Below are 57,183 nucleotides of genomic sequence, written 5' to 3'. Positions count from 1 at the left end.
CGTTTCCCTCCGGCGGCCCCGCGATCGTGCCCGCCACACTGGCCGAACTGGCCCGGCGGCATCCCGCGCTGGAACCCATGGTGAAGGAGATCGACTCGGCGCGGGTCTCCGACGGCCTGCGCGCCGGCGAACTCGACGTGGCCCTCGTCCACGACTACGACTTCGTGCCCGCGTCACCGGACGCCACGGTCGACCGGGTGCCCCTGCTGGAGGAGCCGGTGTACCTGGCCACCGGCAACGCTCCCGCCACCGGTCGCACCGCCCCCGGCGAAACCCTGGCGGAGCTGCTCGGACCATGGGCCGCGTCCCCGTGGATCACCGCCAGGGACGGCACGACCGGTCACGCGATGGCGGTACGCGCCTGTCAGGCGGCTGGTTTCCAGCCGCGCATCCGCCATCAGGTCAACGACTTCCGTACGGTCCTGGCACTGGCCGCCATCGGGCAAGGCGCCGGATTCGTCCCGGAGATGGCCACCGCCCACGCTCCCGAGGACGTGGTCCTGACCCGGCTTCCCCTCTTCCGCCGCTCGAAGGTCGCCTTCCGCGCGGGCGGCGGCACCCACCCGGCGATCGCGGCCTTCGTGGCGGCGGCGCGCACGGCGGTGGGCGCCACGGCCGTGGCTCCTCACTGATCGCTTCCGTGGTCACAGCGGTGTGCGCCCGACCGGAACGGCAGCAGCGCCGACCCGCCCCGGAAACCGACCGGCGGGGGCCCGTGGCGCACGGGCCCCCGCCGGAGAGCGGACGGGGTGGTGGATCAGCCGTTCCGCGGGGCCGTCGGCCCGCGGGCGGAGGAGCGGGGGGTCAGGGGGTGACGGTCAGCGGCGCGCAGGCCGGGTCGAGCCGCAGCCGGGCCAGATCGCGGCCCGCGAGCGCCCACGCCTTCCAGCCGCCCGGCTCGAACGCGAGCTGCGGATTGGTGTACCAGTCGTCACCGAGACCGGTGGCGAGCAGCTTCGGGTCCGCCAGCCCGGGGCCGAGCAGATGGACGTTGCCGCCGCCGAAGTACGTCGAGGTGAACACCTTGTCCTGGTGCACCTCGATCTCGCCGTAGCCGGACAGGGTGCCCTTGTCGAGGACCTTGCGGGTCGCCAGGTCGAGCGTGAACCAGCCCGCGTTGCGCTTGAGGACGCCGTACAGGATGCCGTCGTGCACCTTGATGTCCTGCAGCGTCTGGTTGTTCGCGACCGGCAGGACCTCCCACTTCACGGTCCGCGAGGCCAGGTCGAAGGCGGCCACGGCCGCGGTGGTACGCGTCGGAGGCGTGCCGCCGCCGCCCCGGACGTCACCGCCGAGGTACACCACACCGCCCGGACCGAGGCTCAGGGTCATCAGACTCTGGTCCTTGATCACGTCGGGGTACACCTCGATCTGCGCGGTGTCGGGGTCCACGACCGACAGGGCGCCCTTCAGGGAGGCGCCGAGCGGCGCGCTGGCCACCAGCAGCTTGTCGGTGGCGGGGTCGTACTCGAGGTCCCAGGGGCGCTGCTGGCCGTGACCGAGGTAGCCGAGACTGCGCATCGCGTCGGTCTGTGCGTCGATCTCGACGATCTGACCGCTCGGATAGATCGCCGCGTAGATCTTGTCGCCGCGGCGGGTCAGCGCCTTCGGCTCGCCCGGCACCCAGATACGGCGCTGGGTTCCCGAGGCGGGATGGTGGACCGTCACGGAGAAGTGCCCGCCGACCCAGACCGCACCGCGCTCCGCGTCCAGCAGCATCGACTGGGGACGCTCGGCGCCGCCGGTGAGACCCGCGGCCAGCAGATCGGTGTACGCCGACTGCCCCGTGGTCACGTCCATCGTCCAGACCCCGCCGCTGCCGGCGAAACCGGTGAGCGTGGTCCCGTCCAGGACCATGCCCCGGGTCTCCTCCTGGGAGCGGGGCGTACCGATCTCGACCAGCGGCTCGGCGGTGCGGTAGCGGTACACGGTGCCGTGCGGGCGGGTGGAGAGGTAGGCGGTGTAGTCCGGCGCCAGGCCGATCGAGTCGACCGAGTTCCCGCCCAGGTCGACCTTGCGCAGGTCGGTGCCGTCGGTGCGGACGTCGTACAGCGTGTCGCCGCTGGCGGCCCGCACCCGGGTGCGGCCGACGGAGACCGCGGCGAAGCCGGTGTCCCCCTGCGCCAGGACGCGCGTCGCGCCGGTGGACCGGTTGACGGAGACCAGCTTGCCGGTGTCGAGCAGACCGGCGTAGACATGGGTCGCGTCGACGTCAAGGGAGCGGACGTAGCGCTCACCGGCGGCCAGGACACCGAAGTTGCGGACGGCTCCGTTGGCGGGGTTGTACTCCCACACCTTGCCGTCCGGGTACGTCCCCGCGTAGATCTTGCCGTCCGGCGCGGCGGCCATGCTCCAGATGAAGCCGCCGTTGACCCCGAGGGAGGCGAGGCGCTCGACCTTGCCGGTGGCGGGGTCGAAACGGTAGAGGTCGGGCACGGGATAGGTGCCGAGATACACCTTGCCGCCCGACACGGCGGTGGCCCACGCGCCTTCGGGAGAACCCTCGGCGGGGCCGTCGGGTATCGGCGTCTGGCGTACGACCCGGCGCGTGGCGAGGTCGTACTCCGCGAGCACCGGGGGCTTCAGACCCCGGGTCACGACATATCCGCGCCCCTCGTGCACGGCGGCGCCGACGATGGCGCCGGTCACCGAGGCGGCACCGAAGCGCTCCACCCCCGCGCCCCCGCAGTCGGCGGGATCGACGGCGGCCGCGGGTGCGGCGGGCACGACGGGCGCCAGGACGGCGAGCAGTGCCCCGAAAAGGGGCAAGAGCCAGCGGCGTTTCAACAAGGCCTCCAGTAAGGGGAAAGAGTCATCCGTACGGACCCGGTGGGAGTCCGGAGATCGGCGCCGACGCGCGACCGGAACCGAGCGGTGGGCGGCGACCGCGTGCATATTACGGGCTTGATCCACGAGGCCTTGGCGGCCGGCGCCCGGCGCGGTCGGCGGCCGGCGGGCCGTCGACCGGTCGTCCCGGTCCCGCCGCGGCCCGCCGACCGGCCCGGACGGGCCCGAACCCGCGCCGGATGGTCGTGATCTGGTGTGTCATCATCGCCTGACGAGCACGGGGCGGGCCATCGGCGGGGGGCGGCAGTGGAAGCGCTGGACGGGGCGGACCCGCGGCAGGTGGGCCGCTATCGGCTCCTCGCCCGCCTGGGGGCGGGCGGCATGGGCCGGGTCTATCTGGGCCGCTCGACCAGCGGCCGGATGGTCGCCGTCAAGGTGGTGCGCTCCGAACTGGCCGAGGACCCGGAGTTCCGGCGGCGCTTCGCCCGTGAGGTGGAGGCGGCCCGCAGGGTCACCGGTTTCTTCACCGCGGCCGTGGTGGACGCCGACCCGGAAGGGTCGCCCGCCTGGCTCGCCACCGCCTACGTCCCCGGCCTTCCGCTCGACGCGGCGGTACGCGCCCACGGCGCCTGGCCCCGGCACTCGCTGCTCCTCCTGAGCGCCGGCCTGGTCGAGGCGCTCGAGGCCATCCACGGTGCGGGGCTGATCCACCGCGACCTCAAGCCGTCGAACGTGCTGATCGCGGGGGACGGGCCGCGGGTCATCGACTTCGGCATCTCCGTGGCCACCGAGGCGACCGCGCTGACCCAGGCCGGGATGGTGATCGGCACCCCCGGCTTCATGTCGCCCGAGCAGGTCACGGGGCGAGCGGTCGGCCCGGCCAGCGACATGTTCTCCCTCGGCGCCGTCCTGGCCTTCGCGGCCACCGGAGCCGGGCCGTTCGGCATCGGTTCACCCCACTCGGTCAACTTCCGCGCCGTCTACGAAGAGCCGGACCTCCGCGGCCTGCCCGCCGACACGGAGTTCGTCGCCCGCTGTCTCGCCAAGGAGCCCGGCCGGCGTCCCACCGTGCCCGAACTGCTCGCGGAGCTGGGGCAGCTGCTCGGCGAGGCCGGCGGACAGACCTTCTCGGGGCACCTGCCGCAGGAGACCGACTGGCTGCCGGGAGCGGTGGCCCGGGCCCTCACCTCCCGCCCCTCGGAGCCCCTGGCCACACCCGCCACCCCGGCCACCCCCGCAACGCCCGCCACACCCGACCCGCGCCTCGCCCACCGGGCGGCTCCGGCCGGCGCGGAGGACGACGGCCACGGCTCCGGCGGCGAGGCCGACCGCGGCGGCGAGCCCACGCACGGCGCCGTGGCCGCCCCGGAGACCGTCCCGGTCGACGAGCCGCCGGTCCGCCTCGGCAAGTCACCCGCGCCGGCGCCCACCCCCGTACCGCCGCCCCGGCCCGTCTTCCCGCCCGCCCCGCAGCCGGCCGCCGGACCCCACACCCCCGCCGCGGAGACCCCGCCGGGCGCCGCCGGCGCGCCGCCCCTCGCCGTCATCGGCCGTCCGGCCGCAACGCCGTTCCCGGACACCACGGGAGCCGGGCCGGCGTCGACCCGGCCCGGGCACCGGACGGGCGCCGGACGCACCCGCCCCCGCGGCCGGCTGGTGGCCATCGCCCTCGCCGTGACCCTCGCGCTCGGCGGCGGCACCGCCGCCGCCCTGTGGGCCGTCCAGAACAAGGACAAGACCGACACCTCGAACGACGCCTCGACAGGCGGCGGTTCGGGCGGCTCCACCACCGCCGCGGGCTTCGACGCCGCGGTCGGCAAGGTGGTGAACGCCTCCACGAAGAAGGGCGGCACGCTCCGCCTGTCGACCAGCTACGACGCCGACTCGTGGGACCCCGCCCGCTCGTACTACGGGTGGGTCTGGAACATGCAGCGCCTCTACGCCCGCACCCTCTACACCTACGACGCCGCACCGGGCCGGAAGGGCCGGACCCTCGTCCCCGACCTCGCCGAGGCCGCCCCGGTCTCGACCGACGGAGGCAGGACCTACACGGTCAAGCTGAAGCGGGGCCTGACCTTCGAGGACGGCACGGCGATCACCGCCAAGGACGTCAAGTACGGCATCGAGCGCGTCTTCGCGCAGGACGTCCTCGCCGGCGGTCCGCTCTTCCTGGTCGAGGCCTTGGACCAGGGCCAGGACTATCCCGGCCCGTACCGGGACCCGTCCCCGGACAAGCTCGGGCTGCGCTCGGTGCGGACCGTCGACGACTCGACGCTCGTCTTCACCCTCGCCAAGCCCGACTCCGACTTCCCGCACCTGCTGGCCATGGGCGCCACCGCCCCCGTACCGCGTGAACGGGACACGGGCGCCCGCTACGGCGAGAAGCCGGTCTCCTCGGGGCCGTACCGCTTCGACGCGTACGTCCCGGGGAAGTCGCTCACCCTCGTCCGCAACGACCGCTGGGACCCGGCCACCGACCCGCTGCGCAAGGCCCTGCCGGACAAGGTGGAGCTGACCGTCTCCTCCAGCGGCGACGAGCTCGACGCGCGGCTGCTCGCCGGCAGCACCGACCTCAGTGTGAGCACGACCGGCCTCATGCCGGCGGCCCGGGCGAAGGTGCTGCAGGACCCGCAGCTGAAGAAGAACGCCGACAACCCGCACACCGGCTTCGTCCGCTATCTCGCCCTCGCCTCGAAGGTCCCGCCGCTCGACAACGCGCACTGCCGGAAGGCCGTGGTGTACGCGGCGGACACCGCCGCCCTCGCGACGGTGCGCGGGGGCCCGGTGGCCGGCTCGCGGCAGACGACCATGCTCCCGCCGACGATCGCCGACTCCGACGCCTACGACCCCTTCGGACGGGCGAGCGGCAAGCCGCGGACCGACAAGGCGAAGGAGGAACTGCGGGCCTGCGGGAAGCCCGGCGGCTTCACCACGAAGCTCGCCGCCCGGGCGGACCGGCCGGAAGAGCGGCAGTCCGCTGACGCCCTGCGGAACGCGCTCAAGGCGGTCGGCATCTCCGTCACGATCGAGACCTACGACCCCGCCCAGCGCGCCGGGGTCATCGGCACGCCCAGCGTCGTCAAGACCAAGGGCTACGGCCTGACCTTCCTCGGATGGGGCGCCGACTACCCCACCGGCTCCGGGTTCCTGGAGCCGCTCGTCGACGGCCGCCAGATCCTGCCCGGCGGCAACTTCAACTTCGCCGAGGTGAACGACCCCCGGATCAACACCCTGTTCGACCAGGCCGCGGCCGCCGACGACCCCGCCGAGGCCGCGGAGATCCACCGGCGCATCGACCACCAGGTCGTCGACGGCGCCTACTACCTGCCGATCGTCGCCGACAAGGCCCTGTTCTACCGCAACCCCCGGCTCACCAACGTCTACATCCACGAGGTGTACGGCACGGTCGACGTCCAGGCCCTGGGCACCGCGGACGGCGACTGACGGGCCGAGCCGGCGCTGCGGAAGCCGCGACGGGAGCGGACGCGCGGCCGGAGGAGGGGCCGGCCCGGTGACGGGCCGGCCCCTCCGGCGTGCGCGTCGCGTGCGGGGACGGGGGAGGGGGAGATCGAGGGGCTAGAAGCCCTTGATCACCCAGTCCTGGACGTCGGGCGTGGGGCTGCCGTGGGTCCACAGCGTCAGCCAGACGCCGTTGCCCAGGGAGTTGCCCTTCGGCGTGATGGCCTTGCCGTAGGCGTTGACGGCGCTGCCGTCGGCCGACGGGGAGAACCTCTGCACGTCGCTCGACGGGTTGCAGGTCCACAGGGTCAGCAGCGCGCCGTTGGTGTTGGCCCCGTTGGCCTCGGGGGTGATGCACTTCCCGCTCGGCTTGTGGACGATCAGACCGTTCTCGTACTTCCAGCGCTGGGTCTCCGAGCCGGTGCAGGCCCACACCGTGATCGGGGTGCCGTTGGCGGTGCCGTTGCCCTGGGGCGTGGCGCAGACGGAGCCCGCCTGGTGGAAGTTGGTGAGCCAGCTCCAGCCGTCGACGGGCTTGCCGGCGTCGGGCTCGACGTTGAACACCACGCGGCGCGGTCCGCTGGAGTCCACCAGTGCCTCGTTGGCGCCCCAGAGCCGCTTGGCACGGGGGTCCCAGGAGAGGCCCTGGGTCAGCTGCGGCGCCTGGGTGAGGACGTGCGGCGCCTCGCCGGGCTTGGCCACGTGGATGCAGGAGTAGAGCTCGGTGCCGCCCGGCCAGTACGTCGGGCAGGTCCCGCTCATGTAGTAGCTGGTGCCGTCCGTGGCCGTGCCCTGGATGCCCCACACGGGAGAGGTGTAGCCCGTGGTCTCCGAGGCCACCGTGTTCGGCGTGCCGGTACCGAGGGCCGACAGCGGCCAGCGGACGATGCGGGCGCCGGCGCCGCCGCGGTTCTCGACCGAGACGAGGGCCGGCGTGGCGCCGGACCGGTCGATGCTGAGGCTGCTCAGGCACAGCTCGCTGTTGACCGAAGGACCGCAGGCGCGCGGGTTGCCGTTGACGTACGCCGTGGAGACGTTGTCGACCGCGGCGGTGCTGATGGTGCTGTAGCGGGCGACGAGCGGCATGGCCCAGAGGTGGTAGCGGGCGGAGGTCTTGCCCGCGGCCAGCCGGGTGAGGGCGCTGGTGGTGTCGTTCATGCGCCACATCCGCGTCAGGTCGAAGACCTGCAGCTCGGCGCCGTTGGCGACGAACAGGCGGTTGCCGTACCAGGCGACGCCGTCCGAGTGCGAGGGGTACTCCAGCGGCTTGAAGTTGCCGTCGACCGGTTCCACGAGCGCGATGTGCCCGTACTTCACCTGGCCGCCGGCCGACTCCGCGATCGAGACCCTGGCGTAGTCCTCGACGGTCGGCGGCGTGCGGCCCTTGACGTACGTGCCGTGGTACCAGGAGGTGACCGTCAGGGAGCGGCCCGCGTACAGCCCGTCGTCGGTGGCGGCGTGCGATCCCGCGAAGCCCTGCGGCATCCAACCGCCGCCGCTCTCGGCGTAGTTGGACCTGTCGTCGTCATCGTCCCAGCAGAACCCGTCGGGTTTGAGGGCGCCGTTCAGTCCGGTGGCGTGACAGAGCCCCGGACGTCCCGTACGGGTGCCCAGGACGTCGGTCACCGACGCCTTGGCGACTCCGGCGGCCTCGGCGGAGGTGATGAGGTTCGTCTTGTCCCCGTCGACGCGCGTCAGCGAGAAGTTCGCGGCGAACGGGTCCAGGCCGGAGGCGGCCTGGGCGGGCTGGACGGGAAGCAGGACGGAGGCGGCTACGGCCGCCCCGAGAGAGAGCTGGGCGAGGCGGCTTCTTCGTCCGAACATGAATGTCATTCGGCCAGACTAAGCGCCGGGGGAGTAGTCATGATCATCTTTTTCACCGGTTCTTCACGCCACGCCGTACACGTCAGGGGTACGTGCTCGGCGGCTGGCAGCGGATCACCGACATGGGCTAAAGCCGAGGCTACAGACGGGGTTAAATTACGTTAGGGTCCCACGGGGAGGTGGCCGATGCCGACCGAGGAAGAACTGTTCAGCGCGGTGGACGCGCTCCTGGCGGGTGAGCCGGAGATGCCGGCGCCCAAGGAGCGGGCGCGGCTGCGGGAGGCCGCCGGGGTCACGCAGGCGCGCCTCGCGCAGGCGCTGGAGACCAGTACCCAGACCGTGAAGAACTGGGAGAGCGGGCGGAGCGAGCCGCGGCAGCCGCGCCGGCAGGCGTACCGGCGGCTGTTGGAGGGATGGGCCGCCAAGTACCCCGCGCCCGAGCCCGAGGTCATGCGCGCGCCCCCGCCGGAGACCGCCCCCGTCCCCGCCCAGGCCCCGGATCCCGCCCCGACCCAAGCGCCCGCCCCGGCCCAGGCACCGGCCTCCGCTCAAGCACCGGCCCAAGCGCCCGCCCCCGCGTCGCGCGCCTCGCGTCCCGCCGGCCGGAAGGGGGGCGTCCGGCGCGCCCCGGGCAGCGTCGCCGCCCCGGCGGCCGACGACCCCCCCTTCGCCAACGGGCCGCTCGCCGTCGTCGACGCCGACCCCGACGGGCACGCCCTCGCGTACTGCGTCGGCGGTCTCGTCCTGGACGTGCCCGCCACCACCCTGCCCGCCCTGGTCGAATGGACCCTCGCGGAGGCCCGCCTCGGCCAGGAGAGGCTGCACGGCGCGGGCAAGGACGCCGACCCGCTGCTCGTCCTGACCGAGACGGCGCTCCGGCGCTACGGCCTGCCGCCCCGCCTCACCCCCGAGGAGCGTCTGGCGGGGCGCCTGCCCGACTCCCACGAGGCGGTCCGGCAGATCCTGCGCGCCGACTGGCGCCTGACGCGCCGCGGCCTCGGCCCCTGGGCCTGGATCTACCGCCCCGCCGAGGAGTCCAGGCGCTTCTCCGTCCAGCTGTGCGTCCCCGCCTGGGACGCGCTCGACCCCCGGCACTGGCACGGCGCCGCCCACCTGCCCCCGGCGGACCTCGCCCGCCTCCTCGGCACGTACGCGACCCGCGTGATGACACCGCGCGGCTCCACCGCCGTGACCGGCCTGGCGTTGATGACCGCCCTGCGGCCCCCCACCCGGGCGAGCAAGCCGGACCCCACCGGCAGGCGCCACAGCGAGTACAACCCCGGCTCCCTCGGCACGGACCCCGTCACGTGCGCGCCCTGCGAGGCGCCCGACGGCCACCCGCTCCTCGCCGCCCTGCCCCGCTTCCACCAACGCGGCCCCGACGAGATGCTGATGGAGGAGGCGTACGACTGGGCACGCCCGCTCACGGACGCCGAATGCCTGCGGGGCCACGTCGTCGGCATCGACGTCAACCTCGCCTTCGGCGCCGCCGCCAACGGCGCCCTCGTCGGCCTGACGGGAGACCCCGTCCGCGTGGACAGCCCCGCGTTCGACCCCAAGGTGCCCGGCTCCTGGCTGGTCGACCTCTCCCACGTCGACCCCTCCCGGGTCAGGGTCGGCAAGGAGTGGCGGACCCTCGAAGGCGACCTGCTGCCCAGCCCGTTCACCCCCACCGGGGAACGGCCGGCCGGCCCGGCCTGGTACACCACCCCGACCGTCGCGTACGCGGTCGAACTCGGCTACGACGTCGCACCCCTGGAGGGCCGGCTGCGCCCCACGAGCGGCCGCTACCTCGACGACTGGTACAAACGGCTGCGCCACGCCTACGTCACCACCATGGCCGATCTCGGCGTCACCGAGGACATGACACCGGCCGAACTCCTCACCGCCATGGACGGATACCGGCGGCGCGACCCCGAGACGGCGGTCGTGCTGTCCGCGATCAAGGCCACCGTGAAAGGCGGCCTCGGCAAACTCCGCGAACGGCCGCACGGCGGCGGCTGGCGCCCCGGCGAACCCTGGCCCGCCCTCGCCCGCCCCACCTGGCGGCCCGACATCCGCGCCGCCGTCATCTCCCGCGCCCGCGTCGGCATGCACCGCAAGATGCTCGCCCTCGCCGCCGCCACGGGACGCTACCCCGTCTCGGTCCTCTCCGACTGCGCCGTCTACGCCGCCGAGGGCCCGAGCCCGCTCGACGTCCTGCCCTACGCCGCCGACGGCACGACCGTGCCCGGCTCCTTCCGGATCGGGGTCTCCCCGGGCATGGTCAAGCACGAGGGCACGCAGACCACCCTGTGGGCCGAGCACGTCCGCGAGACGTACGGACAGGAACTGAACCTGGCCCGCTACATCAAGACCGGCGAGGTCACCGCCCAGGACGACGGACGGTAGAGCCCACGGACAGCAGACGACAGCCGGCGGTCGAGAGCCGGTGGACGGCGAACGAAGGACAGGAGGAGGCGACGGCGATGGCATCGGTCGGAGAGGGGCTCGACAGGGCCCTGGAGCGGGTGTTCACCCGCCCCGTCCCCAAGAGCGCGGGCGCGCGCATGCGTTACCTCGTCAAGCAGAGCAAAGGCAGCACCAAGACCGTCGCACAGCTGCTGCGGGTGTCCCAGCGCACCGTCGAGCGGTACGTGAAGGGGCAGCTCAGGACGCCGCGTCCCGAGCTCGCCGACCGCATGGAGCGCGAGGTGCGGAAGCGCTGGCAGCCCCAGGTCCGGGCGAAGGCGAAGAGGACGGCCGCCACCTCCGCCGGTCTCGTCATCGACACCCGCGCCCGCTTCGGCTACACCGCCGCGCCCGGCACCACCGACGACGCCCGCGTCCGCCACCTCACCGTCGCCCTGCCGCCCCGCCACGCCGCGCGCCTCTTCGACGCCCACGACCAGGGAGCCGGCGAAGGACGGCTCCAGCAGCTCGCCGCCGAGGCGCTCGGAGAGGTGTACTTCCGCGACAACGGCCGCCGCGCGCACGGCCTTCTGGTGGAGTACACCGACCCCGAGCACATCGAGTTCGACCTCTAGACGAACTCAGGCTGGTGGGCGGGCGGGCGCCGAGGTGGAGGCGGGAAGGTGGGTCGCGGCGATCGCGGTAAGGGCCAGGGCGAACCCGAGGAGTTGGACCGGGCCGAGCGTCTGGCCGAGCAGCACGGCTCCGAGGGCGGCGGCGACCAGCGGGGAGAGCAGGACGAGGAACGCGACAGAGGTGACCGGCAAGGCCGTGATGCCGCGGAACCACAGCACGAAGGCAACCAGGCCGCCGACCAGCCCGAGCCACCCGTAGCCCAGGGCCGCGGGCGCGTCGATCGCTGGAGGCGCCCCCTCGGCCAGGAAGGTGAGCGGCAGCAGGAACAGGCCGCCCGCCGTGAGCTGCCACCCCGCGAACGCCGCGGGCCCGGCCCCCGGGGGGCGCCCCCATCGCTTGGTGAGCGTCACCCCCAGCGCCATGGACCCCGCGCCGGCGAGGCCCGCCGCGACCCCCACGACGTCGAGGGCGGCGCTCGGGCCGATCACCACCAGGCCGACGCCGGCCATGCCGGTGACGCCCCAGCCGAGGCGGCGTACGGACAGCCGCTCGCGCAGGACCGCCACCGCCAGCAGGGCGACGACGAGCGGCTGGGCCGCCGCCAGGGTGGCGGCGACACCGCCCGGCAGCCGCTCCGCCGCGACGACGAGCAGCGGGAAGAGCAGCCCGATGTTCAGCACCCCGAGGACCGCGGCCTTCCACCACCAGGCCCCGCGCGGCAACGTCCGGCCGAGCGCCAGTGCGATCAGCCCGGCGGGCAGGGCGCGCAGCAGTCCGGCGAAGAACGGGTGGCCCGCGGGCAGGAGTTCGGTGGTGACGACGTAGAACGTGCCCCAGGAGACGGGAGCGAGCGCGGTCAGCAGGAGAAGGGGCGTCGAGCCCCCGGCGCTCCCGCTTCCGGCCGAAGGGAGGCGTACGGGTGGGGGAGAGGTCATGCCCACAGTCTCGATTCGGGGCGATCGATGAGTCCAACACATGCTTGTCATCCCATCGATCGCGAACGACGATGGATCGATGGAGCTCCAGCAGATGCGGTACGTCATCGCCGTCGCCGAGACCCGCAGCTTCACGCGGGCCGCCGAGCGCTGCCTGGTCGTCCAGTCCGCCCTCAGCCACCAAGTCGCCCGCCTGGAGAAGGAACTGGGCGCCAGGCTCTTCGAGCGCACCAGCCGCCGGGTGCGCCTCACCCCGGCCGGTGCGGCCTTCCTGCCCGCCGCGCGCCAATGCCTGGAGGCGGCCGGACGGGCTGCCGCCGAGGTCGCCGCCGCGGTCGGTGAGGTACGCGGACGGCTCACCGTGGGCCTGATCCCCACCGTCGCCGCCGTCGACATCCCCGGCGCTCTGCGCGACTTCCGCCGGCGCCATCCGGCCGTCCGCGTCGGCCTGCGCGTCGGCGCGAGCGAGGAACTCGTCGAACAGGTCGCGGAGGGCACCCTCGACCTGGCCTTCCTCGGGCTGCCGACCACCGCGCGCCCCCACGGCGTGCACGGGCGGGAACTCGCGCGGGACCGGCTCGTCGCCGTGGTGGCCCCGGACCACCCCCTCGCCGGGGAGCGGTCGGTCGGCCTTCGCCGGCTCTCCCCCGAGGTGTTCGTGGACCTGCCGCCGGACACGGCCGGGCGGACGCAGTCCGATCAGGCCTTCGCGGCCGCCGGCCTCGCCCGGGAGGTCGCCTTCGAGGTGACCACCGCCGACTCCCTGATGGCCCGGCTCGTCGGCGAGGGGCTCGGCATCGCCCTGCTCCCCTCCGCGTACGCACCCCGGCTCACCGGCGTCGTCACCGTCGAGGTCACCGACGCGCCGACCCGCGTCGAGTACGTGGTGTGGAGCCGCGCCGGCCGCACGCCCGCCGCGACCGCGTTCCTCACCTCACTCGGGATCCCGGACGCGCCGGCCGACGACACCGGTCGCGAGGTCGGCACTGAGGCGGACGACTCCGTCGGCGAGTGAGGCGGGCGCGAGACGTCGGTCTCGCGGCGGTGGCGGTCGTCTCCGGCTCGTCCTCGGTGGCGAACAGGTCTCCGCCCGGCGCGGCGGCGTCCGGAGGGATCAACCCGCGCCGACGCGCACGAAGCGCACCGCACACGACCGGGGTGGTCGCGTCGACATGGCGGCCCTCGGTGTCCGTCCAGAAGCGGAGGTGGGCCCTTCGCCAGTGCTCCAGGTCGGTGTAGCCCTCGCCTTCCGCCCGGGCGAAGGACCAGGGCACCTCGAGGAAGGGGTGCGTCCGCACGTCCGTGACCTCGAGGACGGCGAGGACGGCGCCGCCGTTGTCGAGGAGGGCGAGGTGTTCCCCCGGGGCCTCGAGCCCCTCGCCCTCCTCGGTGTACTCGGCCCGCAGGGTGGCGGTCGCCGTCTTCGCGCCGTCCAGGACGAGGGCGTTGAGTTCGTCGCGCAGGGCGCCGGGGCTCCCGAGCTCCAGCGTGCGCATACCGTTGATCCGAGGCCACATGCGGGCGAGCGTACCCGGGGCCCTCACCGCGACCTGCCCCCTGTTCGCCGCGCTCACCATCGCAGGACCCGCGGGTCAGCGCAGGTCGCGGCGCATCAGGATCCGGGGGTGGCCCGCCAGCACCGATGTCGTGTCGGCGGTGTGGACGAAGCCGGCCCGTTCGAAGTTCTTCCGCAGACCGGCGTACGCCATCGTCAGGTCGACCTTCGCGTCGCCGTTGTCCAGGGGGTACGCCTCGACGACCGGCGCGCCCTGAGCGCGGGCGAACGCGACCGCGCCGTCGATGAGGGCGTGCGAGATGCCCTGCTTGCGGTGGCCCGGGCGGACGCGGACGCACCACAGGGACCACACCGGCAGGTCGTCGACGTGCGGGATCTTGCGGTTGCGGGCGAACGAGGTGTCCGCGCGCGGTGCGACGGCGGCCCAGCCGACCGGCTCGTCGCCGTCGTAGGCGAGCACCCCGGGCGGCGGCCCCTTCCGGCACAGCTCGGCGACGTAGTCACCGCGCGCGGGCCCGCGCAGCTCGTTGTTGAGCTTGGACGGGATCCGGTGGCTCAGGCACCAGCAGACGTTGGCACCGGGCGACTTCGGTCCGAGCACCGCCCGCAGGTCCGCGAAGTCCGAAGCCGGGCGCACATCGATGGCCATGTCCCCACGATGCCACGAGAAGCGGGGGAGGCGCCGGGACGCCCGGCCGCGACGCCCGACCGCAGGCCCCGGCGGGGCGCGGTGTCGCTCACCGTACGGAGTCGCGGCCCTGCTCGTGACGGTCGATCGCCTCGCGTACGGCGCCCACGAAGCCGTTCCAGAAGTGGGCCTGGTGACCGGTGCCCACACCGGCGGTCCGCCGCCGGTTGGCGGCGCCGTCGAACTCCCCGAACATGGCCCGGCGCAGCTCGGTGGAGATCTCCAGCTGGGCGCCGGAACCCGTCCGAGTCCGGTTGACGATGTTCGTCGGGTCGTCGCCGTTCAGCGGGCTGTCGACGCCTGCGACGACCACCTTCACCACCAGGTCGGCGTCGCCGTTCTCCGGGGTGAAGCCGTGTGCGGCGAACGCCGCCGCCAGGTTCCGCATCAGCCGCTGGTCCCGGCCGCCGATGAGGATCTGCTTGGCCGGACCCGTCTCCGGACGGAACCCGTGCAGGGAGACCGCGTACAGGTTATCGCCGCAGACGGCCAGCGCGGCCGGGTCGTCGCAGTGGGTCGAGGTGACGTGGAGGTCGTCGTGGGAGACCAGCGCCTCGAACATCCAGTAGTCCCGCTGCGGCACACCCGCTTTCGGCGCGGGGAGGGTGGCCCCGGCGCCGGCGAGTTCGTAACCGGCGATGGCGAGGCACAGCTCGCTGGTGCCGGCCTCGATGCCGCCGCCGTGCGGGGCGATGACCGCCGTGCTGCGGACGGCCTCGCTCGTCCCGCTCGCGTTGTCGAGGAGACCGGGGCGGGCGCCGCTGCGGAAGCGGCGCGTCCAGTCGACGCCCTCCTGGAAGGCGCCGCTGCTGTACAGCGCGGTGTTGGAGGCGAACCGCTCCGCCGGGGCCGTCGTCCCGGACAGCGGCGCGGCGGCGGGCGTGGCGGCGGTGGCGACGCCGCCACCCCCGGTGACGTCGCTCAGCAGCGGCAGGCCCGCGACGGCGGCGACGGAGGTCAGGACGGTACGGCGACTGGTCGGCTTCATCGGATGATCATCTCCGATGGCCGGTCCGTACCGGAAGCCCCTCCCGGACCCGACCTCGATTCCCCGGTCCCGCCGTCCCTCCGCGGCCGGTGTTCCGCCGGGCGGGTGACTCGCCTTCCGGTGGGGCGGCACAACGGGCAGGCATGAGCGCATCCGGGTGCGAGCCGACAGCCGAAGTAGTGCGCGTGCGCGGAAACGGAACCTGAGGGGAGTGCCATGCTCCGTACGAGTGCGACGGCGGCGGGGAGGACGGCGGCCGCCGCTCCCGCGAACGGCGCCGCCCTCGCCGGCGCGACCGCCGGCGGGACGCGGACCTGCGGTCCACGCACCGCCGGGGAAGCGATCGCGGCCGTCGAGGTCGCCCTCGCGGACCATCTCGACCACCGAGTCCGGGAGGCCCGGGCGATCGACGACGTGTTCGCGGGGGAGGTCGCGCAGCGGGTGGCCGGGTTCGTCCGCGGCGGCGGGAGACGGCTGCGGACGGCCTTCGTGTGGTGCGGCTGGCAGGCCGCGGGCGGGGGCGGCGACCCCGACGGCCCGGTCCGGATCGGCGCGGCCATCGAACTGCTGCAGGCCTGCGCGCTGATACACGACGACCTCATGGACGGCTCGCCCGTGCGCCGCGGCGCACCGGCCGTGCACCGGCAGTTCGCCGAGCTGCACCGGACGGGCCGCATGAACGGTTCAGCGGACGCCTACGCCGCCACCGCGGCCGTGCTGGCCGGCGATCTGGCGCTGGCGTGGGCCGACGACCTGCTCACCGAGACGGCCCTCGCGCTGCCCCCGCACGCCGGACGGCAGGTCCACGGCGAATGGCGGGCGATGCGCGGGGAGATGGTCGCCGGGCAGTACCGCGACGTGCGCGCGCAGGCCACCGGCTCGTCCGCCGTCGACGAGGCCCTCGGCATCGCGACACTGAAGAGCGCGCTGTACACCGTCGTACGGCCGCTGGCCCTCGGCGCGCGCATGGCCTGCGCCGAGACCGACGACCGGGCCTTGGACGCGCTGCGCGCCGCGGGCCGGTGCGCAGGCCTCGCGTTCCAGGTTCGCGACGACCTGCTCGGTGTCTACGGCGACCCGGCCGAGACCGGCAAGCCCGCCGACGACGACCTGCGCGCGCGGAAGCTGACCTATCTCCTCGCGGTGGCCCTCAAGCGGGCGACGGAGGCGCGGGACGCGGACGCCGTCGACGCCCTCGGACCCGGCCGCGCGCCCCGCTCCGAACCGGACATCGCCCGCATGCGCGCCGCCCTGGAGCGGACGGGGGCCCGCGCGGTGGTGGAGGACGAGATCGTCGACCTGTGCGCCCGCAGCGTGCGCCACTTCGCGTCCACCGGAGCGGGCCCCCGCGTGCAGGCCGAGTTCGCCGCCCTGGTGGCCACGGCCGCCGGCCTGCGCCCGGCGCCGGAGAGGGAGGGGTCGGCCGCGGGCCTGCGCCAGGCGCCGGAGAGGGAGACCGTGGCCGAGCTTCTGCGCCCGGCGGCGGACACGGAGAGCACGGCCGCGGGCCTGCGCCCGCCGGCGGAGAGGGAGACCCCGTGAAGACCGTGTCCGGACCCACGGACCACGTGGTGGTGGTCGGCGCCGGGCTCTCCGGGCTCGCCGCCGCGCTCCACCTCCTCGGCGCGGGCCGCCGGGTGACCGTCGTCGAACGGGACGCGGGGCCCGGCGGCCGGGCCGGCCGGCTCGACGCCGGCGGCTACCGCATCGACACCGGCCCCACCGTCCTGACCATGCCGCACCTCGCCGACGAGGCGTTCGCCGCCGTCGGCGACAGCCTGTACCGCCGTGTGGAACTGATCCCCCTGCACCCCGCCTACCGCGCGCGGTTCGCCGACGGCACCGGCCTGGACGTCCATACCGAAGGCGACGCCATGGAGGCCGAGGTCAGGCGCTTCGCCGGCCCCGCGGAGGCCGAGGGCTACCGCCGCCTGCGCACCTGGCTCGGCCGGCTGTACCGGGCGCAGATGCGCCGCTTCATCGACACCAACTTCGACTCGCCCTTCCAGCTCCTCCACCCGGACCTGGCCCGGCTGGCCGCCCTGGGCGGCTTCGGACGCCTGGACGCGCGGATCGGCGCCTTCCTCTCCGACGAGCGGCTGCGCAGGGTCTTCTCCTTCCAGGCGCTGTACGCGGGAGTGGCGCCGGCCCGCGCCCTCGCCGCCTACGCCGTCATCGCGTACATGGACACCGTCGCCGGCGTCTGGTTCCCGAAGGGCGGCATGCACGCCCTGCCCCGGGCGATGGCGGACGCCGCGGCCGAAGCGGGCGGGGCCTTCCGCTGGTCGGCCGAGGTGAACGCGCTGGAGACCTCGGCGGGACGGGTGCGGGCCGTGCGCCTGGCCTCCGGTGAGCGGATCGCCTGCGACGCGGTCGTCCTCACCCCCGATCTGCCCGTCGTGCACCGCCTCCTGGGGCGTGCCCCGAGACGCCCGGTGCCGCTGCGCCACGCACCGTCCGCCGTGGTCCTCCACGCCGGCACCGACCGCACCTGGCCGGAGCTCGCCCACCACACGCTCTCCTTCGGCGCCGCGTGGGAGGGGACCTTCGAGGAACTGACGCGTACGGGACGGCTGATGAGCGACCCCTCGCTGCTGATCACCCGGCCGACCACGCACGACCCGGGCCTCGCGCCGCCCGGGAAGCACCTGCACTACGTCCTCGCCCCGTGCCCCAACACCGCGACGGGCCCGTCGGCCGCCGACTGGCGGGACCTCGGGCCCCGCTACCGCGACAGCGTCGTCGCCGAGCTGGAACGGCGGGGGCTGGAGGGCTTCGGGGCCTCCCTCGACCAGGAGGTCCTGGTCACCCCGGCGGACTGGACGGCCCAGGGCCACGGGGCGGGCAGCCCGTTCTCGGTCGCGCACACGTTCGCCCAGACCGGCCCCTTCCGACCCCGCAACCTCGTTCGCGGCTACGACAACGTCGTCCTGGCGGGCTGCGGGACGACCCCCGGGGTCGGCGTCCCCACGGTCCTCATCAGCGGCCGGCTCGCCGCCGCCCGCATCACGGGTGCCCCCCGCCCGACCGGTGCGGGCCGCCCCGCCCGGCCGCCGCGCGGCGCGGACCGGGCCGCCACCCCCACGCCAGGGCCGTCGAGCGGCCCTCCCGTGACCGCCCCCGGCACGCCCCGTCCGCCGGGCGGCCCCGTCCCTCCCGTGCGCACCCCCGTCCCGGACCCGAAAGGCATCACATGACCCGTCGTGAACTCGACGCGGCCGGGGTCACGGACCCCGGCCTCCGCGCCGCCTACACCCGTTGCCGGCAGCTCAACGCCCGCCACGGCCGCACGTACTTCCTCGCCACCCGCCTCCTGCCGCTCGAACGCCGGTGCGCCGTCCACGCGTTGTACGGCTTCGCCCGCTGGGCGGACGACATCGTCGACGACCTCGACCGGGCGCAGCCCCCGGCGGAGCGCGACCGGCTGCTCCGCCTGCTGGAGAGCGACCTGGCGCGCGGCCTCCGGACCGGCCACGGCGACGAACCGGTCGTACGGGCGGTCGCGGACACCGCCGAGCGGTACGCCATCGACCCCGGCCTCTTCGCCGACTTCCTGGCCTCCATGCGCAGCGATTTGAGCGTCACCGACTATCCGACCTACGCGGACCTGCACGCCTACATGCACGGTTCGGCCGCGGTGATCGGTCTGCAGATGCTGCCGGTCCTCGGGACGGTCGTCGACCGGGAGACGGCGGCGCCCCACGCCGCGGCGCTCGGGCGGGCGTTCCAGCTCACCAACTTCCTCCGCGACGTGGGGGAGGACCTGGAGCGCGGCCGGGTCTACCTCCCGGCCGATCTGCTCGCCGCCCACGGCGTCCACCGGCCCCTGCTCGAATGGAGCCGCCGCACCGGCGGCCGGGACGCGCGCATCCGCTCCGCGTTCGTCGAGTTCGAGGCCCTGACCCGGGACGTCTACCGGGAGGCGGCGCCCGGGATCGCCATGCTCGAACCCCGGGTGCGGCCGTGCATCCGTACCGCGTACACGCTCTACGGAGGCATCCTGGACGCGATCGCCGCCGACGACTACGCCGTTCTGCACCGCCGGTCCGCCGTCCCGCGCCGGCGCCGGACGGCGACGGCCGCGGCAGGTCTCGTACGGATCCTGGCCGCGCGGCTCCGCCCCCGGACCGGGAGCGCGCCGACGCCATTCCCGCGGACGCCGTCCTCGCCCACCCCGGCGCCGCGCGAGGGGGTGCGCCCGTGAACCACGGGACCGGCGGCACGGAGAGAACGGGCGGACGGGGAAGGCCGGGCGGCGGGGGCGGGAGGAAGCCGTGGACCTCGCCGCTGCGGGTGCGCCGCCCTCCCGCCTGGGAACGGCAGCCCTCCCCGTGGCGGGAGGCGAAACCGGCCCTGATCGCCGAAGCGCTCGAGCGCGCCACGGCCAGGCCGTCGGGGAACTGGTTCGTCGTCGGCGCCTCGCGCGAGATCGAGGCGGGCGGCCGGGCGTACGGCAGGACCGTCGGCGGTGTGGAGGTCGTCCTGTGGCGCGGCGAGGACGGCGGGCTGCGCGGCGGACCGGGCGCCTGCCCCCACCTGGGGGCTCCGCTGCGCGACAGCAGGGTCGTGTGCGGGACGCTCGTGTGCCACTGGCACGGGCTGGCCCTCGAAGGCGGTCCGTACGCCGGGTGGGAGCCGTTTCCCGTCCACGACGACGGAGTGCTGGTGTGGGTGCGCCTCGACACGGTCGGCGGCGAACCCCCCTCGGAGCGGCCGATGGTGCCGGAGCGGCCGAGGAGCGAAAGCTCGGTCGACGCGGTGTACACGGCGGTGGGGCGGTGCGAGCCGGAGGACGTGGTCGCCAACCGGCTCGATCCCTGGCACGGCTCCTGGCTGCACCCCTACGCCTTCGTCAACCTGCGGGTGGCCGGGACCCCGCACGGCGGCGAGGACGACGACGCGTTCGCCGTCGACGTCTCGTTCCGGGTCGCGGGCAGCCTGGTGGTGCCGGTACGGGCCGAGTTCACCGCGCCCACGCCCCGCACGGTCCTCATGCGCATCACCGACGGCGAGGGCGCCGGATCGGTGGTCGAGACGCATGCCACGCCGCTGACCCCGCGGGGGCACGGCGTCCCGCGCACCGCCGTGATCGAGGCGGTCGTCGCGGCCTCCGACCGGCGGGGCTTCGCCCTGGCCCGGGCCGCGGCGCCCGTGCTCCGCCCGCTGATGCGCCGCACCGCCGGCCGCCTGTGGCGGGACGACCTCGCCTACGCCGAACGCCGCTGGTCGCTGCGGAGCACCGGCCGCTTCCCTGGCTGACCACGTCCACGACGGCGGGAGGCCCCAGGGCTTTTCGAGGGCCTCCCGCCGCCGTGCGGAACGTCTCGCCCGGGAGCGGCCTCAGGCACGCTCCGCCCGGGCGGCGCATGCCGGTTCGTTCCGGCCTCGGCCCCGGGCCGTCGCCCGTCTCAGCGGTCCCTCCCCAGCGCGGCCAGTGCCCGGAGCGCGCGCGAGCGCCCGGCGCGCGGCACCGTCCAGAGCGCCTGGCCGCGCACCCCCCACCCGGCGAGCAGGGCGTTGGCCGCCAGGAAGCCGGAGGTCGCCGCGCGTTCCATCAGGGCCACGGGCAGCCCGGTGCGGACCAGGTCGCCCGCCACCATGACGCGCGGGTGCGGGGTGCGCACGGTCGGCCGGCGGTGGTAGCCGCCCACCGGGAACGCCGGGCAGTCGCAGCGCCATTCGTGGTGGGCGTCCACGATCCGGGCGTCGCGGGTCTCCGGGTACACCTCGTGCAGCTGGGAGACCAGACGCTCCTGCACCTCCTTCGGTTCGGCGTCCCCGTCCACGGCGTAGGCGTGAAGTTCGACCACGGAGCCGCCCGTACGCCCGGCCCAGCGGGCGGCCTCGCCCTCCCAGCGGTCCAGGACGCTGATGTTGTCGAGATCGCCGTAGCCGCTGGTGCCCAGGAAACCGGCCCGGTCCGCGCGGACCGGCCGGTCGAGCCAGAGGCGCGAGACGAGGAAGGGCGGTGCCGTGCGCAGGGCGGCGATGTCCTCCCGCCAGTTCGCGTCGCCGAGGCCCGGTGAGGCGCCGGCCACCGCGCGCAGGCCCGCCGCGTCCAGGGCCAGGACGACGGCCTGGTGCCGGTCGGACGTCCCCTCGGCGTCGACGGCCAGCCCACCGTCGTCGAGCGGCCGGACGCCGCCGACCGCCGTGCCGGTCCGCAGCCGTACGCCCAGCCGCTCCAGCCTGCGGCCCAGCGGCTCCCACAGCGCCTGCGGGAACGGCTCGCGCGGCACGTCGAAGAGCAGGCCCTCGGACGAACCGAGGAAGTAGATGTGGAACATCAGCAGCAGCTCGGCGGCGGACAGTTCGGCCGGGTCGACGAAGAAGCTGCGGGAGAAGACCTCGAACGCCAGGTGGTGCGCCGCCTCGGGGAAGCGGATGTCCCGCAGCAGATCGCGGGCGCTGACGCCGTCGAACCGCTCGTACACCTCGGGCACCCGGACGTCGAGCAGCGGCAGCGCCGCCCGGGGGTTCATCGACGCCAGATCGCGCCAGCCGAAGGTCGGACTGAGGGCGACGAATCCGAGAGCGCTCCACGGCGGCGTCCTCGGGACGCGGGCGAAGCTGTCGGTCAGCCCGTCGCGGTGCCGCAGCGGATAGTCGGGCAGCGGGGTGAGCGCGCGCAGACCGGGATCCGCGCGGCGCAACAGGCCGCGCAGGTTGTAGTACTGGCGGAAGAAGGCGTGGAAGCCGCGGCTCATCGTCGCGCCCGATCCGTCCGCCAGGTCGACGGGCCGGCCGGCGAGACGGCCGCCGAGCGCCGTCTCCCGCTCGTACAGCGTCACGCGGACCCCGCGTTCGGCCAGCGCCGTCGCCGCGGCGAGGCCGGCGATGCCGCCGCCGACGACGGCGGTACTCGGCGGCTCGCCGGTGACGTGTTCCCGTCCCGGCGCGGGCAGCAGGAGTTCGGCCCGGGGATCGCGGCCGGGGCGGGCGGCGCGGGGCCGGTGCGCGGCCCTCATCGGGCGGGGCCCGGGGCGGGCCGCAAGGCGTCGCCGGCGACGAAGGTGTGGACGATGCCGGTCTGCCAGCCGGCCACGGGCAGGGCGCGGACGAAGGGGAACCCGGCGCGCGCGACCCGGGCCGCGAACGCCTCGGCGGTGTCGAAGTCCAGCACACTGCGCCACAGGTGGCGGTAGAGCCCGCCGTCGCCGCTAACCGTCCCCACCGGGACGATCACCCCCGCGCAGACCGCGTTCCACAGGGCGCGGTGCACCGGTGAACCGCTGAGGCTGTACTCGTGCACCACGAGCCGGCCACCGGGGCGCAGGAGCGCACGGACGGCGCGCAGAACGGCATCCGGATCGGTGACGTTGCGGAACAGATAGGCGGCGAAGACGGCGTCGTACGGCTTCCGGTCCTCGGCGGTGAGCAGCTCCTCGGCGGCCAGGTGCCGGAAGCGCACGTTCGCCGGCCAGCTCTTCGCGAGGGCACGCTCCAGCATGCCGGCCGACGCGTCGACGGCCTCGATCCGCGCGCGGGGCGCGGCCCGCACCAGGGCCCGTGTCGACGAACCCGTACCGCAGCCGAGGTCGAGGACGCGCAGGCCGGCGCCCCCGCGGGGGAGGCCGAGCCGGTGCGCCGAGCGCAGCAGGTCGGTGCGGTAGCCGGGGTTGAGCGCGGTGAGGCGGTCGTAGGAGGGGGCGGCGTGGTCGAAGGCGCGGGCGAGGTCGCGGTCGCGCAGGAGCGTCATGTACGGCTCTCCTCGGGTCGGCTGGCGGCACGGCGGGGCAGGAACGGAAGCTCGGCGGCGGTGCGGAGCATCGGACCGACGGGGGTGCGCAGACCGATGCCGAACTCCTCCCACGGCGTGCTGCGGCCGTCGAGGAAACGCAGCAGCCGCTCCATCGGGACGCGGCGGAAGAGGCCGGTGAAGAACTCGGGTCCGTCGATCCGTCCGGTGTCGAGCGCCCGGAGCAGGACGGCGTCCATCGCGAGCGCCCGGCGGGCGTGGGGGCGGGGGACGTGCGCGGCGCCGTCGCGCAGCGCGGCGGCGATGGCCCGGCTCTGCCGCTGCACCGCCGCGAAGGTGTAGCCGGTCGCGGGCCGGGTGGCCCCGCCGGCCGCCCCGATGCGGAAGACGGCGGGCCCGACCCGGCGCGGGAACCGCGCGTCGGTCATCGGGATGACCCCCTGTTCGGTGGAGTCCACGCCCAGCGGCCCCAGGCGGAGCACGTTCCCGGTGTAGTGCCGCAGGGCCTCGTCGTACGCGGCCGTGGTCAGCGGCGTCCTGGAGAACTCGGTGTACTCGACGAGGGCCCGCTCCGGGCCGAGCGGCAGGACGTAGCCGAACGCGAGCCCGTGGCGGGGCTGGGGCACCCGGAAGTCCATGAGGTCGGCCACCCCGGTGTCGAAGCGCGGGGACGCGGTGCGCACGAACCAGCCGCGGAAGTGCTGGAAGAGGGTCGTGCGGGAGGGCGGCAGCCCGGGCGGGGGCCGCGAGTCGAAGACGTACCGGCCGCGCAGGGTCAGCGTCCGGCCGTCCCCGGTGGCGCACCGCACCTCGGCCCCCTCCGGCACGTTCCGTACGGTGTGGGCCGTGGCGCGCAGCACGCGGGCCGCCGGGTGCGCGGCCAGCCGGGCGTGGACCAGCCGTTCGAAGTCCTGTGACCGCAGCATGCGGTACCGCAGCGGGGCGGGCGCCGCTTCGACGACGCCGCCGTCCGGCGCGCGGACCCGCATCCGCGGCCAGGAGGCGGTCACTGCCTCCTCGAACTCGCCGGGTCCGTCGTCCCAGGAGCACCAGGTGCGTTCAGCCGGCCGCAGGGGGCCGTCGGGGGCCTCCACCACGGTCAGCGCCGTCGTCCCCGTCCGGGTGAGCCAGTGCGCGAGGCTGAGCCCGGCCGCGCCCCCGCCCAGGATGACGACATCGTCCACCCGGTCCCGCCCGCCGCCGCCGGGCCCCGCCCGCCGGGACGTACCGGCCTCGCGGCTCACCGGGCCCGCCGTTCCAGGACCGGGGCGTGGCCGTCCCATCGCACGCGCTCGGTCTCCGAGCCCAGCGCCTCGGCCACCGTCCGTACGGCGAGCGCCACATCGCCGCCCGCGGGCATCGGCGGTGGGCTGCCGCTGACGGCCCGGTCGGCGAAGCCGGTCTCCAGATGGCCGAGACGGATGTCGAGGACCCGGACGCCGTCGTCCCGGACCTCGCGGCGCACGGCGTCCAGCCAGGCGCTCAACGCCGCCTTGGAGGCGCAGTAGTCGGCCATCGCCGGCTGCGGGCGCTCCACCACCACCCCCGTGACGGCGGCGAGGACACCGCCCCGGCCGAGGGGGTGTCCTGCCGATCTTGCCGGGTTCGCGGTGTCCGGCCCGATCGACGAGACACCCCCGAGGATCCCGAGCGCCGCCCGGAGCATCGCCGCGGGCGCCGCGAAGTTCACCGTCATCAGGTGCTCCGCCACGGCGTCCGTCACCTCGCCCGCCCGGCCGAAGGCGACCGAGCCGAACGCCGTCAGCACCGCGTCCAGGCCCCCGAGTTCTCGGGCCGCCGTCTCCACGGCGCGGGCGCACCCGTCGAGGTCGTACGCCTCGAAGGAGACCGTGGGGCAGCCGCCGTGCCGCGCGGCGGCGCGCGCCAGCCGGCCGGGGTCCCGCCCGGCCAGCGCCAGTCGGGCGCCCCGCTCGGCGAGCTCGTCCGCCACCGCGCTCCCGATGACGCCCGTCGCGCCCGCCACCAGCACACGCGCACCGTTGATGTCCACGCCTCACTCCCGTCGGGTGCCGCTCGACGCCGACTCTTCCGGGCCGGACCCGGATACGGATGCGCGCGGCCTCCGCCGCCGTCTCGCGGACGCCCGCACACCCGGCCGCTCATTCCCCCCGCGTACGGCTCGCCGCCCCGGCCGCGACCGGCAGGTCGGCCAGCACCTCCCGGGCGGCCCGGCTGCCGGAGGCCAGCGCGCCCTGGACGGAGCCGGTGGCGCGGTGGTCGCCGCAGACGTACCGGCCGGCCGCGAAGCGGGTCGTTCGGCTCAGCGGCCAGGGCGGCCGCATCGCGGGCAGCGCGGCGTCCACGGTGTACGCGGCGACGGGCTCCCAGCCCCGCGTGTCGGTGCCGTACAGCGCCGCCAGGCGTTCCCGTACCGCGGGCTCACCCCCCGGCGGCCCGGCGCCGAGCACGGAGGTGGACACCAGGGAGGTGCCGGCCGGGGCGTAGGTCGGGGTGACCTCGGAGAGGACGCAGGTGTTGAGGACGGCCAGGGTGCTGTCCACCACCAGGATCGGCTCGGGCAGCGGCGACGCCTCGGCCGCGTGGTAGTACGTCGTCACCGTGCGGGTGTCCGGCACCGCGAGGCCGGGGAGCAGGCGGGCCGCGGTGAGGGCGTCCGTCGCCACGACGACCGTGGCCGCGGCCCGCTCCCGCCCGTCCGCCAGCAGCACGCCCGCCTCGGTGATCTCGGCGACCGGCGCATCGAGCCGGAGCACGCCGTCCGGAAGGCTCCGCGCGAGCTGGGCCGGCACGGCGCCGATGCCGTCGGCGGGCAGGCAGAGCGTCCCGCGCGCCATGCTGCGCCACACGAGGTGGAAGAAGCGGGCCGAGGTCTCCAGCTCCTCTTCGAGGAAGACCCCGGCCAGGAACGGCCGCAGCAGGTCGTCGACGACGTCCGAGGAGAGTCCGACGCGGTCGAGCACGGCCGCCGTGGAGGTGTCGCCCCGCCGCCTGAGCCTGCCGACCGGAAGGAGGACGTCGCCGAGCGTCAGCCCCGCGAGGACGGCCAGGTCCCGGGCGGACAGGGCCCGCCCGGGCAGCAGGTTGGCCGCCTCGGCCGGGCGTCGCGTCGGATCCGTGAGGCGGACGCGGCCGGTGGGGGTGACGGCCACGAGCCCCGGAGTGAACGGCCGCAGGCGCAGGTCCCGCAGGTCGAGCCGCGCCTTCACCTGGGGGTAGGAGGTGTTGAAGACCTGGAAGCCGCGGTCGAGGAGGAACCCGTCCCGGCGGTCCGTGCGCATCCGGCCGCCGACGCCGTCGGAGGCTTCGAGCAGTTCGACGCGCTGCCCTGCCCTGCCGAGGTCCAGGGCGCAGGCCAGGCCGGCGAGGCCGGCGCCGACGACGACCGTGTCGGCGGTGCCCGCCCCCGGCCGCGTCCCGTTCTGCTGGGTGGTCATCCGTGCTCCTCGCCCCGTGCCGTCACGCGCCCAAGGTGCGGAGCCCTGCCGCACCCGCCCAGCCGACCACGAGCGGTCCCGCGATGCCAGGCGCCGCCACGCGGCTGGACCGAACGGGGGACGGGGAGAACGGGGAGAACAGGGAGAACGCGGGACGGGGAGAACGGGGGGCGGGGGAGCGGGCCCTCAGGTGAAGGGCCCGTCCGCGGCGGCCGCGGGGTCAGGCTCCCCTGCCGGGCGCCGCCGCGCCCGTGTCCTCGCCGGCCTCCGCCCGGCTGAGCCGCCCGGGCCACCACGCCTTCCGGCCGATGTCCACGACCAGCGCCGGTACGAGCAGCGACCGCACGACGAGGGTGTCGAGGAGGACGCCGAAGGCGACGATGAACGCGATCTGGACCATGAACGCCAGCGGGACGACACCGAGGGCGGCAAAGGTCGCCGCGAGGACGACGCCGGCCGAGGTGATGACGCCGCCGGTGGCGGTGAGGCCGCGCAGGACCCCCTGACGTGTCCCGTGGGCCAGCGACTCCTCGCGGACGCGGGACATCAGGAAGATGTTGTAGTCCACCCCGAGGGCCACGAGGAAGACGAAGCCGTACAGCGGGACCGAGGCGTCCGTGCCCGAGAAGCCGAAGACGCCCTGGAAGACGAGCGCCGACACGCCCAGGGTGGCCAGGAAGTTGAGGGCGACCGTCGCGATCAGCAGGACGGGCATGACGAGTGACCTGAGCAGTCCGATCAGGATGACGAGGATGATCGCCAGGACGACGGGGACGATGAGCATGCGGTCGCGCTCGGACGTCTGCTGGGTGTCGTACTGCTGGGCGGTGTAGCCCCCGACGAGCGCGTCCGCGCCGGGGACGGCGTGCACCGCCTCGCGCAGGCGGGCGACGGTGTCCTTGGCCGCGTCGCTGTCGGCGGGGGCCGCGAGGGTGACGTCGATCCTGGCCCTGCCGTCCACGACCAGCGGGGCTCCGCCGCCCGGCCGCCCCGACGCGGTCAGGGGGGCGGCGGAGGACACCCCCTCCGTCCCCTCGGCGGCCTGCCGCACCTGCGGGAGCCGGTCGGCGTCGGTGAGGACGACGGCCGGGTTCCCGGAGCCGCCCGGGAAGTGCTCTGCCAGGGTGGCCTGCGCGGCGACGGAGGGGGCGTCGTTCACGAAGATCTCGTCGAGCGGCACGCCCCGCGAGTCCAGGGTGGGTGCGAAGGCGGCGCAGGCGAGCAGGGCGGCGAGGGTGACGGCCCAGACCTTGCGAGGGGCCCGGTCGACCAGCGCGGCCACCCGCCCCCACACGCCGTGGCCGTCCGCGGGCTTCGGCTTGGCCGGCCAGTACGCGCTCCGGCCGAGGAGGACCAGGACCGCGGGCAGGAAGGTGAGCGTGCTCAGCACGGCGCAGACGATGCCGATGGCACCGACGGGTCCGAGCGCGCGGTTGTTGGTGAGGTCGCTGAGCAGCAGCGCGAGCAGCCCCAGGGCGACGGTGGCGGCGCTCGCGGTGATCGGGCCGGACGACCGGCGGAGGGCGGCGCGCATCGCTGTGAACCGGTCCGCGTGGCGGGTCAGTTCCTCGCGGAAGCGCGCGGTGAGGAGGAGCGCGTAGTCGGTGGCGGCGCCGATGACGAGGATGGACAGGATGCCCTGGACCTGTCCGTCGACGCGCACGACATCGCGGTCGGCGAGCGCGTACACGACCGCGCAGGCCAGGCCGAGGGCGAAGACGGCGCCGAGGATGACGACGAACGGCAGCAGCAGACTCCGGTACACGAGCAGGAGGATCACCAGGACGGTCACCAGCGCCACGACGAGCAGCAGCCCGTCGATCCCGGCGAAGGCGTCGGACAGGTCGGCCTGGCTCGCGGCCGGCCCGGCGATCCGGGCCGTGGTGCCGGGCACGGTCTCCGCCGCCGTCCGGATCCGCTCCAGGGCGTCCGGCAACTGTTCACCGAGGTCGGGCCGGAGCGGTACGACTCCCTGGAGCGCCCGGCCGTCGGCGGACGGCAGCGCGGGGGAGGCCTTGCCCGCGGTGCCGGGCGTCCCGTCGAGGGAGGCGAGAGCCGCGGTGGCGGCCTGCCGTTGTCCGGTCGTGATCCGGGCGTCGGAGGAGGCGGTCCAGACGACGATCGCGGGCAGCGTCTCCTGGCGGCGGAAGTCCTTGCCGGCCTCGATCACCTGAGTGGATTCGGCGTTCTGGGGCAGGAAGGCGGCCTGGTCGTTGGTGGCCACCTCGCCGAGTTTCCCGGCGTAGGGGCCGAGGGTCCCGCCGATGCCGAGCCAGGTGAGCAGGAGCAGGACGGGCACCGTCCACCGGGCGACCGAAGCGAAGCTGAACATGGCACTCCATGAGAGGCGGGCGAAGGCGCGATGACTCAATCATCAAGTATCTCAATGATTGAAGTACTTTCTCACGCCGACGCGCCGTGCGACGAAGCGGGGTTACGGGATGCGGAGGTACGGGACGCGGGGTTACGGGATGCGCGGGTACGGGACCGGAGGTGCGCGCCGGGTCTAGTGCGCTTCGCGCAGCTCTTCCAGCTCGCGGTTCAGGGCGGTGAGGAAGCGCAGGGCCACGGCCAGCTCCTCGTCGCTGAACCCCTCCTGCGCGCGGGCGGTCGCCGCCGCCAGCGGCATGAAGTGCGCGCGGGCGGCCGACCGGGCACCGGCCGCGTAATGCAGGTGGACGACCCGGCGGTCGGCGCTCTCCCGCGCCCTGCGGACGTGGCCGGCCCGTTCCAGACGGTCCAGGCAGGCGGTCACGGCCCCCGAGGTCAGCCCGAGGTGCTCGCGCAGCCGGCCCGGGGTCAGCGGGGTCTCGGCGTCCAGGATCGCGGCCAGCGCCGCGATGTCGGTGGCGTGCAGCCCCTGCGCGGCGGCGAAGGAGTGGGCCAACCGGTTCATCTCGCCGTTCAGGAACCGCAGCCGTACCGCGAAGGCCTGCAGCTCACGGCCCCCGGGGGCGGCACCCGCCGTCGCGTCCGGCCGCGCCGCCTTGTTCGTCCTCGCCATGGGGGCAGCCTATAGAGGGGGGACGTGAAGTCCCCCCTCTGGGTGGTGCCCCGGCGGCGGGGCGGGCGGCGGCTCGCGTCACGGCTTCGGCATGAGGACCGTGTCGACGACGTGGACCGTCGCGTTGTCCGTCTCCACGTCACCGCAGACGATCTGCGCGGAGTCGTTCACCTTGAAGGAGTTCCCGGAACCGGAGGTGGTCACCGGGTCGCCCTGCAGGGTGGTGAACGATCCGTTCGGCAGCTTGTCGCGCGTCACCGTCTCGTCCACGACGTGGTAGGTCAGGAGATTGGTCAACTGCTCCTTGTCGTTCAGGATCTTGTCCAGATCGGCCTTCGGTATCTTCGCGAACGCGTCGTTGGTCGGCGCGAACACGGTGATGTCCTCGGCGTTGTTCAAGGTGTCCACCAGACCGGCCTTCTGCACGGCGGCGGCCAGCGTGGACAGGGCGGGGTTGTTCGACGCCGCGGTGGCGACGGGGTCGTCGGCCATTCCGGCGGCGCTGCCCTCGCCGCTCGTCGGCAGCGAGGCGCAGGCGGGCCCGAACGGTTCCTGTACGGGCCCCGCGTGGGCCGCGGGCGCGAGCGCGAGGGCCAGGGGGAAGAGGAGCGCACCGGCTCCGGTGAGGGCGGCGACCCTGACGCGATGGGTGTTCATGAGGTGCACCTTTCCGGGAAACGCAGGTGGCGGGCGTCTGCCGCCGTGCCGCCTGCTCATGGGGTGTTCGCCGTTCGTGTGTCCTTCGGATGCCGGAAGCGGGATGCCGGGAGGCTGGTGTCGAGTGCCTGGTGCCGGGTCCGGGGTGCCGGGTGTGGCGGGTGGTCGTGGACGTCGTACGGAAGGGGGCGGCTAAGCCCGGTGGGCGCCGCCTTCCTCGATGCGTCGGCGCAGCAGGTGCATCCCGCGGCGCGCGTGACTCTTCACGGTGCCGAGCGGCAGGCCCGTGCGCTGCGCGATCTGGACCTGCGTGAGGTCGCCGTAGAAGGCGAGGGCGAGGATCTCCCGCTGCGCCCGGGGCAGCCTGCGCAGCTCGTCCGTCATGACCACCTGGTCCAGGACGGTCTCCGGCCCGGGGCCGGACGGCAGGCGGGCCGGGGCGCTTCCCGCGGCGGCGGCCGCGATCTCGGCGCGGCGGGTCCGCGCGGCGAGCGCGTCGACGATCTTGCGGCGGGTGATGCCCGTGAGCCAGGCGCCCAGGGAGCCCCGCTCCGGACGGAAGCCCGCCCTGCCGCGCCAGGCGGCCAGGAAGACGAGCTGGGTGACGTCCTCCGCCTCCTTGGAGTCGCCGAGAGTGCGGGCGGCCATGGTGTGCACCAGGACGCCCCACTGGCGGTAGATCGCCGCGAACGCCTCCTCGTCGCCCCGCAGCAGCCCGCTCGCCAGCTCGTCGGATTCGTCGTTCTCGTGGACGGGCGGGCGGGGATCGGCGAGGAGACGCTGCTCCACCTGCGTTGCGGTCATGATGCGCTCCCTCCGTCCCGGCGGACCGGCGTCCTGGGCATGTGCGGCCTTCGCGGTCCGTGATCGTGGGCGCCGCCTCCGCTCCGGCGGCCGGTGGCGGTCGCGGGTGTTCGATGACCTCAGTGTCGGAGCTGAGAAACGACGCAAGCAACATGCGTCGTTTGTGCGTCGTATGGTGGGTGTGTGACCGACGCGGCACGGGGGAGCGAGGGCAAGGGGGCGGGGCCCGGCACGGCCGGGCTCACCACCGGCTCCGTGGCGCGCCGTTTCGGTGTCGCCCCGACCACCCTGCGCTCGTGGGACCAGCGGTACGGCATCGGGCCCGCCGCCCGCGTGGGCGGCAAGCACCGCCGCTGGACCGCCGCGGACCTCGCCCTGCTGGAGCGCATGTTCGCCCTCACCAACGCGGGCCTGCCCCCGGCCGAGGCCGCGCGGGTGGCCCGTGCCGACGCCGCCTCCGGTGCCGTTCCCGCGCCGGACTCGCCGCCCGGCTCGTCGCCCCGCTCGTCGCCCGGTTCGTCGCCCGGCGCCGACCGCGCCGCCTCGCCCGGTGGCGCGCCCGCCCCCGCGTCCCCGCCTTCCGCTTCGGAGACGCCTGAGGAGCCGGAGGAGGCGTCACGTGCGGGATCCGGCCCCGAGCCGGCGAGCATCCGGCGCACCACCCGCTCCGCGCCGCCCCGCCCGAGCCGTGCCGGGGGCGGGCTCGGACTGGGGAACGCCCGGATCGAGTGCCGGGGCCTCGCCCGCGCCGCGCTGCGGCTCGACGCGATCGCCGTCGACCGCCTCCTCGAAGCGGCCATCGCCGAGCACGGTCTCGTCACGGCGTGGACGGAGGTCATCGTGCCCACCCTGCGGGCCGTGGGCCGCAAGTGGCAGACCTCCGGGGAGCGGTACGTCGAGGTGGAGCACCTCCTGTCGTGGCACGTCTCGACGGCGCTGCACCGTCGCCGGGGCGCACCCCCGGAACGCGCGACCGACGGCCTCGCGCTCCTCGCCTGCGTCCCCGGCGAGACCCACGCCCTGCCGATCGAGGCGCTGGCCTCGGCCCTGTACGAACGCGGCCTGCCCCTGCGGATGTTCGGCGCCGCGCTCCCCGCCGAGGCCCTGATCGAGGCCGTCCGCCGGACGGGTCCCGACGTCGTGGTCCTGTGGGCCCAGTCCCGGACCACGGCGAGCCGCCCACTCGCCCAGCACGTGGCGCAGATGACCTGGGGCGTCCGGGGCGCCCGCCGCAGCCCCGTGGTGCTCACCGTCGGCCCGGGCTGGACGGCCCCGCGCGTGCCGGGCACGCTGCGGCCCCTCGCCCTGGCGGAGGCCGTGGACGCCGTGGAGGCGGCCCTTCACAGCTGAGTTGCGGTCAACCACCGCTGATGTCAGGGGTGTTCGCCGTGCAGCCCCTGACAGCCGGACGGTCGAGAGTGGTCAATATCCACCAGAAATCCCCATATTGACGAACAGTCAGGTGTTCATTTGCGATGATACGATCATCGCGTTTACCGGAGTGGCGGACAGGTGTACGACGCCATCGGCCACGGGGGACGACAGGGGGCACTCCGGTACGGACGGTCTGCCGGTCCGCCCGCATGGACGGAGTTTCGGCAGCCGACCGTCAGTCGTCTGAAGAGAGTCTTATGACGCATCACATACAAAGTCCAGTGCTCTGGGCCCTCCTCGTCGCCGTCCTCGGTGCAGTCGTCGTCATCGTCCGTCAACGCCGGACGGCACGGACCCTGCTGCGCGACATCGACGGGCTCAAGGCCCACTACGCCGAGCTCGAGAGCGGTTACGCGAAGTCCGTGGAGGCGGAGAAGGAACGCGCCCAGGAGTCGACGAAGACGGTCCTCAAGTCCGCGATGCGGACGCTCCAAGGTCTCGCCGCGGAACAGCAGTTGGTCATCTCCGGACTGCAGAACAAGTACGGCGAGTCGGTCATCCTCCAGGACCTCCTGGAGATCGACCACACCAACTCCCAGTTCGGCCGGCGCGCGCAGTCCATCGCCGTGCTGTGCGACGGCTGGCTGGGCCGGCAGCGTGAGGTCGCCTCCGTCTACGACGTGGTCCGCAGTGCGCAGGGCCGCGTCCGCCACTTCCGGCGCGTCGAGATCCTGTCGCAGGTCGACTTCGGCATCACCAGCCGGGCCGTCGAACCGGTGGCGCTCGCCCTCGCCGAACTGCTCGACAACGCCACCAGCTACTCCAGTCCCGACACCGTCGTCGAGATCAACATCCGCACCGTCCCCAAGGGCGTCTGCATCGTCGTCGACGACGCCGGCGTGGGCATGAACGACGAGGAGCGGGCCAAGGCCGCGAAGCTCCTCTCCAGTGAACGGGTCACCGGCGTCTCGGGGCTCGGCAGCCCGCCGCAGTTCGGATTCGCGGTGATCGGTGTCCTCTGCGAGCGCTACGGATTCGAGGTGTCGGTGGACTCGGACTCGCCGTACGGAGGTGTCCGCGCCGTGCTCCTCCTGCCGCACGAGCTGCTCACCGCCATGCCGGACAAGCAGGCGCCGCCTCCCGCCGCTCCCGCCGTCCCGGCCGTGCCCGCGGTTCCGGCCGGTGCGATGCCGGAGGCGGGCGGGCCCGAGCCCGCCGTCGTCGCGGCGTCGACCGTCGACGGCCTCCCGAGGCGCCGCCGCAAGCGGCCGATGGCGATCGTGCCCGGCACCGCGCCGGCCACGCGCGCGCCCGCGGCGACCCGCTCCGGTGCGGAGACCGCGGCGATCCTGGGCGCCTTCCAGCGGGGCACGCAGTCCGGCCGGGTCACCGGCCCGGACGCGGCGCACGACACAGGCAGCACACACGATGCGAGCAGCGAAGGGCATGAGTTCTCGTGAACGACGATCTGTCATGGATGCTTGACAGCGCCTTGGAGATCCCCGGTGCGCTGCACGCGGTGCTGATCTCCGCCGACGGTCTGCTGATGGCCCGGACCCGGGACTTCGACAAGGACAACGCGGACACCGTCGCCGCCGCGATGAGCGGCGTGCAGTCGCTCAGCCGCTCGCTCGGGTTCTTCGTCGACGGCAGCCAGGGGGGTCACGGCGGCCGGCTGCGCTGGCGGCAGACCCTGGTCGAGTTCGACGGCGGCTGGGTCTTCCTGATCTCCGCCGGGGAGGGCGCCTACCTCGGCGTCTCGGCCTCGCCGGACGTCGACATGCAGGACATCTCCTTCCGGATGCAGCAGCTCGTCGGCCAGCTGGGCAAGGTCCTGATGACGCCGCCGCGCGAGAACCTCGGCGTCCGCTCATGACCGGATTCGGCGAACCGGAGTCCGAGGCCGCGGAGTTAGTGCGACCGTACGTCATCACCAAGGGCCGCGGTCTGCCCGACGCGGAGCAGCTGACCCTGATCACCCTGGTCACCGCGGTCGACGACCACCAGCAGCGGCCGACGCGCCTCTCCCCGGAGGAGCAGGGCCTGCTGGACCTGTGCACCGCCGGCTACCTCTCCGTCGCCGAGATCGCGGGGCACACCCGGCTGCCCATGGGAGTGGTGAAGATCCTCCTGTCCTCCCTGACCGAGGCCGGCTACCTCATCACCCGGCCTCCCGTCCAGCGTGCCTCGCTGGCGGACAAACACATCCTCGAGGAGGTGCTGCATGGGCTCCGCGCCAAGTTTGGATGAACGGGCGTACCTCCGTGACGGCGCGACGCAGACCGCGGTGAAGATCCTCGTCGTAGGACACTTCGCGGTCGGCAAGACCACCTTCATCGGTGCGATATCGGAGATCCCTCCGCTGTCCACCGAGGAGACGATGACCCGCGCCGGCGAGACCTTCGACGACCTCAAGGGCGTCCGGAGCAAGACGACCACCACGGTCGCCATGGACTTCGGCCGCCTCACCATCAACGAGCGCGTCGTCCTCTACCTGTTCGGAACGCCCGGCCAGCAGCGGTTCGTCCAGATGTGGGAGGACATGGCGAGGGGCGCGCTCGGCGCGCTGGTGCTCGTCGACCCCGAGCGGCTGGCGGACTCCTTCGCCGTGATCGACCTGATCGAGCAGTACGGCCTCGACTACGCGATCGCCATCAACCGCTTCGACGGCACACCCGACCGCGAGGTGCGGGCGCTGCGCGAGGCGCTGGACCTGCTCGACGACACCCCGGTCGTCACCTGCGACGCGCGGGACGAGAAATCGTCCGCCGACGCACTGATCACCCTCGTCCGCTATCTGCTGGACCGCGCTCACTAGGAACAGACATGGACGCTCAACCCACCGCACCCGTCCCCCCGCCCGGGTGCCCCGCCCACGGCGACGGCGGCCGGGTGCCGCTGTACGGGCCGGAGTTCGCGGCCGATCCGCAGGCGTACTACGGCTACCTGCGCCACTACGGCCCGACCGCGCCCGTGGAGCTCGCTCCCGGAGTGGAGGCCACCCTCGTCACCGACTACGCCATGGCGCTGCAACTCCTGCAGAACTCCAGCTCGTTCCGCAAGGACGCGCGGCGCTGGCGGGACCTCAACGAAGGACGGATCAGCCCGGACAACCCGGTCGTCCCCGTCCTCGCGTACCGGCCCAACTGCATGTTCAGCGACGGCGCGGAGCATCTGCGGCTGCGCCAGGCGGTGACGGACAGCATGGCCCGCGTCGACACCCGCAAGCTCAGCCGCAGCACCGAGCAGGTCTCCGAGTACCTGATCAGCCAGTTCGGCTCCCGCGGCTCCGCCGACCTGCTCGGCGACTACGCCAAGCAGCTGCCGCTCTTCGTGTTCAACGAACTCTTCGGCTGCCCGGCCGACATCGGCGACCGCGTCGTGTTCGGCATCACCGGCATGTTCGACGGGGTCAACGCCGAGAAGGCGGTCGAGGTCCTGTTCGGGGCCGTCGGCGAGCTGGTGGCGCTCAAGCGCGCCCGCCCGGGCGACGACGTCACCTCCTGGCTGATGCAGCACCAGGCGAACCTGACCGACGAGGAGATGGTCCACCAGCTCGCCCTCCTCCTGGTCGCGGGCAACGAACCGCTGCGCAACCTCATCGGCAACACCCTGCACCGGCTCCTCACCCACGACGCGTACGCCCACCGGGGCGGCCTGATCGACGAGGCCCTCGACGACACGCTGTGGGAGAACCCGCCGATGCAGAACCTGGCGGCGCACTACCCGGCGACGGACGTGGAGTTCGCCGGGGAGAAGTTCCGGGCGGGCGACCTCGTGCTGGTGAGCTTCGCCGCCGCCAACAGCGGCCCCGCGCTGACGGCCGCCCGTCAGGCCGGCAGCAACCGCGCGCACCTGGCCTGGAGCGCGGGCCCGCACGCCTGCCCGTCCAAGGACCCCGCACGGCAGATCACGGTGACCGCGATCGAGAACCTCTTCAACCACCTGCCCGACATCGAACTCGCCGTGCCCGAGGACAGCCTGACCTGGCGCCCCGGTCCCTTCAACCGCGGCCTCGCCACGCTGCCCGCCCGGTTCACCCCGGCCGGGACCGTACGCAGGGCGGCCCCGCAGGCGCAGCCCCAGGCGCCCGCGAACCCCGGCCCCGCGCAGGGCACGGCCACGCGCGAACGCGGCGGAAAGTGGAGCCAGTTCCTCAACTGGCTGACGAGGTGATCGTCACAACACCTCGCAGCCCCTTCCACACCGCATGAAACTCCAGCCTCACGGGTAGTGCACGCGGTGTTCCGTACCGCTACGAGGCAGAGGAGGTGTCGTGGACGACATAGTCGCCGACGCCGCTTTCGCGCAGGACCCGGCCGAATCCGACCCCCTCGATACCCGCCTCACCAGGCGGGTATCTTCTTGGGCGCCCCGGCCGCCGGTGGAGAGACGGCCGGGCGCCTCCGGGCCGGCCCGCCCGGAGACGCCCGGGGGCCGGACACTCGGCGGCCATACGGTGAGACAGGTGCTGCGCCTCTGCGAGGCGGCGGGGCTGGACGGAGCGGACTCCGCGGCCTACGCCCGGACGGTGCTCGCCGCCCTGGGTCCGGTCGCCGACCGGCCGCTCGACCTGCCGCCCCCCGACGACTCGTTCCTCTCCGACGACCACACCCCGGTGGAGTTCTCGCTCTCCTTCACCCCGCAGGGGGACCCGACCCTGCGGGTGCTGCTGGAACCCGGCTGCGGCGCCGGGGACATGGCACGGAACGGGCGCGCGGGCCTGCGGGTCGTCCGCGAGATGGCGCGGCGCTGGGGCTTCGGCACCAGGCCGTTGGACGAGGTGGAGGACCTCTTCTTCCCGCCGGATCCGCAGGGCCCCCTGGCGCTTTGGTGCGCGCTGGAGCTGCTGCCCGGCGGTGTCCCCAAGCTCAAGGTGTACCTGAACCCGGCGGCCTCCGGGCAGGAACGTTCCGCCGGGACCGTACGGGAGGCGCTGCGCCGGCTCGGCCACCACCGGGCGTTCGCCTCGCTGCCCGACGGCGACCGGCACCTCTTCCTCGCCCTGGACCTGGGTGCCTGGGAAGAGCCCCGGGTGAAGGTCTACCTCGCGCACCACGACCTGTCGGCGGGAGAGGCCGCCGGTCTCTCCCGCCTGGACGGCGGACCGGGGCGACGCGCGGTCACCTCGTTCTTCCACACGGCCGCCGCGCTCCCGGAAGCCGACGCCGCGGCCGGGACCGACGCCCTCGACCCCGCCGCCCCGGACCTGCGGCTCGACCGCCGTCCCGTCCAGTCCTGCCACGCCTTCACCGGTACGGCGACCGGCCGCCCCAGCGGCTTCACGCTCTACGTCCCCGTCCGTGACTACGCCGCCCACGACGGCGAGGCGCTCGACCGCGCGGTGTCCGTGCTCCGCGACCATGGGATGGACCCCGTCCCGCTCGTGCGCTCGGTCTCCGCCCTCACCTCGCGACGCCCGGAGGACGGCGTGGGGCTCATCGCCTACGTGGGCCTCGCCCACCACCAGGGCCGCCCGCCCCGGGTGACCGTCTACCTCTCCTCGGAGGCGTACGAGGTGAGGAAACCGGCCCCCGCACCGGCCGCCCGGACCACGTCCGTCGCCGGGAGCGGCGGCCCGGGGCCGAGCTGATCCGCCGGACGCGCCCTCACCTCCGCGTACTGCCGCTGCCGCGGCTGCGCCCGAAGGCCGTACGCGCCGCGGGAGCCGGCGTGCGCACCTACCGCAGGTGCGCCGGGTTCTCCTCGCCGGGACGGCCGTCGAGCCTGCGCGAGGATGCCCGGCCGCGCGAAATCGACTCAGCCGCCGCTCTTGCGCCTGAACGACCGCTGGCTCGCGGCAGGCCCGTGCGCCGCACGGACCTTCGACGCACCCGGCTTGGCGGCGACATCGGCCGCGTCCGCCTGCGTACCGCGCTTCTGTGCCAGGGCCTCACGGAACTTGCGCTTCAGGTCGTCGTTGCCGTCGCCGTCCGGGACCAGAGGGGGCGTCTCGGGGGAAGCCGGCTCCGAACCTTCCGTGGACACGGGCTCTGCGGTCATGGTGACCTCCTGGGTTCGGGGGTGGGGGGCACAGCTTGTCATGCCGGGCGCGGTGCCGGGCGCCGGCACCGTCATCCTGCTCCGTTTCGGCGGCAACCCCCTCTCGGGCGACTCTCGGGGAGGCAAGGCTCCCGTACACATGACGGACAAGAAGCTGTCACACGCGGACCGGAATGCGATCCCGGCGGGCGGCCGTTCTCACTGGAATGACGAGCCTCGCGTGACGAAGGAGAACGCATGACCACGGAAACCGGCACGACCGACCTCAAGGCCTTCACCGAGGAGTGGACGGAGTGGTACCGCGCCCAGGAGGCCAGGCTCGCCGACCCGCACGGGTTCCTGGCCGTCACCGGCCTGCACTGGCTGGACGACCGGCCGCAGCGCTTCCCCGACGCGCCCGGCACTTGGCACACCGGCCGCGACGGGGTCACGGTCCGGCTCGACGAGGGAGAGGAACTGGCCGTCGGCGGAACGCCGGTGCGGGGTGCACACCGTTTCGGCGTGATCGCCGAGCGCGGAAGCGTGGACGCTGTGTGGGGCGACGCCGTCATCGAGGTCGCCAAGCGCGGCGGCCATGACATCCTGCGCCCCCGGCACCCGGACGCGCCGCTGCGCACCGCCTTCGCCGGAACGCCCGCGTACGCCCCCGACCCGCGCTGGTCCCTGACGGGCCGGTACCTCCCCTTCGACGAGCCGCGGCCGACCACCGTGGGCGCGGCCGTCGAGGGCCTTGAGCACGTGTACGACGCCCCGGGCAGGATCGAGTTCGAGGTGCACGGACGTCAGTTGTCCCTGACCGCGTTCCCCGGACAGGGCGCCGGCCGGCTGATGGTGCTCTTCACCGACGCGACCTCCGGGGTCACCACCTACGCCGCCAACCGGGCCCTGTCCGTCGGGCCGCCCGAGGCCGACGGCACGGTCGTCCTGGACTTCAACCGCGCCGCGAACCTGCCGTGCGCCTACACGGATCTGGCCACCTGCCCGCTGCCGCCGACCGAGAACCGGCTGCCGGTCGCGATCGAGGCGGGCCTGAAGATCCCCCGCGAGCGCGGCGGTTCCTGAAGCCGGGCTGCCGGCCGCGGTGACGGCGGCCGGCGGCGTGCACCCCCTTCAGGCGCGGCCGGGAGGAGCCTCCTCCGGCGGATGGTGCGACGCGCCCGCGACGCGTCCATCCCTCCCTTTGTATGATCACGTGTCGATCAGGGTGGGGGAGACAGTGACGCGAAGCGGTGAGCGCGGCCGGGGGAAGAACGCGGACGGCGAAGGCTGCTGCGCGGCCACCCTCGACATGCTGTCCCACCCGTGCTGTTGCGGCGGCGTAGGGGTGCAGGCGGCTCTGCTGTCAGCCGTTCTGCGCCCTTCGCTCACGGCTGCCGGCCACGGCGCGGACCCCGTCGCGCCCCCTCCGGGCGGGCGGCTGGCCGCCGTGATGTACGGGTACGTACGCCACTACCGTGCCGAGGTCAGCCCGGCGCGGCCGGCGTGCTGCCCGTACACCCCGAGCTGTTCCACCTACGCGGTGCGGGCGCTCCACCGCCACGGCGCGCTTCGTGGCGGCGGGCTGATTCTGGGACGTCTGCTGCGCTGCCGGCCGGGTGCGGCCCGTCGCCGTGGCTTTCGTGACCCGGTCCCGCCCGCCCGCGACTGACCGCCCCCCCCGCCACCGAGGAGCGCCGGGCCTCGGTGGCGACGCCGGGTGGTGCGCCCCCGTGGGACGGGCGCAGACGTACGCGGCATGTGGTCGTCCCCCGCGACGACGCCGCGGGGACGCATGAGATCATCGTGTCCGCAGACCAGTGCCTGTGCTGCCGGTTCCGCCGGCCAGGGACGGAGCGGATCGACCGCACACCGGCCAGACCGCACGGCGGCTGCTGCCGGGGGGATGAAACGTGGAGAACAGCGGGATGCCGGGAGCGCTCCGGGCGGGTTCGCGTGCCGAGCGGGTGACCGAAGGGCTGACCGTCGCCGTGGCGTCGGCCCTCTCGGTCGGCCTGCTGGCCGGCCCGGCACTGATCTTCGGGACGACGGCCTGGCGTCTGGTCACCGACACCGGCACCACCGCGTTCAGCCGGTTCTTGGTGCCGCTGCTCGTCCTCGCCCTCCTGGCGCTGCCGTTCACCTCGGGCCGCTTCGTGTTCCGCGCGGGCCGGCGCAAGGGCAAGGAGCGCCTGACGGCGGCGGTCCCGGCGGTGCTGACGCTGCTCGGCACGTCCGTCGTGCCGTTCGCGGCCCTGTGCCTGGTCTTCGTGTACGCGGACTGACCTCGGGCCACGGAAGCCTGCGCGGCCGGCCCCGGATCAGGGGGCGGCATCCGGGTGCTGCGTCGCGAGAGGCGCGGCATAGGGTCGGCCCATGAACGAGCCGGCCTCCCTCCCCTCCGTGCCGCCCTTGCACTCCTTCGACACGTGGGCGCCGCTCCTGCGGGAGTGGGCGGCCGGGAGCGAGGCGCAGGACGAGGACGGGACGGTGCACCTGTCCGGTGCGGTAGGCCGGGACGCGTGGTCGTCACGGTCCCGGCCGCGCGGGAGGGCCTCGGCCGCGGAGCGGGAGGCCGTCGAGCGGGTGAGGGACGCCCTCGAAGGGGCCGGCGTGGAGTCCGTGACCTTCTCCGCCCGGGTCACCCCCTCGGGCAGGACCCGGCTGCGGGTGAGGGGCCCCAGCCCGGCCGTGGAGTCCGGACCGGCGGGCGGCGGGGCGCTCCTGCTGGTCGAGGGCGCGGTCCCCGAGCCCTGGCGCCGGCTGCCCGCCTCGGCCCCCGCCGCGCACCCGGCCCGGTCGGCGGACCCGGTGGCGCTGGAGCGGCGGTTGCGCGCACGGCTGCCCGGCGCCATCGGCGCCGGCGACGAGGAGATCGCCGCCACCGAAGCGCGTCTCGGCCTGCGACTTCCCGACGAGTTGCGGGCCCTCTACCGGGTCGTGCGGTGGAGGCGGGAAGACGCGCACGGCGACGACCGAGCCGGGGTGTACGACACCGTCGGATGCGAACTCTTCCCCCTGGACGACGTGTACGTCGCCGACTCGGCGTCCCGGCCGGCGCCCTGGAGGTTCGCGGCCTGCGAGGCCGCTGTCACCCCGCCCGACGCCGCCGTCCAGGGCCTCGTCGGCTCGCCCGGCTGGATCGTCTTCGGGGACAACGGCGGCGGCGACCGGCTCGCGGTCGACCTGACCCCAGGGCCGGCCGGCCACACCGGGCAGATCGTGCTGCTGAGCCACGAGTCGTTCCTCGGCGCCGAGCTGATCGCCGACTCGCTCACCGACCTGGTGCGGCGGGTCAAGCCGCGCGGCCGACGGCGGTCCGGCTCCCGCCGGCGGAGCGAGGGACCGGCGGTCGCCCACGTCAACGTGGCCCATCTGCGCGGCGTCGAGGCCGCCGCGCACCCGGAGCTGGAGGTGCTCTGCATCGGGGTGTGGGACGACGCGCCGGTCGACCTCACCCCTGTGGTCGGACTACCGCGCCTGCGCACCCTCACCGCCTACCCGGGCACCCTCGCCGACCCCCGGCAGATCGGCAGGCTCGGTCTGGAGTACCTCGACATCGGGCCGGCGGAGTGGCGGGCCCTCCTGGACGCCAAGGCCGTCCCCCGCAGCCTGGCGGCAGCCGGCATCACCACACACGGCCTACGCGACCACGGCCGGCTCGGCGACCTCTCCAACGAGATCCTGGCCCTTTGGGGACGGCCGCCGATCGTCCGCACCGTGCTGGTCGGCGAGCTGAGCCCCGGGCCGCACGCCTGATCACGCCCCTATCGATCGGGCTGTCTCACCCTGCGCCTCACGCACACGTAATGGCGTAGCGGTCGGAGCGTGCGTGGCTCTAGCCTGCACGTATGAGCCATGGAAAGACCTCGTACGTCTGTCTGCCCTGCCGGGCTTCGTACAAGCAGGCGTACGGCCCCGAACGCGAGCGGCGCTGTCCGCGCTGTGCGAAGGCGATGATCCACGCCGGTTCGGCGTTCGCCGCGCCCCGGCGCCGTGACACGGACGCCTGGCGAGCCCTGTCGGTGGTCCTGAACGCGGGCATCAGGTTCCACAAGTCCTGCTGCGGCGGCCCCGGATGGCGCCCGCGCACGGTGCGCGAGATCAAGGAACGCACGCTCTACGCGCACCGTACCGGGGAGCCCTTGGCGCGGGCTCTCCTCCGTTGGCAACTGCACTGACGCAGAGCTTCCGGCTCGGACCGCCGATGCCATCAAGATCGTTCGAAGTCAGTCAGGCAACGCCACGGTGAGATCCACCTCGACGAGCTGCCCCGGAAAGCCCAGTTGGGCGACGCCCAGGAGCGTGCTGGCGGTGGTGAACGCCGGGCCCAGGGCAGACTCGGTGAGCCGACGCCATGCGGCTCCGAGAGCGTCCCTCTCGTCGCTCCGTACGTAGATCACCGACCGCACCACATGTTCAGGCTGGGCACTCACCGCTGCCAGGGCGGCGAGCGCGTTGGCGACCACCTGGTCGACCTGCGTCTCGAGGGAACCGGAACCGACGAGGTCACCCTTCCGGTCAAGCGGGCACTGCCCCGCCAGGTAGGCGGTACGGCCCGCCTCCACCACGGTGATGTGGTGGTAGCCGGGTGTCTCATGCAGCTGCTCGGGGTTGATGCGGGTGATCTTCTCAGTCATGTCAGCGAGTCTGACCACCGCGGTGCCGGCACGCACCGCATTTTCTCCGCCCCCTGAGCTGCTCGGCGCTCTGCCCTCCACGGGTTGGGCGTTGGTGACGTCGAATGACGAGCACCGGGTGCGCGGACGCTTCGCCCGGACCGGCTTGCCGGTGCCGGACGTCATCGTGGATGCCGCCTCCGTGGAGGAAGGCAAGCCCTCGCCCGTCCCGTATCTGCTGGCTGCCAAGCGGCTCGGTGCCGAGCCGGAGGACTGTCTGGTGATCGAGGACGCCCCGTCCGGGGTGCGGTCCGGGCTGCGTGCCGGCATGACGGTGTGGGGCGTCAACGCTCCCGTCGCGGTGGACGGCGTGCACCGTCACTTCGGGAGTCTGCGCTCGGCGGTCCTCGACATTCTTGCCTTCACGTCCGGAACCCACCCCGACCAGCGGGAGGGCTCGTCGCCCGTAGAGTGATCTCGCTGTGGCTGGTGTGATCACGGCGTCGGAGTCGTGCGGGCAGGCCTGTCGTATGGTCTGTGCTGATGGCCGGTCGGAGATCGTGAGGGACTCGCGGCGATGGGGGGCGGGTCGGACAGGCCCCGGCCGCAGGCTCGGGTCTGGAGATGTGATGCCGTGTGCCCGCCCCCCAACTCCGCCGCCCCACGCCGCTGTCACCTCGCGCCGTCGGCGCCGCGCCAGCTGACGTGACACCCCGTCATGCACGTGCCTCCGCACGCGTCGACCGTCGCCCCTGACCCCTCCAGGGCGGGGTGACGGTCGACGGCTCCCACGAGAGGGCGAACCGGACGGTCAGGCGTCCTGCAACTCTCGTAGATCCCGCAGATAGGGACCGACGTCCACCTGGATGGAGGATCCCTCCGACCGTCCGTAACGCTCCTCGACGCCGCTCAGGTACGTGCGGATCTCCTCGCGCATGACGTCCGTCGACGGCAGGACGATGTCGTCGGCGACGACCTGCGCCACCCACCGTGCCTGGGCCTCCACGAGGCGGGTGATCGACCCGACCGGGCGGATCAGGCCGACGAAGAGCAGCCCGGGACGGTCGGGCGCGACCATGCGCCGGTACAACTCGACCGCCCCGCGCCGCGGGTCCGAGGGGCAGCCGTCGGGGAGGAAGGGGAAGGCCATGCGGAAGCCGGTGCAGTAGACGATCGCGTCGGCCTCGACCGAGGTTCCGTCGGTGAAGGACACCCGGCTGCCGGCCAGGGACTCGATCGCGGGCTTCGGCAGCACCGCGCCGTGCCGTATCCGGCTCAGGATCTCGTCCGAGATGGTGACGGCCGAGGAGAAGACGGGGTGGTCGGGCTCGGGCAGGCCGTAGTCCGACAGTCGGCCCCGTGCCACGAAGAGCGCCTGCTCGACGAAGCGCCGCTGTTCGGCGAGGGACATCGCGGCCCACCAGGGCGCTTCGGCGATCAGGTCGACGGACATGCCGAAGAGCTGCTTGGGCACGATGTGCAGACCACGGCGGACGGACAGCACGGTCCGCGCGGCGTGCCGGGAGAGGTCAGCGGCGATGTCGACGGCCGAGGCCCCGAGGCCCACGACGACCACGCGCTGCCCGGCGAAGTCCTTCCCTGTCTGGTAGTCCATCGAGTGCAGAATCCTTCCTTCGAAGGACTCGGCGCCCGGCGGCAGCGGATCGGGCAGCGCGGGCTCGGTGTTGTGGCCCGAGGCGACGATCACGTGCGAGAAGCGGCGTTCCGTCACCTCGGCCGCCGCGTCCCGGCTGACGACCGTCCAGGCCCCGTCGGCGTCCTGCCGTGCCGAGAGCACCTCGGTGCGCAGTTCGATCCGCGGCAGCAGACCGGCCCACTCGGCGAAGGAGCGCAGATAGGCGGCGACATCGTCGTGCCGGGGATAGAGCGGGAGGTCGTCGGCCATCGGGAACTCGGCGTAACCCGTCAGCTGTCTGGCGCTGTTGAGGTGCAGCGACAGATACGCCGGGCCGCGCTCGCCCGCCCCCGGCCGTCGCCAGAGCCCGCCCACGTCCGGCGCCTTCTCCAGGCAGACGAAGTCGATGCCCCGGTTCGCGAGCGCGCGGGCGGTCGCCAGGCCCGACAGGCCGGCACCGATGACACACACGGTCGCGGCGGTGAAAGCGCCGCCAGCACGTGACCCGCTCAAGAAAGCCCCCTCCACAGAAACACCCTCCGTCTTTGCGACGGGCGTTGACTTCCCAGTCGACTCCCGCCTCACACCCCACGTGAGCAACACGACGACACCGGGTCTCGCGCGGACGGCCCGGTCGTGGCCTGCGCAGACCCGGGAGGTGACCCTACCGACGGATCAGGTCGTCACGCGGTCCTGGAGGGCGGCCTGCCAGGCGGGGGCCGGGGTGATGGGCGCCGTCTCCGGGCGGCGGCCGCCCCGCGCGAAGAAGTCGGCCAGGGGCAGCAGGGCCGCTCCCACGGTGACCGCCTCCGGGCCGAGGGTGCCCAGGGCGATGCCGGTCCGGCTGGCCGGGTAGCGCAGCGCGTACTGCCGCGCGTACGCCGTCACGGTCTCCAGGAAGCGCGCGCCGAGCTGGAGGCCGGCCCAGCCGCCGACGAGGATGCGCTCCGGCTGGAAGAGGTTGATCAGATCGGAGAAGCCCGCCCCGAGGTATTCGGCGGTCTCCTCCAGGACGGCGAGCGCCGTCAGGTCGGGCTCCGTGCCGGGGCCGGGGGGGTAGGCGGCGGCGAGCATCGCCGTCAGGGCCGTCTCCTCGTCGGCGTCGGCCGGCGGCTGCCCGCCCGCCTCGCGCCAGCGCTCCAGCAGCGCCTCCGCTCCCGCGTACGCCTCCAGGCAGCCCTGCGCGCCGCAGCGGCAGCGGCGCCCCCGGACCCGTACGGTCAGATGCCCCCACTCCAGGGCCCGTCCCGGCCCCAGCGGGTCCGAGACCACGCAGGCGCCGACGCCCGAGCCGAAGAGGACGACCACCGCGCTGCGGGCGCCACGTCCGGCGCCGAACCACATCTCGGCCTGGCCGAGGGTCTTGGCGCCGTTGTCGATCCAGTACGGGACACCCGCCGGCAGTTCCACGGCCGAGCGCAGCAGTCGCTCCAGCGGGACGGCGTGCCAGCCGATGGTCTGACCGTGCACCACCGAGCCGTCCTCGCCGGTGCGGGAGACGATTCCGGGGACGCCCACGCCGACGCCGAGCAGGCGCTCCGGTGGTACGTCCGCGATCCGCAGCACCTCGGCGATGCCGTCGCGGAGGTGGCCGACGATGACCTCCACGTCGTAGCGCGCCGTGCGCGGCCCCGAGCTGGCCAGCGGCCGCTCGGCGCGCGCGAGCTCGGTGAGGGTGAGGTCGAAGAGTTCGATCCTGACGCGGGTCTCGCCGATGTCCACGCCGATCATGCAGCTGCTGGCGGGGGAGATGCGCAGGAGCGTACGGGGCCGTCCGCCGGCCGAGTCGACGCTGCCGGCCTCCTCGACCAGACCCTCGGCGACGAGTTCGGCGACGACGTTGCTGACCGAGCCCGAGCTCAGTCCGGTCGCGGGGCCGAGCACGAGGCGGCTCATCGGCCCGTCGAAGTACAGCCTGCGCAGCACCGCGGTGCGGTTCTCGCGTCGCAGGTCACGCACCGTGCGGCCACTTCTCGCGTGCACTCGGGTCCCCGTCTCTGCAGTCGTCCGGTGCAACATACCCGCATGACAGGCCTTGACGCGACCTTCTCATGGGGTTTAACTCACATCCTAAATTAAGCCGATGTGACGGAGAGCGGCGCGGGCGCCCTCACCGTGTCGGCCCTCCCGTCACCCCCGAAAGGGCCCAGGAGCCATGCGCAGAATCAGAGCCGCAGTCACCGGTGCCGTCACCCTGTCCCTCGTCCTCACCGCCACCGCCTGCGGCGGGGGAGGGGACAACGCCTCGCAGCCGAAGACCCTGACCTACTGGGCCTCCAACCAGGGCTCCAGCCTGGAGGTCGACAAGAAGGTGCTCCAGCCCGAACTCGACCAGTTCGAGAAGGAGACCGGGATCAAGGTCAAGCTGGAGGTCATCCCCTGGTCCGACCTGCTCAACCGCATCCTCACCGCGACCACCTCCGGCCAGGGCCCCGACGTCCTCAACATCGGCAACACCTGGAGCGCCTCCCTCCAGTCCACCGGCGCGCTGCTCCCCTGGGACTCGAAGAACTTCCAGGCCATCGGCGGCAAGGACCGCTTCGTCGACTCCGCGCTCGGCTCCACCGGCGTCCCCGGCCAGGACCCGGCCGCCGTCCCGCTCTACTCCATGGCCTACGCGCTCTACTACAACAAGAAGATGTTCAAGGACGCCGGCATCGAGAAGCCGCCGACGACCTGGGACGAGCTGATCGCCACCGGCAAGAAGATCAGCAAGGACGGCAAGTGGGGCATAGGCGTCGAGGGCTCCAACCTCTCCAACAACATCCACCAGGTCTTCGTGTTCGGCAAGCAGCACGGCGCCGAGTTCTTCACCCCCGACGGCAAGGCCGACTTCACCTCCGACGGCGCCGTCGCCGCCGTGAAGCAGTACGTCGACCTGATGGCCACCCAGAAGATCGTCGCCCCGGGCAACGCCGAGTACGCCCAGAACCAGTCGCTCAGCGACTTCGCCAAGGACCGGACCGGCATGGTCCTGTGGCAGACGCCGTCGCAGACCTTCGCCTCCCAGGGCATGTCCGAGGAGGAGTGGGGCGTCGCCCCCGCCCCCGTCCAGTCCGGCAAGCCCGGGCAGGGCACCCAGACCAACTCCATGGTCGCCGGCATCAACATGGCCGTCTTCAAGAACACCAAGAACCTCGACGGCGCCCTGAAGTTCGTGAAGTTCATGACCAGCGACGAAGAGCAGACCATGCTCAACAAGGCCTACGGCTCCGTCCCGCCGGTCAAGAGCGCCCAGAAAGCCCCGGAGTTCGCCGGCCCGTCGCTCGCCGTCATCCGCGACACCCTCGCCACCAGCGCCGCCGCCCTGCCGCAGGTCCCCGAGGAGTCGCAGTTCGAGACCGTCGTCGGCACCGCGGTCAAGGAGCTCTTCGCCGACGCCGCCGCCGGCCGGGCCGTCACCACCGAGTCCGTCCGGGCCAAGCTCGACAAGGCCCAGCAGCAGATGCCCAAGAAGTAGGCAGCCCCTCCCATGACCAGAACCACCGCCACTCTCGAGAGTGAGCCGGCGGTGCGCGAGGCCGCACCCGGAGAGGCACCCGCACCACGCCGCTCCGGGCGTCGCCGCACCGCACTGCCGTACCTCCTGCTCCTGCCCGCCCTCCTCCTCGAACTCCTCGTCCACCTCGTGCCGATGCTCATGGGCATCACCATGAGCTTCAAGGAGCTCACCCAGTTCTACATCCGGAACTGGTCGGAGGCCCCCTGGTCCGGGCTCGACAACTTCGCCGTCTCGGTCGACTTCGACGCACCCGTCGGCCAGGCCCTGCTCGGCTCCTTCCTCACCACCTGCCTGTTCACCGTCCTCTCCGTGGGCCTGTGCTGGCTGCTGGGGACGGCAGCGGCGGTCTTCCTCCAGGAGAACTTCCGCGGCCGGGGCCTCCTGCGGACCCTCTTCCTCGTCCCGTACGCCCTGCCCGTCTACGCGGCCGTCATCACCTGGGCGTTCATGTTCCAGCGCGACAACGGCCTCATCAACCACGTCCTGCACGACCAGCTCGGCATCGGGGACAGCCCCGCCTTCTGGCTCATCGGTGACAACAGCTTCTGGGCCCTGCTCATCGTCTCCGTGTGGAAGGGCTGGCCCTTCGCCTTCCTCACCGTCATGGCGGGACTCCAGAACATCCCCCGTGACATGTACGAGGCCGCCGCCCTCGACGGCGCCGGCGTCTGGAAGCAGATCCGCCACATCACCCTGCCGTCCCTGCGACCGGTCAACCAGGTCCTCGTCCTCGTGCTGTTCCTGTGGACGTTCAACGACTTCAACACGCCGTTCGTGCTCTTCGGCAAGGCCGCTCCCGAAGCCGCCGACCTGATCTCCCTCCACATCTACCAATCGTCCTTCCAGACCTGGAACTTCGGCACCGGCTCGGCCATGTCCGTGCTGCTCCTGCTCTTCCTCCTCGTCGTCACGGGCGTCTACCTCCTGCTCACCACCCGGGGAAGGAAGGCCACCGATGCCTGAGCACGCACGCGGGCACCGGACCGCCCGGCCCCCGAGGTCCGTCCGCTCCCCGATGGCGGCGCCCCGCTCCTTCCTCTGGACCCGCCGGATCTTCCTCACCCTGCTCACCGGCTTCGTCCTGCTGCCGGTGTACGTGATGATCTCCAGCTCCCTCAAGCCGCTGGAGGACGTCTCGGGCAAGTTCGAGTGGATCCCCTCCGGCCTCACCCTCCGCCCGTACGTCGACATCTGGGACACCGTCCCGCTCGCCGACTACTTCGTGAACTCCCTGATCGTGGCGGGGGCGGCCACCGTCTTCTCGGTCACCGTCGCGATCTTCGCCGCGTACGCCGTCAGCCGTTACACCTTCCGCGGCAAGCGGGTCTTCACGGTCACGGTCCTCTCGACGCAGATGTTCCCCGGCATCCTCTTCCTGCTGCCGCTCTTCCTCATCTACGTCAACATCGGCAACGCCACCGGCATCGCCCTCTTCGGCTCGCGCGAAGGCCTGATCCTCACCTATCTGACCTTCTCGCTGCCGTTCTCCATCTGGATGCTGACCGGCTACTTCGACTCGATCCCCCGGGAACTCGACGAGGCGGCCAAGGTCGACGGCTGCGGACCGATCAGCGCGCTGTTCCGCGTGATCGTCCCGGCGGCGGTCCCCGGCATCATCGCCGTCGCCGTCTACGCCTTCATGACCGCCTGGGGCGAGGTCCTCTTCGCCTCCGTCATGACCAACGACACCACCCGCACCCTCGCCGTCGGCCTCCAGGGCTACGCCACGCAGAACGACGTCTACTGGAACCAGGTGATGGCCGCCTCCCTCGTGGTGAGCCTCCCCGTCGTCATCGGGTTCCTCCTGCTCCAGCGCTATCTCGTCACCGGCCTCACCGCGGGTGCGGTCAAGTGACGCCCTTCACCACATCGATCACGAAGAGGTTCCCTGTGTCCGAATCCACCGACTCCCGCCCGCTCGATCTGGAGGCGTTCCCCCCGGACTTCTCCTGGGGGACGGCGACCTCCGCGTACCAGATCGAGGGCGCCGTCGACGAGGACGGCCGCGCTCCCTCCATCTGGGACACCTTCAGCCGCGTGCCCGGAGCGATCGACAACGGCGACCACGGCGACATCGCCTGCGACCACTACCACCGCTGGCCCGAGGACGTCGCTCTGATGAAGGGCCTCGGCACCGACGCGTACCGCCTCTCCGTCGCCTGGCCGCGCGTCGTCCCCGGCGGTGACGGCCCCGTCAACGCGGCCGGGCTCGACTTCTACGACCGGCTCGTCGACGGCCTCCTCGACGCCGGCATCACGCCCTCCGTCACCCTCTACCACTGGGACCTGCCGCAGGCCCTCCAGGACCGCGGCGGCTGGACCGAGCGCGAGACCGCCGAACACCTCGCCGCCTACGCCACCGTCGTCGCCGAACGGCTGGGGGACCGGGTCACCCAGTGGGCCACCCTCAACGAGCCGCTCTGCTCGGGCTGGATCGGCCACCTGGAGGGCCGGATGGCCCCCGGGCTCACCGATCTGACGGCCGCCGTCCGCGCCTCCTACCACCTCCTGCTCTCCCACGGCCTCGCCGTCCAGGCCGTACGCGCGGCCGCGCCGGACGCGCGGATCGGCCTGGTCACCAACCACTCCACGGTCGAGGCCGCGTCCACCCGGCCCGAGGACATCGCCGCCGCCCTCCGCATGGACGGGCACACCAACCGCTGGTGGCTGGACCCCGTCTACGGCCGCGGCTTCCCCGCCGACATGCGCGAGCTGTACGGAGTCGAGCTGCCCGAACGCCCCGGCGACGCCGAGACCATCGCCGCCCCGCTCGACTGGCACGGCCTCAACTACTACTTCCCGGTCACCGTCGCCGACGACCCGGCGGGCTCCGTCCCGTACGCCCGCGAGGTCCGCCTCCCCGACGTGCCCCGCACCGGCATGGACTGGCAGATCGACGCCGACGGGCTGGAGTCCTTCCTGCTGCGCCTCACCGAGGAGTACGGCGTGCGCCGGCTCTACGTCACCGAGAACGGCTCGGCCTTCCCCGACACCGTCGGCCCCGACGGCGCGGTCCACGACCCCGACCGCACCCGCTACCTGGAGGGGCACCTGGCCGCCTGCGCCCGCGCGGTGCGCAAGGGAGCCCCGCTGGCCGGCTACTACGCCTGGTCGCTCCTGGACAACTTCGAGTGGGCGTACGGCTACGACAAGCGCTTCGGCCTCGTCCACGTCGACTACGCCACGCAGCGCCGGACCGTGAAGACGAGCGGGCACCGGTACGCGGACATCATCCGGGCCCACCGGGAGGGGAGCCGCTGACGCACCGGCCCCCGCGGGGGCCGCGGGTCACGCGGACTCGCGTACCACGAGCACCGGCTCGAACACCTGCGAAGGAGGTTCGGGCCGGCCGCCGTCCCGCACGGCCGGGAGCGGCGAGGGGAGAGGCCGGCCGCCGTCGAGCTGTGCGGCCAGGAGCCGGGCCATGGCGGCCGCCATCCGCTCCACCGGCTGGCGCACGGTGGTGAGCGCCGGCCGGCTCTTCCGCGCCGCCAGGGAGTCGTCGAACCCCACCACGGCCACGTCCTCGGGGACGGCCACCCCCCGCTCGCGCAGGTACTGGCAGGCCCCCTGCGCCATCAGGTCGTTCGCGGCGAACACGGCGTCGATCCCCGGGTTCTCCTCCAGCAGCCGGGCCATCGCCTGCCTGCCGGAGTCCACCGTGAACCGCCCCCGCACGACGGGCACGGACGTCACCCCACGGGCCGCGAGCGCCTGCCGGAACCCGTCGAGGCGGGCGCGGGCCGTCGGAGCGGTCACGGGCGCCGCGATCGTGGCCGGCCGCCGCCGGCCCGTCGCCCAGAGGTGCTCGGCGGCCAGCCGGGCACCCGCCTCGTTGTCGCAGTCGACGTAGCCGCAGGGCACGGCGCCGTCCGGGCGGCCGAAGAGCACCGTCGGCAGGCCCGCGGCCACCAGCATCGCCGGCAGCGGATCGTCCTCGTCGAGCGACACCACCAGCGCCCCGTCGGCGCCCCCCTGTCGCAGGTACTCCACCAGCTGGGTCCTGGCCTGCTCCGACTCGGCCACCAGCAGCACCGGCTGGATCCCGCTCTCGCGCAGCGCCGGCAGCACGCCGTCGACCACCCGTCCGAAGAAGGGGTCGGAGAAGACCCGGGCGGCGAACGCCTCCCCCGTCGCGGAGAAGACGAGACCGACGGTGCCGCTGCGCCGCGTCACCAGGGAACGGGCGGCCTGGTTCGGCGCGTAGCCGATGCGTGCGATGGCGTGGCGTACGGCCTGCTGGATCTCGGGCGCCACGTTGCGTACGCCGTTGACGACGCGCGACACCGTCGCCCGTGACACCCCCGCCTCACGTGCGACGTCCTCCAGAGTCGGCCCTCGATTCCCCACCCGTGCACCTTAACGGGGCTGCGGGCGGGGCGGGCGCGCGACCCGGACGGGGCCCCGGAACATGCTGTCGACACTTAATGAAAGCCAAAAGAAAAGCCATGTCCTACTCCTTGACCGCTCACTCGAGGGGCGGGCATGGTTTCGGAGAGCGCTCTCCCACGTTTCCGTTCCGTATACCGAGGAGCCCCCATGCCATCCGTCGGGTCCCCGCCGGCCTTCCGGCGCCCCGCCTCATCCGTCAGACGGGCCACCGTCGGCGCACTCGTCTCGTCCATGGCCGCCGCCCTGCTCGCCGTCACCCCGGCGACCACGGCACACGCGGCTCCCGCCCTGCTCTCACAGGGCAAGACCGCCACCGCCTCGTCGAGCGAGGGGGGCGCCTTCACGGCCGGCGCCGCCGTCGACGGCAACCTCACCGGAACCCGCTGGGCCAGCCAGTGGCAGGACTCCCAGTGGATCCAGGTCGACCTCGGCCAGAGCGCCACGCTCGACCGCGCGGTCCTCACCTGGGAGGCCGCATACGGCAAGAGCTACCAGATCCAGGCCTCCGACAACGGCACCGACTGGCGGACGCTGACCACCGTCACCGCCGGCGACGGCGGCACCGACGACGTCTCCCTCTCCGGCTCCGGCCGGTACGTCCGGATGAACGGACTGACCCGGGCCACCGGATACGGTTTCTCGCTCTGGGAGTTCCAGGTGTACGGCACCCCCGGCGACGGCGGTGGCGGCCCGCAGCTGCCGGGCGGTGGCGACCTGGGCCCGAACGTCCACGTCTTCGACCCGTCCACACCGGGCATCCAGGGCAAGCTGGACGAGGTGTTCCGGCAGCAGGAGTCGGCCCAGTTCGGAGCGGGGCGGCACGCCTTCCTGTTCAAGCCCGGGACGTACAGCGGCCTGAACGCGCAGATCGGCTTCTACACCCAGATAGCCGGCCTCGGACTGCGCCCCGGCGACACCACGATCAACGGCGACGTGACCGTGGACGCCGGCTGGTTCAACGGCAACGCCACGCAGAACTTCTGGCGCGGCGCCGAGGGTCTGACCCTGAACCCGGTCAACGGCACCAACCGGTGGGCCGTCTCGCAGGCGTCCTCCTTCCGCCGCATGCACGTCAAGGGCGGGCTCAACCTCGCCCCGAACGGCTACGGCTGGGCCAGCGGCGGCTACATCGCCGACTCGAAGGTCGACGGCCAGATCGGCAACTACTCCCAGCAGCAGTGGTACACCCGGGACAGCGCCATCGGCGGCTGGTCCAACAGCGTCTGGAACCAGACCTTCTCGGGCGTCCAGGGCGCACCGGCCAACGCCTTCCCCGAGCCCCGATACACCACGCTGGACACCACCCCCATCTCCCGCGAGAAGCCCTACCTCTACCTGGACGGCAACGAGTACAAGGTGTTCGCGCCCGCCAAGCGCGTGAACGCCCGCGGCACCAGCTGGGCCAACGGCACCCCGCAGGGCGAGTCCGTCCCGCTGAGCCAGTTCTACGTGGTCAAGCCGGGCGCCACCGCCGCGACCATCAACCAGGCGCTGGCCCAGGGCCTCCACCTGCTGTTCACCCCGGGCGTCTACCACGTCGACCGGACCATCAACGTGAACCGCGCCAACACCATCGTGCTCGGCCTCGGCCTCGCCACGATCATCCCGGACAACGGCGTGACCGCGATGCGCGTCGCCGACGTCGACGGCGTCCGGCTGGCCGGCTTCCTGATCGACGCCGGAGCGGTCAACTCCCCGACCCTGCTGGAGGTCGGACCGCAGGGCGCGGGCGCCGACCACGCCGCCAACCCCACCACCGTGCAGGACGTGTACATCCGCATCGGCGGCGCGGGGGCCGGCAAGGCCACCACCAGCATGGTCGTGAACAGTGACGACGCCATCGTCGACCACACCTGGGTCTGGCGTGCCGACCACGGCGAGGGCTGGGGCTGGGAGACCAACCGCGCCGACTACGGCGTCCGGGTCAACGGCGACGACGTGCTCGCCACCGGCCTCTTCGTCGAGCACTTCAACAAGTACGACGTGGAGTGGTACGGCGAGCGCGGCCGCACGATCTTCTACCAGAACGAGAAGGCCTACGACGCCCCCAACCAGGCGGCCATCCAGAACGGCACCACCAAGGGGTACGCCGCCTACCGCGTCGACGACTCGGTGAACACCCACGAGGCGTGGGGTCTCGGCAGCTACTGCAACTACAACGTGGACCCGACCATCGTCCAGGACCACGGCTTCAAGGCACCGGTCAAGCCGGGAGTGAAGTTCCACAGCCTCCTGGTGGTGTCCCTCGGCGGCATGGGCCACTACAACCACGTCATCAACGACACCGGGGCCTCCACCATCCCGGCCGGCACCTCCACCGTGCCGTCGACCGTCGTCTCCTTCCCCTGAGACGCCTCGCCCTCACCGCCCATCGACGGTGAGGGCCTCGATCCCCTTCCGGGCCGGGTGATCACGTCCCCGCGGCCCGGCCCGGAAGGGCCCGCACGATCAGACCGTGCATCCCCCTCCACACGGAGCGCCGCACGCGAGCCGGCCCGCGGGCCCGGTCCACCGTGCCCGGCGTCATGAATCAGCCAGGAGCACATGTGTCCAGTCCCCCCTCCGCGCCCGCTCGTTCCCGTGGGCGCCACGGAATGTCCCTCGTGACGCTCGGCGCCCTTCTCGCGTCCTCGCTCACCCTGAGCCTGGCCCCGCAGGCACAGGCCGCCGAGACGCTTCTCTCCCAGGGCAAGACGGCCACCGCCTCGTCGACCGAGGGCGACGCCTATGGTGCGGCCGCCGCGGTGGACGGCAATCTGACCGGTACCCGCTGGGCGAGCCAGTGGACGGACTCCCAGTGGATCCAGGTCGACCTCGGCGCGCGCAAGGACCTCAGCCGCACCGTCCTGACCTGGGAGGGCGCCTACGGCAGGAACTACGAGATCCAGGCGTCCGACAACGGCACCGACTGGCGCACCCTGAAGACGGTGACGGGTGGTGACGGCGGCACGGACGACCTCGCCGTCTCCGGCTCGGGCCGGTACGTGCGCATGCAGGGCCTCGCCCGCTCCGGCGGCTACGGCTACTCCCTGTGGGAGTTCCAGGTCTACGGCTCCGACGGCGGAACCACCCCTCCGCCGGGCGGCGCGGTCAAGGTGACCGGATCCCAGGGGAACTGGCAACTGACCGTCGGAGGACAGCCGTATACGGTCAAGGGCCTCACCTGGGGCCCGGCGACGGCCGACGCTCCCCGCTACATGCCGGACCTGAAGTCCATGGGCGTCAACACCGTGCGGACCTGGGGAACCGACGCCTCCAGCAAACCCCTGCTCGACGCCGCGGCCGCCCATGGGCTCAAGGTCATCAACGGCTTCTGGCTCCAGCCCGGCGGTGGTCCCGGCGCCGGCGGGTGTGTCAACTACGTCACCGACACGACGTACAAGAACACCATGCTCACCGAGTTCGCCACGTGGGTCGACACCTACAAGTCCCACCCGGCGACGCTCATGTGGAACGTCGGCAACGAGTCCGTCCTCGGCCTGCAGAACTGCTACGGCGGTGCCGAGCTGGAGGCCCAGCGCAACGCGTACACGACCTTCGTCAACGACGTCGCCAAGAAGATCCACTCCATCGACCCCGACCACCCCGTGACCTCCACGGACGCGTGGACCGGTGCCTGGCCGTACTACAAGCGCAACGCCCCCGACCTCGACCTGTACTCGATGAACTCCTACGCCAACCTCTGCAAGGTGCGCCAGGACTGGATCGACGGCGGCTACACCAAGCCGTACGTCATCACCGAGGGCGGCCCCGCCGGCGAGTGGGAGGTCCCGAACGACGTCAACGGCATCCCGGACGAGCCCACCGACGTCCAGAAGGCCGACGGCTACACCAAGGCCTGGGGCTGCGTCACCGGCCACCAGGGCGTCGCCCTCGGCGCCACCCTCTTCCACTACGGCCTCGAACACGACTTCGGCGGCGTCTGGTTCAACCTCCTGCCCGACGGCCTGAAGCGGCTCTCCTACTACGCCGTCAAGAAGGCGTACACCGGCTCCGCGGGCGCCAACACCCCGCCCGTCATCACCAACATGACCGTCAGCCCGGCCTCCGCGGCCCCGGCGGGGGGCGAGTTCACGGTCCGCGCCGACATCCGTGACCCCGAAGGCGACCCGATCACACCCAAGATCTACCTCAGCGGAAACTACGCCAACGGCGACAAGCGTCTCGTCGACGCGCGGTACCGCTCCCTGGGTAACGGCACCTTCGCCGTCACCGCTCCCGAGAAGCTCGGGGTCTGGAAGGTCTACATCCAGGCCGAGGACGGCCGCGGCAACGCCGGAATCGAGACGAAATCCGTCAAGGTCGTCGCCCCGCCCGTGAACGGAACGAACCTCGCCCAGGGCCGGCCCACCACCGCCTCCTCGTCCCAGGCCTCCTACGGCGACTGCCCCTGCCCCGCCTCCAACGCCACCGACGGCAACACCGGCACCCGCTGGGCCAGCGACTGGAGCGACCCCCAGTGGATCCAGGTGGACCTCGGCTCCGCCAAGCCGATCCGCACGCTCCAGCTCGTCTGGGACCCCGCCTACGCCAGGTCCTACGAGGTGCAGGTGTCCGACGACGGAAACGCCTGGCGGACCGTCCACACCACCACCACGGGCAACGGGGACATCGACACCATCCAAGCCGCCACCACCGCCCGTTACGTGAAGCTCCAGCTCACCGCGCGGGGAACCGGCTGGGGTTACTCGCTCCACGAGTTCGGCGTCTACAGCTGACAGGCACCGCCTGAGCCGCACCCGCCGCAACCGGCGCGCGGGGGGGGGGGCCCCCCCCCCCCGCCCCCCCCCCGCCCCCCCCCCCCGCGGCGGCCAAGGGAAAACGGTGGGTGGGCGGGTACGCGGGGCGGGTAGCCCCCCCCCGGGGGGTGTTTGGGC

Annotated in this window: 47 protein-coding genes and 1 pseudogene (1 of these 48 running past the window's edge); 28 read left to right on the top strand and 20 right to left on the bottom strand. The window is 73.4% G+C overall.

The genetic code is table 11. From position 1 onward, the window contains the following. A protein-coding gene (locus ACFZBD_RS00885) for a LysR substrate-binding domain-containing protein (RefSeq protein WP_391133158.1) crosses the window boundary here: on the top strand, positions 1-632 show its 3' portion. 292 nt of this gene lie to the left of the window's left edge; 632 of the gene's 924 nt are visible here — the last part of the coding sequence; the start codon falls outside the window, past its left edge; the stop codon is at positions 630-632. 172 nt (positions 633-804) lie between these two features. Here the strand turns inward: ACFZBD_RS00885 and ACFZBD_RS00880 are convergent, their stop codons facing one another. Beyond that, on the bottom strand, positions 805-2,769 hold the full coding sequence (locus tag ACFZBD_RS00880; RefSeq protein ID WP_391133155.1) for a hypothetical protein: 1,965 nt from the start codon (positions 2,767-2,769) through the stop codon (positions 805-807). Positions 2,770-3,093: 324 nt separating this feature from the next. On the opposite strand from ACFZBD_RS00880, the gene ACFZBD_RS00875 reads away from it, so the two are divergent. Continuing rightward, positions 3,094-6,231, top strand: a complete 3,138-nt coding sequence (locus ACFZBD_RS00875; protein WP_391133152.1) for an ABC transporter substrate-binding protein — start codon at positions 3,094-3,096, stop codon at positions 6,229-6,231. Positions 6,232-6,363: 132 nt separating this feature from the next. On the opposite strand, the gene ACFZBD_RS00870 is transcribed toward ACFZBD_RS00875, so the two are convergent. After that, a complete protein-coding gene (locus ACFZBD_RS00870) occupies positions 6,364-8,070 on the bottom strand; it encodes a ricin-type beta-trefoil lectin domain protein (RefSeq protein WP_391133149.1) in 1,707 nt (568 codons plus the stop codon). Positions 8,071-8,256: 186 nt separating this feature from the next. On the opposite strand from ACFZBD_RS00870, the gene tap reads away from it, so the two are divergent. Together tap and tpg are read left to right on the top strand one after the other, a co-directional pair. Further along, entirely contained in the window at positions 8,257-10,461 is a 2,205-nt protein-coding gene (tap, locus tag ACFZBD_RS00865; RefSeq protein ID WP_391133146.1) for a telomere-associated protein Tap, read from the top strand. 77 nt (positions 10,462-10,538) lie between these two features. Next, positions 10,539-11,096: a telomere-protecting terminal protein Tpg gene (tpg, locus tag ACFZBD_RS00860; protein WP_391133143.1), complete on the top strand. Its 558-nt coding sequence runs from the start codon at positions 10,539-10,541 to the stop codon at positions 11,094-11,096. Positions 11,097-11,102: 6 nt separating this feature from the next. Here the strand turns inward: tpg and ACFZBD_RS00855 are convergent, their stop codons facing one another. Beyond that, positions 11,103-12,032 carry an EamA family transporter gene (locus ACFZBD_RS00855; RefSeq protein WP_391133140.1) on the bottom strand — a complete coding sequence of 310 codons (930 nt, stop codon included), beginning with the start codon at positions 12,030-12,032 and terminating at the stop codon, positions 11,103-11,105. Between the two features lie 79 nt (positions 12,033-12,111). Between ACFZBD_RS00855 and ACFZBD_RS00850 the strand changes: the two genes are divergently transcribed. After that, positions 12,112-13,047 carry a LysR substrate-binding domain-containing protein gene (locus ACFZBD_RS00850; protein WP_391135841.1) on the top strand — a complete coding sequence of 312 codons (936 nt, stop codon included), beginning with the start codon at positions 12,112-12,114 and terminating at the stop codon, positions 13,045-13,047. On the opposite strand, the gene ACFZBD_RS00845 is transcribed toward ACFZBD_RS00850, so the two are convergent. The 3 genes from ACFZBD_RS00845 to ACFZBD_RS00835 form a co-directional block, all read right to left on the bottom strand. After that, positions 12,962-13,549 (bottom strand): ASCH domain-containing protein, encoded by a 588-nt coding sequence (locus ACFZBD_RS00845; RefSeq protein WP_391133137.1) that lies wholly within the window; start codon positions 13,547-13,549, stop codon positions 12,962-12,964. The genes ACFZBD_RS00850 and ACFZBD_RS00845 overlap by 86 nt on opposite strands. A gap of 75 nt (positions 13,550-13,624) precedes the next feature. After that, positions 13,625-14,197 carry a GNAT family N-acetyltransferase gene (locus tag ACFZBD_RS00840; RefSeq protein WP_391133134.1) on the bottom strand — a complete coding sequence of 191 codons (573 nt, stop codon included), beginning with the start codon at positions 14,195-14,197 and terminating at the stop codon, positions 13,625-13,627. 88 nt (positions 14,198-14,285) lie between these two features. Beyond that, entirely contained in the window at positions 14,286-15,224 is a 939-nt protein-coding gene (locus ACFZBD_RS00835; protein ID WP_391133131.1) for a poly-gamma-glutamate hydrolase family protein, read from the bottom strand. A gap of 216 nt (positions 15,225-15,440) precedes the next feature. Here ACFZBD_RS00835 and ACFZBD_RS00830 point away from each other — a divergent pair, with 216 nt between their 5' ends. From ACFZBD_RS00830 to ACFZBD_RS00815, 4 genes are all read left to right on the top strand, one after another. Continuing rightward, positions 15,441-16,766 carry a polyprenyl synthetase family protein gene (locus tag ACFZBD_RS00830; protein ID WP_391133128.1) on the top strand — a complete coding sequence of 442 codons (1,326 nt, stop codon included), beginning with the start codon at positions 15,441-15,443 and terminating at the stop codon, positions 16,764-16,766. Continuing rightward, positions 16,763-18,421, top strand: coding sequence for a phytoene desaturase family protein (gene crtI, locus ACFZBD_RS00825; protein ID WP_391133125.1), 1,659 nt, complete (start codon positions 16,763-16,765; stop codon positions 18,419-18,421). The genes ACFZBD_RS00830 and crtI overlap by 4 nt, the downstream gene beginning before the upstream one ends. Next, positions 18,418-19,428 carry a squalene/phytoene synthase family protein gene (locus tag ACFZBD_RS00820; RefSeq protein WP_391133122.1) on the top strand — a complete coding sequence of 337 codons (1,011 nt, stop codon included), beginning with the start codon at positions 18,418-18,420 and terminating at the stop codon, positions 19,426-19,428. The genes crtI and ACFZBD_RS00820 overlap by 4 nt, the downstream gene beginning before the upstream one ends. 83 nt (positions 19,429-19,511) lie before the next feature. After that, positions 19,512-20,483 carry a DUF5914 domain-containing protein gene (locus tag ACFZBD_RS00815; protein WP_391135838.1) on the top strand — a complete coding sequence of 324 codons (972 nt, stop codon included), beginning with the start codon at positions 19,512-19,514 and terminating at the stop codon, positions 20,481-20,483. Between the two features lie 149 nt (positions 20,484-20,632). On the opposite strand, the gene ACFZBD_RS00810 is transcribed toward ACFZBD_RS00815, so the two are convergent. From ACFZBD_RS00810 to ACFZBD_RS00770, 9 genes are all read right to left on the bottom strand, one after another. Next, positions 20,633-22,192 (bottom strand): FAD-dependent oxidoreductase, encoded by a 1,560-nt coding sequence (locus tag ACFZBD_RS00810; protein WP_391133119.1) that lies wholly within the window; start codon positions 22,190-22,192, stop codon positions 20,633-20,635. After that, positions 22,189-22,923 carry a class I SAM-dependent methyltransferase gene (locus ACFZBD_RS00805; protein ID WP_391133116.1) on the bottom strand — a complete coding sequence of 245 codons (735 nt, stop codon included), beginning with the start codon at positions 22,921-22,923 and terminating at the stop codon, positions 22,189-22,191. The genes ACFZBD_RS00810 and ACFZBD_RS00805 overlap by 4 nt, the downstream gene beginning before the upstream one ends. Further along, the gene (locus ACFZBD_RS00800) at positions 22,920-24,167 is read right to left on the bottom strand and encodes a lycopene cyclase family protein (RefSeq protein WP_391133113.1); all 1,248 of its coding nucleotides are present in this window, start codon (positions 24,165-24,167) and stop codon (positions 22,920-22,922) included. Before ACFZBD_RS00800 ends, ACFZBD_RS00805 begins: the two co-directional genes overlap by 4 nt. Then, a complete protein-coding gene (locus tag ACFZBD_RS00795) occupies positions 24,164-24,934 on the bottom strand; it encodes an SDR family NAD(P)-dependent oxidoreductase (RefSeq protein ID WP_391133110.1) in 771 nt (256 codons plus the stop codon). The genes ACFZBD_RS00800 and ACFZBD_RS00795 overlap by 4 nt, the downstream gene beginning before the upstream one ends. 109 nt (positions 24,935-25,043) lie before the next feature. Then, on the bottom strand, positions 25,044-26,339 hold the full coding sequence (locus tag ACFZBD_RS00790) for an FAD-dependent oxidoreductase (RefSeq protein WP_391133107.1): 1,296 nt from the start codon (positions 26,337-26,339) through the stop codon (positions 25,044-25,046). Between the two features lie 220 nt (positions 26,340-26,559). Beyond that, on the bottom strand, positions 26,560-28,671 hold the full coding sequence (locus tag ACFZBD_RS00785; RefSeq protein ID WP_391133103.1) for an MMPL family transporter: 2,112 nt from the start codon (positions 28,669-28,671) through the stop codon (positions 26,560-26,562). A 174-nt stretch (positions 28,672-28,845) separates the two neighbouring features. Next, the gene (locus ACFZBD_RS00780; RefSeq protein ID WP_391133100.1) at positions 28,846-29,343 is read right to left on the bottom strand and encodes a MarR family transcriptional regulator; all 498 of its coding nucleotides are present in this window, start codon (positions 29,341-29,343) and stop codon (positions 28,846-28,848) included. Between the two features lie 78 nt (positions 29,344-29,421). Beyond that, positions 29,422-30,000 (bottom strand): fasciclin domain-containing protein, encoded by a 579-nt coding sequence (locus ACFZBD_RS00775; protein WP_391133097.1) that lies wholly within the window; start codon positions 29,998-30,000, stop codon positions 29,422-29,424. Between the two features lie 192 nt (positions 30,001-30,192). Beyond that, positions 30,193-30,804: a sigma-70 family RNA polymerase sigma factor gene (locus tag ACFZBD_RS00770; protein WP_391133094.1), complete on the bottom strand. Its 612-nt coding sequence runs from the start codon at positions 30,802-30,804 to the stop codon at positions 30,193-30,195. A gap of 183 nt (positions 30,805-30,987) precedes the next feature. Between ACFZBD_RS00770 and ACFZBD_RS00765 the strand changes: the two genes are divergently transcribed. From ACFZBD_RS00765 to ACFZBD_RS00735, 7 genes are all read left to right on the top strand, one after another. Beyond that, on the top strand, positions 30,988-32,154 hold the full coding sequence (locus ACFZBD_RS00765) for a MerR family transcriptional regulator (RefSeq protein ID WP_391133091.1): 1,167 nt from the start codon (positions 30,988-30,990) through the stop codon (positions 32,152-32,154). Positions 32,155-32,435: 281 nt separating this feature from the next. After that, positions 32,436-33,638: an ATP-binding protein gene (locus tag ACFZBD_RS00760; protein ID WP_391133088.1), complete on the top strand. Its 1,203-nt coding sequence runs from the start codon at positions 32,436-32,438 to the stop codon at positions 33,636-33,638. After that, positions 33,635-34,054 (top strand): roadblock/LC7 domain-containing protein, encoded by a 420-nt coding sequence (locus ACFZBD_RS00755; RefSeq protein ID WP_391133085.1) that lies wholly within the window; start codon positions 33,635-33,637, stop codon positions 34,052-34,054. The genes ACFZBD_RS00760 and ACFZBD_RS00755 overlap by 4 nt, the downstream gene beginning before the upstream one ends. Next, positions 34,051-34,428: a DUF742 domain-containing protein gene (locus ACFZBD_RS00750; RefSeq protein ID WP_391133082.1), complete on the top strand. Its 378-nt coding sequence runs from the start codon at positions 34,051-34,053 to the stop codon at positions 34,426-34,428. The genes ACFZBD_RS00755 and ACFZBD_RS00750 overlap by 4 nt, the downstream gene beginning before the upstream one ends. Continuing rightward, positions 34,403-34,996, top strand: a complete 594-nt coding sequence (locus ACFZBD_RS00745; RefSeq protein ID WP_391133079.1) for an ATP/GTP-binding protein — start codon at positions 34,403-34,405, stop codon at positions 34,994-34,996. Before ACFZBD_RS00750 ends, ACFZBD_RS00745 begins: the two co-directional genes overlap by 26 nt. 8 nt (positions 34,997-35,004) lie before the next feature. Continuing rightward, complete coding sequence (locus ACFZBD_RS00740) at positions 35,005-36,354, top strand: cytochrome P450 (protein ID WP_391133076.1); 1,350 nt, start codon at positions 35,005-35,007, stop codon at positions 36,352-36,354. Positions 36,355-36,637: 283 nt separating this feature from the next. Then, a complete protein-coding gene (locus ACFZBD_RS00735) occupies positions 36,638-37,771 on the top strand; it encodes a tryptophan dimethylallyltransferase family protein (RefSeq protein WP_391133073.1) in 1,134 nt (377 codons plus the stop codon). Positions 37,772-37,938: 167 nt separating this feature from the next. On the opposite strand, the gene ACFZBD_RS00730 is transcribed toward ACFZBD_RS00735, so the two are convergent. Then, the gene (locus tag ACFZBD_RS00730; RefSeq protein WP_391133070.1) at positions 37,939-38,181 is read right to left on the bottom strand and encodes a DUF5302 family protein; all 243 of its coding nucleotides are present in this window, start codon (positions 38,179-38,181) and stop codon (positions 37,939-37,941) included. A 237-nt stretch (positions 38,182-38,418) separates the two neighbouring features. Here ACFZBD_RS00730 and ACFZBD_RS00725 point away from each other — a divergent pair, with 237 nt between their 5' ends. The 5 genes from ACFZBD_RS00725 to ACFZBD_RS00705 all read left to right on the top strand — a co-directional run bounded on the left by ACFZBD_RS00725 (position 38,419) and on the right by ACFZBD_RS00705 (position 42,338). Next, positions 38,419-39,243 (top strand): DUF1684 domain-containing protein, encoded by an 825-nt coding sequence (locus ACFZBD_RS00725; RefSeq protein ID WP_391133067.1) that lies wholly within the window; start codon positions 38,419-38,421, stop codon positions 39,241-39,243. A 226-nt stretch (positions 39,244-39,469) separates the two neighbouring features. Further along, positions 39,470-39,829: a membrane protein insertion efficiency factor YidD gene (gene yidD, locus ACFZBD_RS00720; protein WP_391135834.1), complete on the top strand. Its 360-nt coding sequence runs from the start codon at positions 39,470-39,472 to the stop codon at positions 39,827-39,829. Between the two features lie 241 nt (positions 39,830-40,070). After that, positions 40,071-40,442, top strand: a complete 372-nt coding sequence (locus tag ACFZBD_RS00715; RefSeq protein WP_391133064.1) for a hypothetical protein — start codon at positions 40,071-40,073, stop codon at positions 40,440-40,442. A 91-nt stretch (positions 40,443-40,533) separates the two neighbouring features. Further along, positions 40,534-41,916 carry an SMI1/KNR4 family protein gene (locus ACFZBD_RS00710; protein ID WP_391133061.1) on the top strand — a complete coding sequence of 461 codons (1,383 nt, stop codon included), beginning with the start codon at positions 40,534-40,536 and terminating at the stop codon, positions 41,914-41,916. 92 nt (positions 41,917-42,008) lie between these two features. Beyond that, the gene (locus ACFZBD_RS00705; protein WP_391133057.1) at positions 42,009-42,338 is read left to right on the top strand and encodes a deoxyxylulose-5-phosphate synthase; all 330 of its coding nucleotides are present in this window, start codon (positions 42,009-42,011) and stop codon (positions 42,336-42,338) included. 48 nt (positions 42,339-42,386) lie between these two features. Here ACFZBD_RS00705 and ACFZBD_RS00700 read toward each other — a convergent pair whose 3' ends face one another. Continuing rightward, positions 42,387-42,797, bottom strand: a complete 411-nt coding sequence (locus ACFZBD_RS00700) for a Rid family hydrolase (RefSeq protein ID WP_391133054.1) — start codon at positions 42,795-42,797, stop codon at positions 42,387-42,389. Between the two features lie 37 nt (positions 42,798-42,834). On the opposite strand from ACFZBD_RS00700, the pseudogene ACFZBD_RS00695 reads away from it, so the two are divergent. Further along, a pseudogene (locus ACFZBD_RS00695) lies at positions 42,835-43,251 on the top strand (HAD family hydrolase); the annotation flags it as partial. A 336-nt stretch (positions 43,252-43,587) separates the two neighbouring features. Here ACFZBD_RS00695 and ACFZBD_RS00690 read toward each other — a convergent pair. Continuing rightward, positions 43,588-44,883, bottom strand: a complete 1,296-nt coding sequence (locus tag ACFZBD_RS00690; RefSeq protein ID WP_391133051.1) for an NAD(P)-binding domain-containing protein — start codon at positions 44,881-44,883, stop codon at positions 43,588-43,590. 204 nt (positions 44,884-45,087) lie between these two features. After that, positions 45,088-46,431 carry an ROK family protein gene (locus ACFZBD_RS00685; RefSeq protein ID WP_391133048.1) on the bottom strand — a complete coding sequence of 448 codons (1,344 nt, stop codon included), beginning with the start codon at positions 46,429-46,431 and terminating at the stop codon, positions 45,088-45,090. A 136-nt stretch (positions 46,432-46,567) separates the two neighbouring features. On the opposite strand from ACFZBD_RS00685, the gene ACFZBD_RS00680 reads away from it, so the two are divergent. Genes ACFZBD_RS00680 through ACFZBD_RS00665 form a run of 4 tightly spaced genes read left to right on the top strand, consistent with a single transcriptional unit; the run spans position 46,568 to position 51,175 of the window. Continuing rightward, positions 46,568-47,872 carry an extracellular solute-binding protein gene (locus tag ACFZBD_RS00680; RefSeq protein ID WP_391133045.1) on the top strand — a complete coding sequence of 435 codons (1,305 nt, stop codon included), beginning with the start codon at positions 46,568-46,570 and terminating at the stop codon, positions 47,870-47,872. A gap of 12 nt (positions 47,873-47,884) precedes the next feature. Beyond that, positions 47,885-48,877, top strand: a complete 993-nt coding sequence (locus tag ACFZBD_RS00675; protein WP_391133042.1) for an ABC transporter permease subunit — start codon at positions 47,885-47,887, stop codon at positions 48,875-48,877. Positions 48,878-48,929: 52 nt separating this feature from the next. Then, the gene (locus tag ACFZBD_RS00670; RefSeq protein WP_391135831.1) at positions 48,930-49,769 is read left to right on the top strand and encodes an ABC transporter permease subunit; all 840 of its coding nucleotides are present in this window, start codon (positions 48,930-48,932) and stop codon (positions 49,767-49,769) included. A gap of 35 nt (positions 49,770-49,804) precedes the next feature. Further along, entirely contained in the window at positions 49,805-51,175 is a 1,371-nt protein-coding gene (locus tag ACFZBD_RS00665; RefSeq protein ID WP_391133039.1) for a GH1 family beta-glucosidase, read from the top strand. Between the two features lie 27 nt (positions 51,176-51,202). On the opposite strand, the gene ACFZBD_RS00660 is transcribed toward ACFZBD_RS00665, so the two are convergent. Then, complete coding sequence (locus ACFZBD_RS00660) at positions 51,203-52,264, bottom strand: substrate-binding domain-containing protein (protein WP_391133036.1); 1,062 nt, start codon at positions 52,262-52,264, stop codon at positions 51,203-51,205. A 189-nt stretch (positions 52,265-52,453) separates the two neighbouring features. Here ACFZBD_RS00660 and ACFZBD_RS00655 point away from each other — a divergent pair, with 189 nt between their 5' ends. Continuing rightward, on the top strand, positions 52,454-54,655 hold the full coding sequence (locus ACFZBD_RS00655) for a discoidin domain-containing protein (RefSeq protein ID WP_391133033.1): 2,202 nt from the start codon (positions 52,454-52,456) through the stop codon (positions 54,653-54,655). 245 nt (positions 54,656-54,900) lie between these two features. After that, positions 54,901-57,024 carry a discoidin domain-containing protein gene (locus tag ACFZBD_RS00650; protein WP_391133029.1) on the top strand — a complete coding sequence of 708 codons (2,124 nt, stop codon included), beginning with the start codon at positions 54,901-54,903 and terminating at the stop codon, positions 57,022-57,024. The last annotated feature ends 159 nt before the right edge of the window (positions 57,025-57,183 follow it).

Origin of the sequence: Streptomyces sp. NPDC008121, from assembly GCF_042957155.1 — a bacterium.
Classification (GTDB): Bacteria; Actinomycetota; Actinomycetes; order Streptomycetales; family Streptomycetaceae; genus Streptomyces.
This window is presented reverse-complemented; position numbering and strand designations above follow the sequence as displayed.

What these genes read in the sequence shown, in the direction of transcription:
- ACFZBD_RS00870 (WP_391133149.1), bottom strand. Translation starts at nt 8,070, where the DNA reads ATGTTCGGACGAAGAAGCCGCCTCGCCCAGCTCTCTCTCGGGGCGGCC.
- tap (WP_391133146.1), top strand. Translation starts at nt 8,257, where the DNA reads ATGCCGACCGAGGAAGAACTGTTCAGCGCGGTGGACGCGCTCCTGGCG.
- tpg (WP_391133143.1), top strand. Translation starts at nt 10,539, where the DNA reads ATGGCATCGGTCGGAGAGGGGCTCGACAGGGCCCTGGAGCGGGTGTTC.
- ACFZBD_RS00855 (WP_391133140.1), bottom strand. Translation starts at nt 12,032, where the DNA reads ATGACCTCTCCCCCACCCGTACGCCTCCCTTCGGCCGGAAGCGGGAGC.
- ACFZBD_RS00850 (WP_391135841.1), top strand. Translation starts at nt 12,112, where the DNA reads ATGGAGCTCCAGCAGATGCGGTACGTCATCGCCGTCGCCGAGACCCGC.
- ACFZBD_RS00845 (WP_391133137.1), bottom strand. Translation starts at nt 13,549, where the DNA reads ATGTGGCCTCGGATCAACGGTATGCGCACGCTGGAGCTCGGGAGCCCC.
- ACFZBD_RS00840 (WP_391133134.1), bottom strand. Translation starts at nt 14,197, where the DNA reads ATGGCCATCGATGTGCGCCCGGCTTCGGACTTCGCGGACCTGCGGGCG.
- ACFZBD_RS00835 (WP_391133131.1), bottom strand. Translation starts at nt 15,224, where the DNA reads ATGAAGCCGACCAGTCGCCGTACCGTCCTGACCTCCGTCGCCGCCGTC.
- ACFZBD_RS00830 (WP_391133128.1), top strand. Translation starts at nt 15,441, where the DNA reads ATGCTCCGTACGAGTGCGACGGCGGCGGGGAGGACGGCGGCCGCCGCT.
- ACFZBD_RS00820 (WP_391133122.1), top strand. Translation starts at nt 18,418, where the DNA reads ATGACCCGTCGTGAACTCGACGCGGCCGGGGTCACGGACCCCGGCCTC.
- ACFZBD_RS00810 (WP_391133119.1), bottom strand. Translation starts at nt 22,192, where the DNA reads ATGAGGGCCGCGCACCGGCCCCGCGCCGCCCGCCCCGGCCGCGATCCC.
- ACFZBD_RS00805 (WP_391133116.1), bottom strand. Translation starts at nt 22,923, where the DNA reads ATGACGCTCCTGCGCGACCGCGACCTCGCCCGCGCCTTCGACCACGCC.
- ACFZBD_RS00790 (WP_391133107.1), bottom strand. Translation starts at nt 26,339, where the DNA reads ATGACCACCCAGCAGAACGGGACGCGGCCGGGGGCGGGCACCGCCGAC.
- ACFZBD_RS00785 (WP_391133103.1), bottom strand. Translation starts at nt 28,671, where the DNA reads ATGTTCAGCTTCGCTTCGGTCGCCCGGTGGACGGTGCCCGTCCTGCTC.
- ACFZBD_RS00780 (WP_391133100.1), bottom strand. Translation starts at nt 29,343, where the DNA reads ATGGCGAGGACGAACAAGGCGGCGCGGCCGGACGCGACGGCGGGTGCC.
- ACFZBD_RS00775 (WP_391133097.1), bottom strand. Translation starts at nt 30,000, where the DNA reads ATGAACACCCATCGCGTCAGGGTCGCCGCCCTCACCGGAGCCGGTGCG.
- ACFZBD_RS00770 (WP_391133094.1), bottom strand. Translation starts at nt 30,804, where the DNA reads ATGACCGCAACGCAGGTGGAGCAGCGTCTCCTCGCCGATCCCCGCCCG.
- ACFZBD_RS00760 (WP_391133088.1), top strand. Translation starts at nt 32,436, where the DNA reads ATGACGCATCACATACAAAGTCCAGTGCTCTGGGCCCTCCTCGTCGCC.
- ACFZBD_RS00750 (WP_391133082.1), top strand. Translation starts at nt 34,051, where the DNA reads ATGACCGGATTCGGCGAACCGGAGTCCGAGGCCGCGGAGTTAGTGCGA.
- ACFZBD_RS00745 (WP_391133079.1), top strand. Translation starts at nt 34,403, where the DNA reads ATGGGCTCCGCGCCAAGTTTGGATGAACGGGCGTACCTCCGTGACGGC.
- ACFZBD_RS00740 (WP_391133076.1), top strand. Translation starts at nt 35,005, where the DNA reads ATGGACGCTCAACCCACCGCACCCGTCCCCCCGCCCGGGTGCCCCGCC.
- ACFZBD_RS00730 (WP_391133070.1), bottom strand. Translation starts at nt 38,181, where the DNA reads ATGACCGCAGAGCCCGTGTCCACGGAAGGTTCGGAGCCGGCTTCCCCC.
- ACFZBD_RS00725 (WP_391133067.1), top strand. Translation starts at nt 38,419, where the DNA reads ATGACCACGGAAACCGGCACGACCGACCTCAAGGCCTTCACCGAGGAG.
- yidD (WP_391135834.1), top strand. Translation starts at nt 39,470, where the DNA reads ATGCTGTCCCACCCGTGCTGTTGCGGCGGCGTAGGGGTGCAGGCGGCT.
- ACFZBD_RS00710 (WP_391133061.1), top strand. Translation starts at nt 40,534, where the DNA reads ATGAACGAGCCGGCCTCCCTCCCCTCCGTGCCGCCCTTGCACTCCTTC.
- ACFZBD_RS00705 (WP_391133057.1), top strand. Translation starts at nt 42,009, where the DNA reads ATGAGCCATGGAAAGACCTCGTACGTCTGTCTGCCCTGCCGGGCTTCG.
- ACFZBD_RS00700 (WP_391133054.1), bottom strand. Translation starts at nt 42,797, where the DNA reads ATGACTGAGAAGATCACCCGCATCAACCCCGAGCAGCTGCATGAGACA.
- ACFZBD_RS00685 (WP_391133048.1), bottom strand. Translation starts at nt 46,431, where the DNA reads ATGTTGCACCGGACGACTGCAGAGACGGGGACCCGAGTGCACGCGAGA.
- ACFZBD_RS00680 (WP_391133045.1), top strand. Translation starts at nt 46,568, where the DNA reads ATGCGCAGAATCAGAGCCGCAGTCACCGGTGCCGTCACCCTGTCCCTC.
- ACFZBD_RS00675 (WP_391133042.1), top strand. Translation starts at nt 47,885, where the DNA reads ATGACCAGAACCACCGCCACTCTCGAGAGTGAGCCGGCGGTGCGCGAG.
- ACFZBD_RS00670 (WP_391135831.1), top strand. Translation starts at nt 48,930, where the DNA reads ATGGCGGCGCCCCGCTCCTTCCTCTGGACCCGCCGGATCTTCCTCACC.
- ACFZBD_RS00655 (WP_391133033.1), top strand. Translation starts at nt 52,454, where the DNA reads ATGCCATCCGTCGGGTCCCCGCCGGCCTTCCGGCGCCCCGCCTCATCC.
- ACFZBD_RS00650 (WP_391133029.1), top strand. Translation starts at nt 54,901, where the DNA reads ATGTCCCTCGTGACGCTCGGCGCCCTTCTCGCGTCCTCGCTCACCCTG.